This window comes from Micromonospora sp. NPDC005305 (assembly GCF_040607315.1).
Classification (GTDB): Bacteria; Actinomycetota; Actinomycetes; order Mycobacteriales; family Micromonosporaceae; genus Micromonospora.
In genome coordinates this window covers 498620-554944 of the sequence record NZ_JBEXGL010000002.1, presented here as the reverse complement: position 1 = coordinate 554944, position 56325 = coordinate 498620, and the positions used below count along the sequence as shown (strand labels likewise).

Below are 56325 nucleotides of genomic sequence, written 5' to 3'. Positions count from 1 at the left end.
TCCGAGGAGGAGGCCGACTCGCGCCGGGCCTGGGCCGACGGCGAGCGGGCGCCCCGGCACGACGCCGACCGGGTCTGGATCATCGACCCGCTGGACGGCACCCGGGAGTTCTCCGAGGCCGGGCGGGACGACTGGGCGGTGCACGTCGCGCTCTGGCAGCGCTCGGCCGCGCCGGACGGCGCCCTGGTCGCCGGTGCCGTGGGCATGCCGGCCCGGACCACCGTGGACGGTGACCAGCTCATCCTCGGCACCGCCTGCCCGACCCCGAAGGCGGTCGACGGGCCGATCCGGATCGCGGTGAGCCGCAGCCGCCCGCCCGCCTTCGTCGGCGAGCTGGTCGAGTTGCTCGGCGCGCAGGCCGTCCCGATGGGCTCCGCCGGGGTCAAGGTGTGCGCCGTGGTGACCGGCGAGGTCGACGCGTACGTCCACGCGGGCGGCCAGTACGAATGGGACAGCGCCGCCCCGGTGGCGGTGGCCCTGGGCGCCGGGATGCACGCGTCCCGGATCGACGGGTCGCCGCTGCGCTACAACCGGGCCGACCCGCGCCTGCCGGACCTGCTGGTCTGCCGCCCCGAGCTGGCCGACCGGCTGCTCGACGCGATCGCCCGCACCGGGGTCGAGATGCCCGCTTCGACCGTCACCGACACCCCGGGTGGGGCGTTCGGCTGAGTGTTGCGGTACGCACGGCCCAGGTGACCGGAGGATATCGTCGGTCGGAATGCACGTCCGACCTGAGCCCCGAGAGACGGGCCACCGCCAGCCAGGGAGGGTCATGCCGGCCGAGCGAGACCAGCACAACGCCTTCGGACAGCCCACCGGCCTCTGGCCGGGGCAGGACGTCCCGCGCCAGCAGGGCGCGCCCGTCCTGCCCTGGCCCGAGGCCGCGCCGCCGGTGCCACCGGCCGAGGCCCGATCCGGCCTGCCCTGGCCGGAGACCGGGCCCGGTCACGCCGACCCCGACCCCCGGTGGGCCGGGGCCGACCGGGGACACGCCTGGCCGGCGCGGCAGGCCGGCCCGGCCGAGCACCCCGACGCCGATCCGGGGGCAACCTGGACGGCGGACGCCGACTGGCCGCCGCACGGCGGGCAGCAGGACTGGCCGCCACCGGGCGGGGAGCACGACTGGCCGCCACCGGGCGGGGCCGCCGACTGGGCGGGGTACGGCGGACCCGGTGACCGGACGCCCCAGGCCGGGAACGCCGACTGGGCGCCCCAGGGCAACGACACGGAATGGACGCCCCAGGGCGTTCCGGCCGATCTCGCGCCACCGGCCGGACCCGGCGGCAACGGCGGCTGGGGGCCGCCCGCCGGGCCCGGCCCGGAGGCCGGTTGGGCCGAGGGCGCGCCGGCCGCCACGGCCACCCTGCCCGGGCCGCCGCCGGAGGACGTCCGGGCCGAACCGCGTACCCGGCCCGGTGCCGGTAGCGGCGACCAGCCGCCGCCCCCGCCGATCGCGCCGGCCCCGACGCCGCCCGGGGGATCCCGGCGCCGGTGGCGAATCGCCGTCGCCGCGGCCCTCGTGCTCGCCGTCGCGGGCGGCGGCGCCGCCGTGGCGGCCCTCCGGCCCGATCCGACCCGGCAGGCCGGCGAGGCGCCGCGCACCGCCGGGCCGGCGCAGTCGGCCGGCCCGAGCGGCGCAGCCACGCCCGGCGCCGCCACCCCGAGCGCGGAACAGGGCCTCGGCGGCAAGCCCGGCGCGTCGCCGTCGGCCTCCACCGGCAACACCCCGGGCTTCGCCGGCACTCGGCTGACCCTGCCCGGCGCGTCGATCGGCGTGCAGAACGGGGAAAGCTTCGGCCAGGCGCTCAGCCGCTCCGACCGCACCTTCGGCAAGCTGCGGATGGCCCGCGTCTTCTTCCCCGGGCTGCCACCGGCCTGGAACGGCAGCCGGGCCGACGTCGTGGACCGCACCGTGGTGGTCTCCTTCAAGGCCTCGCCGCAGGACATCAACTCCGGCAAGTACGACTCCCGGCTCTCCTCCTGGTTCGCCTCGATCCCGCGCGAGCACAACGTGTACTGGTCCTACTTCCACGAGCCCGAGGACGACGTCGAGCGCGGCGCGTTCACCACGGCGGCGTACCGGACGGCGTGGAAGCGGGTCGCCGGTCTGGCGAACCGGGCCGGCAACCCCAAGCTGATCAACACGCTGATCCTCATGTGCTGGACGCTCGACCCGAAGTCCGGGCGCAGCTTCGACGCCTTCTACCCGGGCGGCGACGTGATCGAGACGCTCGGCTGGGACTGCTACAACTGGGGCGCCAAGTGGAAGCGGTACGCCCCGCCGCAGGAGATCTACGGCGAGATGATCAGCAAGTCCAAGGCGCTGGGCAAGCCCTGGGGCGTCGCCGAGACCGGCAGTGACCTGGTGCCGGGCGACTCGGGCAGCGGGCGGGCCAACTGGATCCGCTCGATGACCGGCTTCCTCAACGGCCAGCGGCCGGAGTTCGTCGCCTACTACAACCAGGTGGTCAGCCAGGGCGACTTCCGGCTGCTCGACCAGCCGAGCATCCAGGCGTGGAAGTCCTTCTGCGTGGCCTGACCCCGCGCAGGGAAAACGGGCGGGCGACCGGCTGGTCGCCCGCCCGTTTCGCGCGTACGGCTCAGATGCCCCGGCCGCGCTTGTGCAGCGTGCGCAGCACCCTGTCGGCCTGCACGGCCCGGCTCGCCACCGCCAGCGCCAGGTAGGCGCGCGGCTCCCGCGGGTTGCGGGCCAGGGTGCGCCGGGCCCAGCGGACGGCGTCCCGCCGGTTGCCCATGGCCGCCTGGGCGAAGGCGATCTGACCCGCCACCCGCGCCTCCCCGTGCGGCACCGTGGCGAACTCCGGGTAGCGGCGCAGCAGCCACTGCAACGCGGTCGAGATGGTCTCCCAGCGCTGCGCGAAGTACGACCGCTTGTGCCAGCGGACCAGCACGTACGGGCTCTCCACGTTGACCAGCGGGGCGTACCGGGCGGCCCGGAGCAGGAACTCGTAGTCCTCCGCGTAGCTGCCCGGGATCTGCTCGTCGACCAGCCCGATCGCGTCGAGCAGGGCGGCCCGGCGGATCAGGAACGTGGACGGGTGCAGCTCGGTGAGCCGGTCGCGGAGCAGCGCCTCCAGCGACACCCGGGAGCGGTCCAGCGAGCGGTCGACCGTGCGGTCGTCGTAGCTGACCCGGATGCCGCAGCTCACCAGCGCGCCGTCCGGGTGCACGTCGAGCGCGCCGAGCTGGGCGGCCAGCTTGCCGGGCAGCCACTCGTCGTCGTCGTCGCAGAACGCGACCAGGTCGCCGGTGGCCGCCTCGATGCCGGTGTTGCGCGCCCCGGCCAGCCCCGGGCTGCGGGTGTTGGTGATGACCCGGATCCGCCGGTCGCCCCGGTCCAGCTCCAGCGACCGGTCCGGCTCGGACTGGTCGTAGACCACGATGGCCTCGATCAGGCCCGGGTGCGCCTGGCTGAGGATCGCGTCGAGTGCCGCGCGCAGCAGCTCCGGACGGTCCCGCGTCGGTACGACGACCGAGATGCTCGGCCCACTCATGCTTTCTCCACGGACTCGTCGGAACCCCGCTGGCCCAGGTAGCCGTAGCGGACTCGGAAGGGCAGCGTGGCCAGGCTGACCACGGCCCGGCTGCGGCGCGGCAGGCGGCTCCGCCACGCCTCGTCCCGCCGCACGGTCAACGGCCCGCCGCTGAAGCGCAGCGGGTTGCCCGCGATGCTGTGCGCCCGGAACGGCGCGGCCGGCGGATCCGTCAGGATGCGCAGCGCCTCGGGGTCGTCCGGCAGGCCGGCGAACTCCCGGAGCCGCCGGACCGTGCCGGCCGGGTCGGCGGTGAAGTCCTCGTAGCGCAGCCGGAGCACCTGCGCCCGGGCCGCGAGCAGGTGGAACGCGGCGTTCTGCGCGGTCCACAGCTTGCTCACCTCGAACGGCGAGAAGGTCGGCATGAAGTCCTCGCCGTCGACCACCTCCGGCCGGCGCACCTGCTTGCCCCAGGAGTACGCCACCGCCCGGCTGTCCCGGACGAGGTGCAGCACCCGCAGGTCGAGCCCCTCGGCCCAGCGCAGCGCGAAGGCGAGCGAGGCGTGCTTGCTGGAGTCGACCACCACCCGCGCGCCGGTCGCCGCGAGGGCGGCCCGGTAGATGCGGGTGTAGAGGTCGGCGTAGCGGCGGACATCGGCGAGCTGCTCGGCGGAGAGCGAGTTCTTCGCCAACCGGGGGATGTGCCGGGTCCGGTCGACGCGGTCCTTGAGCGCCAGCACGTCGTCCCGGTCGACGGCGGACCAGCCGCCGAACGCGTGCTCACCCACCCGCTGCCAGAACGGGCAGGCGGTGAAGCGCTCGCCGCAGCCGCACCGCTCGTCGGCGCCGAGCGCGCGTTCCCAGAGGTGCACCACCTCACCGACCGCGCACACGTCGGCACTCTGTGCCAGCAGGAGTTCCAGCAGGGTCGAGCCGCTGCGGCCGAGGCCGCCGACGAAGAGGACGCGGGGCTCGGCCTGCTCCGGGGCGCTCACCGGCGTCGCCCGCCGGCGCGCTGGCGTACCCGGCGCGCCACCAGGCCGTCGATCACGGCGCCGACCCGGGCCACCGCCTCGGCGCGCGGATCGGGCCGGCCCGGGTGCGCGGCCAGGGCGAACCGGGCCGGGTCGGCCAGGCCCTCGTCGAGGGCGGCGACCAACTCGGCCTCGGACTCGCAGAGGCAGACCATGCCGGCCGCGCCGAGCCGCCGCGAGAAGAGCTGCTGATGGTTGTCGACGTGCTCGTCGTGGGTCGGATCGCGGGGCACCACGATCGGCAGGTGGCCGGTGCGCCGGGCCTCGGTGATGGTCGCCGGGCCGCCGTGGCTCACCACGAGCGTCGACTCGGCCATCGCCCGCTGGAGCTCCTCGTGGCCGAGGAACGGGGTGGCCTCGGGCAGCGCCGGCGGGCGGCTGTGGCCGTACTGGAGGACGAGCCGGACGTCGGGCCGCTCGGCGTGCCACCGCTCCAGCCAGCCCACCAGCCGGTCGAAACGGTGCACGTCGGTGCCGACGACGACCAGCACGTAGGGCACCGGCCGCCCGTCCCGCTGCCGTGGCACATGAACATTCACAGCGCCACCTTCGTGCGCGACTGCGGGGCTCGCAGGACCGGCTCACTCCTCGCGCTCACAGCGCCACCTTCGTTCGCGACTGCGGGGCTCGCAAGACCGGCTCACTCCTCGCGCTCACAGGAGGTTCCCCACGACGGTCGCCTCCGGGTACATGCGGCGCTGCTCCTCCCACTGCACGAGCATCGCGGAGAGGAAGGGGCGGCAGAGCCGGGCGGTCAGCGTCGCGCTGTCGATCCGGTCGTAGACCTCGATGTAGACGGTCGGGATCCGGCGCAGCCGGGCCGCGACCACGAACGGCAGGGCGACCCCGGCGCCGGTGGTGACCACGGCGTCGACCCGGCGCCGGCGGATCACCTTGAACGCGAGGAAGGCGTTGCGGACCAGGTTCGGGACGTTCCGGGTGGTGGGGTGGTGGGCCCAGACCACGTCCTCGCCGTCGAGCAGCGAGCGGGCGTCCGGGGTGTCGAACGTGACCCACGCCCGCTGCCGCTCCCGGTACCACGGCTCCAGCGCCAGGAGCTGGGCGAGATGCCCGCCACTGGAACCAACCAGCAGGACCTGCCCCGAGTCGTCGATTGACCCGCTCACCAGAATGTTCCTCCCCGTACGCCGCGACCACGTCCGGATTTTCGTGAATGACCCTCGGACGCGCCATGACAACCTACTGGCGCGGGGGTGGACAACTGAAGGGGCCGTTGGACGGATCCCGGCCGACCGGTCGGGTCACCCGGGGATTCCCGTGGACGGGATCGGGCGGGGGCTGCGAGGACCGAGGTCAGGCCGCGTTCCACCGTCATGGCGGGCCGGGCCAACCGCGCCGGCCGGTGGTGTGTCAGGATTCCGTCACCGCTCCGCACGAGGGCCGACGGCGACGCCGACCCCGGGGGCAGGTCGGGCCCGACACCGGGAAACCCGCCGAATGGCCAGCGCCGATCGGCCATATCTACGCGGGCTGCCTACACCTGGGCAGGCTTACCGGAACGTGAGCAGACTTTCCCTCATCGTTCGGATCGGGGACACTCAAGGCCACGGTCAGGTCCAGTCTGCGCCGTGGACTGCCCGGCTCGGTCGAAAGGGAGCGACAGACTCTGATGCCCTCACCCCATTTGGCCGAGAGCGATTCCGACGGTCTTGCCCTGATGGCCTACCTGGGCTGGCTGCGCCGCCGCTGGTGGATCCTGCTCCTCGCCGCGGTGCTCGGCCTGGCCGGCGGCCTGGCGGTGAGCCAGCTCCAGCACGCGCGCTACACGTCGGGCACGTCGCTGCTGGTGCGCCCGCTCAGCGCCGGCGCGGAGAGCAACCCCAACGCCAAGGTGAACCTCGACACCGAGGCCCAGGTGGTCCGTTCGCTGGTCGTGGCCGAGCGGGCCAAGGGCCTCATGAAGGTCGACACCGGGGCCGACCAGCTGGTGAAGTCCGTGACGGTCACCGTGCCGCCGAACAGCCAGATCCTCCAGGTGGCCTACGAGGCCGACAGCCCCGCCCAGGCGCAGTCCGGGTCGCACGCCTTCGCGCAGGCCTACCTCGACCTGCGCAAGGCCACCGCGCAGAAGGCGCTGGAGAACGAGACCACCGCGCTCAAGCAGCAGATCACCGACGTGAACAAGCAGCTCAGCGCGGTCGCCGGCCGGATCGCCGCGGCGCCGGCCAACAGCCCCGAGCGGGAGCGTGCCGAGGCCGACCGGAACGTGCTGACCAACCAGCTCACGTCGCTGAACAACCGGCTCAGCCCGCTGCTCTCCGCCGACAGCGACCCGGGCGAGATCATCTCGGACGCCCGCCTGCCGGAGAGCCCCAGCTCGCCGAACCGGACGTTGAACCTGGCCAGCGGCATGGGCGCCGGCCTGCTGCTCGGCATCGTGCTGGCGCTGGTGCTGGACCGGCTCGACACCCGCATCCGCCGCGGTCGCGACATCTCCGACCGGGTGGGCCTGCCGCTGCTGCTGGAGCTGCCCTCGCGCACCCCGTCGCTGGCGGTGCTGCCGGCCACCCACAAGATCTCCCGTGAGCTGGGCCGGCTGCGCAACGTGCTGCTCTCCGCGGTGCCCGAGCCGGCGCAGGCCGGTCGGGGGCGCCAGCTGCTGCTCTGCGACGGCTCGGCCGGCACCGCCGCCGGGTTCGTCGCGGCCAACCTGGCCGCCGCGTACGCCCGCACCGGCCAGCAGGTCGCGCTGATCACCACCAAGCCGGACTCGGCGTTGAGCGGCATCACCGGCGTGGCCGAGGGCCGGCACAGCCTGGCCTCGGTGCTCCGCCGGGACGTGCCGGCGCTCAAGGCGCTGGCCCCGCTGCCCGGCCTCGGCCAGCTCCGGGTGCTCGTCCCGGGTGACCTCGACGCCGAGGTCGAGCTGCCGGTCTCCGGCCTGCTGGAGATCCTGCGCGAGCTGACCGCGCGCTTCGACCACGTGATCATCGAGACCGCCCAGCCGACCCTCGCCGTGGAGGCCCAGGCGCTGGGCCGGCACGTCGACGCGGTGATCGTGGTGGCCGAGAGCGGGCGGACCCGCAGCGGCGAGATCAACGCCGCGCTCCAGCAGTTCGAGCAGGTCAACGCCCCGGTGATCGGCGCCGTGCTGGCCCCGCGCCTGCCCGCCCCGACCCCCGCCGCCGCCCGCCCGGCGGCCCCGGCCAACCGGCCGAAGCCCCGGCCGAGCCCCGGCCCGTCCGCCGAGTCGACGATGGTGCTGCCACGGATGCACCCGTCCGCGTCGGGCGCGTCCGGCGGTTCCGCGAAGCCGCCCGCGCCGGGCAAGGCGTCGGTCAAGCCGCCGGTGCCGGGCAAGCCGCTGCCGGTCAACGGCAGCGGCGGCACCTACCGCTCGCGGAGTGACGGCGACGGCCGCAGCTATGCCCTCGACTCCGGCGAGGATCTGGGGTGAACCGCCGGCAGTTGCTTCGCGCCGCCTTCGCCCCGGCCCTCGTGGTCGGCTTCGGCACGGCCTGCAGCGAGCCCCAGCCCGAGGCGGGCAGCGTCGACGTGGTCGACCCGGGCAGCGCCGCGGCGACGCCCCCGCCGAGCCCGACCCCGAGCCTGCCCGCCGGCCCGCTGACCGGCGCGCCGGTCAGCGCGGCGCCGCTGGCGGGCCGCCAGGCGGTCGCCGTGCCGCTGCGGGTCAGCCCCTCGACCACCCCGGCCGGGCTGGACGCGGCGGACCTGGTCTACGCCGAGTTCGCCGAGTCCGACACGCTGCACCTGACCGCGGTGTTCCACTCCCGTGACGCCGCCAAGGTCGGCCCGGTCGCCGAGATCCGCCCGGTCGACATCCGGTCGGTGGCCGTGCTGCGACCGTTCGTCGGCTACGCCGGCGGCCCCACCGGCTTTCTCACCCAGTTCGAGAAGTCCGGCCTGGCCGGGGTCACGCCGGACGACGGCGACGCCATCGACGACGGCTACACCTCGACGGCCGCGCTGCTCAAGGCCGCGCCGAAGGGCGGCCAGCCCCCCACGCCACCTCTCGACCACGCCACCGACGGCGCCGCCCTGGCCGCGCGGGACCTCGTCCCGGCCACCGAGCTGTCGGTCGCCGTCTCCGGCGGCCCGCCCATGGTCTGGCGCTACGACCAGCAGAAGTCGCTCTGGGTGGGCAAGGTGGGCACCGCCACGGTGACCGCCGCGTCGGTGCTCGTGCTGACCATGGAATACCGGACGCTCGACGTCCGGAACCCGTCGCCGCGCTCCCTCCCGTCGGCGAACGTGTTCGGTGAGGGCGCGGTGGTCGCGGTCTCCGGGCCGTCCAGCGCGAAGGGCCGGTGGCGCAAGCCGGGCCTGGGCATGGTCTGCACCCTCGCCGACACCGGCGGCGACCTCCTGCACCCGCAGCCCGGCAACGCCTGGGTGATCTACGCGCCGACCACCGCCAAGGTCACCGTGAAATGAGCACCGTCACCCCGCCCCGCCCGGCGCGCGGGTCGGCCCCGGTCGGCGCGGCGCCTGCGCCGCCCACCGGGACCCGGCTCACGCCGGCCGTGGCGCGGCCGAAGGGCGGGTCGCTGCGGTTGCCCACGGCGTGGCCGCTGATCGCGCTCTTCGTGCTCTACCCGCTGTGGTGGGCGCTCGGGGTGTCCAGCTTCGTCTTCGTCATCTTCGCGGTGCCGATGCTGGTGCAGATGGTCCGCCGGGGCCCGGTTCGGGTGCCGCCCGGCTTCGGGATCTGGCTGCTCCTGCTGCTCTGGTTGGTCCTCTCGGCCGTGATGCTCGGCCTCACCGCGCCGAACACGCTGCCGCCGGGCGGCGGCGGCCGGTACATCGGCTGGGCCATCCGGCTCGCCAACTTCGTCGGCATGACCGTGGTCATGCTGTACGTCTACAACCTGGGCGAGCGGGAGCTGTCCCGACGCCGGATGGTCCGGCTCTTCGGGTTCATGGGCGTGGTCGTGGTGATCGGCGGCTGGCTCGGCTCGCTCTTCCCGACCCTCGGTTTCGTCGCGCCGCTGCGGTTCATCCTGCCGCACTCGATCGCCAGCCAACCCTTCGTCGCCTCGCTCATGGACGTCAAGTTCGCCCAGGTCCAGCAGGTGATCGAGGGCGAGGCCAGCTCGCCGCGACCGTCCGCGCCGTTCACCTACACGAACTCGTGGGGCGAGAACACGGCGATCCTGCTCATCTGGCTGATCGTCGGCTGGGTGGTGCTGGGCAGGCCGCTGCGCCGGGTGGCGGGCGTGGCCATCGCGCTGGCCGCGATCTTCCCGGTCATCTACTCGCTCAACCGCGGCCTCTGGATCGGCCTCGGCATCTCCGCGGTCTACGTGGCGGTCCGGCTCGCCCTGCGCGGCCGGATGGTGGTGCTCGGCGGGCTCGCCCTGGCGGTCGGTCTGATCGGGGTGCTGATCGTCGCCACACCGCTGGGTCGCACCTTCGACGAGCGACTGCAGAACGGGCACAGCGACGACATCCGCACCACCCTCTCCGAGGGCGCGGTCACCGCGGCCAACCACTCACCGATCCTCGGCTACGGCGGCAACCGGGCGCTGATCGGCAGCAACCGGTCGATCGCCATCGGCAAGTCCGACGACTGCAAGCAGTGCGGCAACCGGGAGCTGGGCAGCAACGGCCAGCTCTGGGCGCTGCTGGTCGGCCAGGGCTACGTGGGCGCGATCGCCTACAACGGTTTCTTCCTCTACTGCCTCTGGCGTTACCGGCGCGACCACAGCGCGATCGGGATCGCCGGCAGTCTCGTGCTCATCCTCATGCTCTTCTTCCAGTTCACCTACGGCGCACTGGAAGCCACCCTCGCCTACGGCCTGATCTCGGTCGCCCTGCTCGCCCGCAACGACCGGTTCAGCCGGGCGCTCGCGCCGGCGCCGCCGAGGGGCACCGTGGCCGGGCTACGGGCCCGACTGGAAGCAGCCGGTGACCACTGATGGTGTTCCGCGTACCCCCGGACGGCGACGGCCGATCCGCCTACCTCGGTGAGCTCGCCGGGCTGATCTGGCCCGAGCCGGCCGAGCCCGCCCTGCACCGGGGCGGCGCCGGTTGGGTGGTGGTGCCCTCGGCGTCCCGCCCCCGGCTGCTGGTGCCCACCGGCTCCGGCCGCGCCGCGGCGAGCGCCGTCCGGCACTCCACCGAGGCGGTCGGCCGCAAGGCCAAGCTGGTCCGGCAGGGCCTGGCCACCGCGTTCCGGCTCGGGCTGGGGCCGCTGGTGTTCCGCGACCGGCTGGTGGTGACCGGCGGTGGGCTCGACGCGCACCTGGCCGAGGTGCTGGGCGAGCGGGCGCTGGTCAGCCTGCACATCGGGCCGGCCCGGGCGAACCGCAAGCCGGTGCTGCAACTGCTGGCCCCGGACGGCCGGGCCCTCGGGTACGCGAAGCTCGGCGTCGACCCGCTGACCCGCGCCCTGGTCGACGCGGAGGCCGCCGCGCTGGCCCGGCTTGCCAGCCTGCCGCTCGGCCCGGTCACCGTGGCCGGGGTACGCCACCACGGCGACTGGCACGGGCACGCGCTGCTGGTGCAGGAGGCGCTGCCGGTGCGGCTGCCCCGGGCCACCCCGGCCGTCGCCGAGGCGGCCGAGCGGGCGGCCATGGTGGCGGTCGCCGGCTGTCTGGGCGTACGCCGGCGGTCCTGGGCCGCGAGCGACCACGCGGCCCGGCTGGCCGACGCGGTGGACGCGCTCGGCGCACGCCCGGAGGCCGGGCGGCTGCGCGCGGTGCTCAAGACGATCGCGGACCTGGACCCGACGGTGGCGTTCGGCGCCTGGCACGGCGACTGGAACGGCGGCAACAGCGCGGTGCTGGCCGACGGCCGGGTGCTGGTCTGGGACTGGGAGCGGTTCGAGGCGGACGTGCCGGTCGGCTACGACGCGCTGCACCGGGCGGTGCAGACCGCCATCGGCAACGACGGGGTGGAGCCGACGGAGGCCGCCCGGGCGCTGATCGCCGGGGCGGACCGGAGCGTGGCGCCGTTCGACTCGGACGGCCGCGACGCCGACCTGGTCGCCGTGCTCTACCTCGTGGAGCTGGCGGCACGCTATCTGCGGGACCGGCAGGCGGAGGCGGGTGCGCGGCTGGGGCACGTCGACACCTGGCTGCTGCCCGCCGTGGAGGAGCACCTGGCCCGCCGGGCCCGGTGAGAGTGAGGAGTGGGGACGTGACGCTGGCCAAGGAGCAGGCGCTCCGTGCGGTGAAGTCGGTGAGCCGGACGGTGGGTCGGTTGACCGCCGGGTCGCGGATGGTGCCGGGATTCCTGATCGTGGGGGCGCAGCGCTGCGGCACCACCTCGCTGTTCAAGACGCTCTCGCAGCACCCCGGGATGCTGCCGCCCGCCTACCACAAGGGCGTGCACTACTTCGACATGGACTACCACCGGGGGATGAGCTGGTACCTCGGGCACTTCCCCACCACCGGCAAGGCCGAGGCGGTGAAGGCGCAGCTCGGCGTACGCGGGATCACCGGCGAGTCGAGCCCCTACTACATGTTCCACCCGCTGGCCGCGCAGCGGATCGCCCGCGACCTGCCCTCGGTGAAGCTGCTGGTGCTGCTCCGCGACCCGGTGGAGCGGGCCTACTCGGCGCACTCGCACGAGCTGGCCCGGGGTTACGAGACCGAGCGGGACTTCGAGCGGGCGCTGGCGCTGGAGGAGGAGCGGACGGCCGGTGAGCGGGAGCGGATGACCGCCGACCCGACGTATTCCAGCCACCACCTCCAGCACAACGCCTACCTGGCCCGCGGGCGCTACATCGAGCAGGTGGAGCGGCTGGAGGCGCTGGTCGGCCGGGATCGGCTGCACGTGATCGACAGCGACGACTTCTTCGCCGACCCGCGCCCGTCCTTCGACGCGGTCTGCGACTTCCTCGGCCTGCCCCAATGGGCGGACATCGCCTTCGGCAAGCACAACTCGCGGTCCCGCTCGCCGATGTCGGCCGAGCTGCGGGCCCGGCTGGAGGACCACTTCGCCCCGTACGACGAGCGGCTGGCCTCCTGGTGGGGACGCGTGCCGTCGTGGCGGCGGTGACCCGGGCGGACGCCGGCGGCACCCCGACGCTGACCGCACCGGCCGGCGGCCCGACTGCGGGTGCCGGCGCGGGTCTGGGCGGCGCGGCCCGGCAGGGCTTCGCCAACCTGGTCGGGGTGGGCCTGGCCGCGGTGGCCGGCTTCGGGCTGAACATCGTCATCGCCCGGGGCTGGTCGGTCCGCGAGGCCGGCATGTTCTTCGCGGCCACCAGCGCCTTCATGATCGCCGCGTCGGCGGCCCGGCTCGGCACCGACGTGGGGACCGTCTACTTCGTCAGCCGGCACCGGACCCTCGACCAGCGGGACCGGATCCGCGGCACGATCCTGGCCGGGCTGCTGCCGGTGCTGGCGGTCGGCGTGCTGCTCGGCCTGGCCGGCTGGCTGGCCGCCCCGGCGCTGGCCGGTGCCACCATGCCGGAGGCCGGCCCGGGCGCGGTGACCGCGCTGCGCATCCTGCTGGCCTTCGTGCCGCTGGCCGCCCTGAACGACTACGCGCTCGCCGCCTGCCGTGGGTTCGGCCAGATGCGGCCGCTGCTCACCGTGGAACGGCTCGGCCGCACCCTGGTGCAGTTCCTGGCCGTGGCGGTGGCCGCCTGGCTCGGGCTCTCCGCCACCGTCGCGCTGCCGCTGGCCTGGGTGGTGCCCTACCTGGTCGCCGCGGCGGTCGCCCTGGCCTGGCTGGGCCGGCTGGTCCGCCGTGCCGGCCGGCACGTGACCCGGCCGGTGCCGGCGGGCGAGCTCGTCGCGCCGTTCTGGCGCTTCACCGGGCCGCGCGCGGTCAGCAGCCTGGCCGCGATCGTGGTGCAGCGGCTGGACATCGTGCTGCTCAGCGCCCTGCGTGGGCCGGCCGACGCGGCGATCTACACGGCGGCGACCCGGTTCCTGGCGCTCGGCCAGCTCTCCAGCGTCGCGCTCTCCAGCTCGGTGCAGCACCGGTTGGCCGCCGCCTTCGCCCGCGACGACCGCGCCGAGGCCCGGCAGCTCTACCAGGCCGCCACCGGGTGGCTGGTGCTGCTCTCCTGGCCGGCCTACCTGGTCTTCGCGGCGTTCGCCACGCCGATGCTGGCGCTGTTCGGCTCCGGCTACGGCGGCGGTCACCGGGTGGTGGTGCTGCTCGCGCTGACCATGCTGGTGGCCACCGGCTGCGGCATGGTCGACATGGTGCTGAACATGGCCGGCCGGACCGCCTGGACGTTCTACAACGCGATGGCCGGCACGGTGCTCAACGTGGTGGCCAACGTCCTGCTCATCCCGCGGTACGGCATCCTCGGCGCGGCCCTGGCCTGGACGGTCTCCATCCTGGTGACCAACCTGGTGCCGCTGACCCAGCTCTGGTGGTCGATGCGGCTGCACCCGTTCGGTGCCGGCACCCGGGCCGCCATGGCGCTGGCCGTCGCCGCGTTCGGCCTGCCGCTCGGGCTGGCCCGCCTGCTGGACGCCCCGGCGCCGGTGCTCGCCCTGGTGGCGGTCGGCGGCGCGGCGGCGTACCTGGCCGGCGCCTGGCGCTGGCGGGCCACCCTGCACCTCGACGCGCTGCGCGCGCTGCGGCGGGGCCGCAACCGCGCCGGCGCGAACCCGGCCGCCCAGTCCTGACCCGTTCCTGCGTACCGATGGGACCCCGATGACCAGCAGCACGCCCCTCTCCCCGCACTCCGGCCTGTCGACCGTGAAGGCCGCGAAGCTCGCCGCCGTCGGCCTGCTGGCGGACCGGAAGGAACGCCGGGAGCTGGAGCGGCCGGTGGAGGCCGCCAACCGCAAGCTCAGCCTGAAGGTCGAGCGGCCAATCTTCATCCTCGGCGCGCCGCGTTCCGGCACCACGTTCCTGGGCAGCTGCGTGGGCGCGCTGCCGGACGTGTCCTACCACTTCGAGCCCCGGCTGACCAAGGCGGTGGCCCGCTGCGTGTACGAGGGGAGCTGGACCCCGCAGCGGGCGGGCCGCTACTTCCGCGGCTACTACGGTGCGCTGCTCGCCGCCTCCGGGCACGGCGGGCTGCGGTTCGCCGAGAAGGACCCGGAGAACTGCTTCATCGTGCCGTTCCTGACCGAGGTCTTCCCGGACGCGGTCTTCCTGCACGTCTACCGGGACGGCCGGGACGTGGCGGTGTCGCACGCCGAGCAGCCGTGGCTGAACGCGGCCTCGACGGGCACCGGCCGGAGCGGCCGGGGCGGCACCCCGTGGGGCGCCGCGCCCCGGTTCTGGGTGGAGCCGGAGCGGCGTGAGGAGTTCAGCAAGGTCTCCGACCTGGGCCGTTCGGCCTGGATGTGGCGCCGGTTCACCAGCAGCGCACTGGCCCAGCTCGCCGACGTGCCGGCGGAACGGGTCCGGCACCTCCGCTACGAGGACATCGTCACCCGGCCGGCCGAGGCGGCCGAGGTGGTCGCCGACTTCCTGGCGGTCGGGGACCCGGCCGGCCGGCAGGCGCTGCACGCACGGTTCGCCAAGGCCCGGCCGAACTCGGTCGGCCGCTGGCGGCAGCGACTGACCGGACAGGACCTGGCCGACGTGCTCGCCGAGGCTGGGCCGCTGCTCAGGGAACTCGGCTACACCGCGTGAGGTCCGTCGCACCGGTAGAGTGCCAGGGGTCGCCCGCCCGTCCCGGCGCGCCGCTCCGCTGACGCGGGGTCGCCGGGGCCGACGACCGTGGGGCCGGCGACCATCCTGGGGAGAGGTTGCGGTGGTACGACGGTTACGACGGACGATGGCGGCCGTGTTCGCTCTGGCCTGTCTCGTTCCGGCGGTGGCGGGCTGTGACTTCGGCTCGACCGACGGACCGGGCGGTGCGACGACGGCGGCGGCCCCGCCCCCGCCCACGGTGACGCCCCGGACCGGCCCGGTCCGCACCACCGGGCGCGGGCCGGAGCTGCCGGAGAAGGGCGCCTGGGTGGGTGCCTGGGTCAAGCCGCAGTTCCACAACGCCACCGGGCGGGCGGCCGCGTTCGACGAGTTCAACCGTGCGGCGGGCGGCGAACTGGCCATCGCGCACATGTTCCACGAGTGGAACGAGGCCTTCCCGGGCGCCACGGAGCGGGCCTTCCAGTCCCAGGGCAAGCTCCAGATGATCTCCTGGCAGGGCACCGACACCCGGTCGACGGTCAGCGGCGTCTACGACGCGCTGATCCGGCAGCGGGCCGCCGACGTCAAGGAGTTCGGCGTGCCGGTGCTGCTGCGCTACCGGTGGGAGATGGACCGGCCGAACCTGGCCGCCAGCATGCACTCCCCGGAGGACTACGTCGCCGCGTGGAAGCACGTCCGGGCCATCTTCACCGAGGTCGGCGTCACCAACGCGGCCTGGGTGTGGTGCCCGCACGCGGACGGCTTCGCCGAGCCCGACCGGGACGCCGCCGCCTACTACCCCGGTGACGACCAGGTCGACTGGCTCTGCGCCGACGTCTACCCCGGCCCGGAGTGGAACAGCTTCACCGACCGGATGGACCACTTCATGGCCTTCGCCCAGAAGCATCCGCGGCCGGTGGTGATCGGCGAGTTCGGGCTCACCCAGGAGGGCCGGCCGGGCCAGCGGGCCGACTGGATGCGCGAGGTCGGGCCGTACCTGAAGAAGCACCCGCAGATCAAGGCGGCGGTCTACTTCGCCGCCCGACAGACCACGAAACCCCTGTACGACAGCACCTTCGGCAAGGACCCGGAGAGCGAGGCGGTGTTCCGCGAGATGGCCACCGACCCGTACTTCAACCCGCCGCCGCCGGACCTCAGTGTTTCCTCGGCGCCACCCTCCGTACCGGGTCGATGATCTTCCCTCGTCTTTTCGTGTGACCTGGGGCGTTTGCTCGGTCAAAAACTCCGGTCCCGGGTGGACGGGCGACGGCCGGATGCGAGAAGGTATTGCTCTCACGTCTGCGGTCGGTCGTGCGGCGCCCCACCTCGCGCCGGCACCGGCCATCACCGCAGCGCCTCCGACGTTTCCCCCGGAGTAGCCTGTGCCTTCCTCGATCCTGAGACACCGCTCGGTGTCCGCTCTCGGCGCCGCCGTGCTCGGCATCGCCACCCTTTTCACCCCCGTACCCGCGCTCGCCGCGCCCGCACCGGACCACACCACGCTGGTCAGCGAGGTGCCGACGGACAAGACGCCGAACATCAACGACGGCAACGTCGTGGCCATCTACGACGCCGGCACCAAGGTGATCGTCGGTGGTTCGTTCACCAAGGCGCAGAACCGCGGCTCCGCGACCACCGAGGTCACCCGCAAGGGCGTGCTGGCCTTCGACAAGGCCACCGGCAAGCTGGACGACTCGTTCGCCCCGGTGCTCGACGGCGAGGTGACCGCGGTGATCGCCGGGCCCACGCCGGGCACGGTCTACCTGGCCGGCACCTTCAACAAGGTCGGCGACAGCAACTTCCGCAAGCTCGCCCTGCTGAACGTCGAGGACGGCACGCCCGTCGCCGGCTTCAAGGGGCCGGCCTTCAACGGCACGGTGAGCGACATCGCCCTGGTCGACGGGCGGCTTCTGGTGGGGGGCATCTTCTCCACCGTGACCGCGACGACCACCCGCAACGGGCTGGCCTCGCTGAACCCGACCACCGGCGCGGTGACCGACTACCTCACCGTGGCGCTGACCGAGCACCACAACTGGACCAGCACCAACGGCGGCGCCTCTGCCGGCGTGGGCGTCGAGAAGATGGCCGTCTCGCCGGACGGCAAGCACCTCGTGGTCATCGGCAACTTCAAGAAGGCCAACGCGGTCGTCCACGACCAGATCGTCCGGATCAACCTGGGCGAGAGTTCGGCCACCATCGCCGACTGGAACACCGACGGCTACTCGGGAGCCTGCAAGTACACCGCGTTCGACTCGTGGGTGCGGGATGTGCAGTTCTCCCCGAGCGGCAAGTACTTCGTCGTGGTGACCACCGGCGCCTCCTACCCGGGGACGCTGTGCGACTCGGCGGCCCGCTGGGAGACCGCCGCCACCGGCGACGGGCAGAAGCCGACCTGGACCAACTTCAGCGGTGGCGACACCTTCCTCTCCACCGGCATCAGCGAGGAGGCCATCTACGTCGGCGGTCACTTCCGCTGGTCGAACAACCCCCTCGCCCGCGACAAGGCGGGCCCCGGCGCGGTGCCGCGGGCCAGCATCGCGGCCCTCGACCCGGCCAGCGGCCTGCCGCTGGCCTGGAACCCCGGCCGGCACCCCCGCGGCTACGGCGTCACCGAGATGGTGGTGACCCCGCAGGGCCTCTGGCTGGGCAGCGACCAGGAGTACATCGGCGACTTCGACTACCAGCGGAAGCGGCTCGCCTTCTTCCCGCTGAGCGGCGGCGCCGCCCCGCACTCCACCAGCACCAAGGGCCTGCCCGGCAACGTCTACCAGGCCGGCCGCGCGGCGCAGACCGAGGTCCTCTACCGGGTCAACGCCGGCGGTCCGGCCATCCCGGCGACCGACGGCGGCCCGGACTGGGCCGGCGACACCGCCGCCGCGCCCAGCCCGCACCACAACACCGGCAACAGCGTCACGAGCTACCCGACCAACGCGACGTTCGACGCCACGGTGCCGGCGAGCACGCCCGCGACGCTGTTCAACAGCGAGCGCTGGGACGAGGCGACCGCCCCGGACATGCAGTGGGACATCCCGGTCGCGGCCGGCACCCGCGTCGACGTGCGCCTCTACCTGGCCAACCGGTACGCCGGCACGGCCACGGCGGGCAAGCGCAAGTTCGACGTCAGCATCGACAGCGTGCTCAAGCTGAACGACTTCGACCCGGTGGCCGTCGCCGGCGGCACGAACCGCGGCACCATGCGGTCCTTCTCGCTGGTCAGCGACGGCGTGGTCGACATCGACTTCGGCCGGGTGTTGGAGAACCCGCTCGTCCAGGGCATCGAGATCGTGAAGACCGCGCCGACGCCGGACGCGGCGGACGTCCTCTACCGGGTCAACGCGGGTGGCGACCAGCTGGCCGCGCCGAGCGGCCCGGCCTGGGCGACCGACAGCCTCACGGCGCCGAGCGCCTACCACAACACGGGCAGCACCGTCACGACCTACCCCACGGACGCGACGCTCGACGCCACCGTGCCGGCCGGCACCCCGGTCGCGCTGTTCAACAGCGAGCGCTGGGACCAGTCCACCACGCCGGACATGCAGTGGGACTTCCCGGTCCCGGCGGGCACCCCGGTCCAGGTCCGGCTCTACCTGGCCAACCGGTACGCCGGCACGGCCACGGCCGGTAGGCGCAAGTTCGACGTCAGCATCGACGGCGTGCTCAAGCTGAACGACTTCGACCCGATCGCCTCCATCGGCGCCACCAACAAGGGCACCATGCGGGCCTTCGCGGTCACCAGCGACGGCACCATCGACATCGACTTCGGTCGGGTGCTGGAGAACCCGCTGGTCCAGGGCATCGAGATCGTCAAGCTCCCGCCGGTGCCGCCGGCCACGACGGTGGACAGCATCACCAGGCGGTCGTACGACGGCGCCACCGAGGTGGGCAACGCGACCACGGTGGCCAACTCGGACAGCACCCGGTGGTCCACGGTGAAGGGCGCCTTCTGGGTCGGCGGTGACCTGTTCTACGGGGTCAACGGCGATCTCTACAAGCGTTCGTTCGACGGCGAGGCGTTCGGCTCCCCGAAGAAGCTCGACCCGTACCACGACGCCAAGTGGGACACGGTCGTCACCGGCTCCGCGCCGGAGGGCCAGACCTACGCGGGCATGACGGGCAACTTCTCCGCCGAACTGCCGAACGTGACCGCCATGTTCTACACCGGCGGCCGTGTCTACTACACGCTGGCCGGCCAGAGCACCCTGTTCTGGCGCGGGTTCGCGCCCGACACCGGCGTCGTCGGTGCCGAGCGGGCCACGGTCACCGGCACCACGGCGTTCGCCGACGCGAACGGCATGTTCCTGGACGGCGACACCCTCTACGTCGTCTCCCGCGCCACCGGCAACCTCTCCTCGATGGCGTGGTCGGACGGCGCGCCGACCGGCTCCGCCACCGTGCGCAGCGGCCCGGGCGTCGACGACGCGGACTGGCGGGGCACCGCCGTCTTCGTCGGCCCCTGACGCGAGGCGGTACGACACGACGATGGCCCGGCCGGTATCGGCCGGGCCATCGCCCTTTCCGCCGTCGGTTCAGACGCGGGGGGCGGTGTGCTCCCGCGCCCAGACCCGCATGAGGTCGCGTACCGAGATCACCCCGGCGACCTCCCGGCCGTCGAGCACCACGAGGTGCCGGAACCCGCCCCGGGCCATGGCGGCGGCCGCCTCCTCCACCGTCCAGTCGGGGCCCGCGTAGACCACGTCCCAGGTCAGATGCGCCCCGGTGCGTTCGACGTCGGGGTCGAGCCCCGCCCCGATGGCGTTGAGCACGTCACGTTCGGTCATAATCCCGATCCCCTCGGAATCCGGGTCGATCACGACCGCCGACCCGACCCGGCGGGCCGACATCATCCGGGCCGCCTGGCGGAGCGTGTGCTCCGGGCCGACGACGAGGATCTCGCTGGACATCGCTTCCCGTACCTGCATCACGCATCACCCCTGTGGGACGGTGGCCTCGGTACGGACATGGTGGGCCATCGATGCGGAACGGGACAAGACCGGGCATCGCCAGGATCGGCCGGGAATCGCTACTGTCGTGGGGTGCCCACCGAGCCCCTCCGCTGCGCCGGCGCGCTGATCGTGGACGACGACGGCCGCATCTTCATCCAGCGCCGGTCCCCCGAGCGGCGCCTCTTCCCCAACTGCTGGGACATCGTCGGCGGACACCTCGAACCGGGCGAGGAGGTGCAGGACGCGCTGTGCCGGGAGGTCACCGAGGAGACCGGGTGGGCGGTCTCGCACGTGCTCGGCCAGGTCGGCGAATACCGCTACACCGGCGACGACGGGCTGGCCCGCGTGGAGACCGACTTCCTGGTCCGGGTGGACGGCGACCTGAGCCGGCCCCGGCTGGAGGAGGGCAAGCACACCGAGTACCGATGGCTGGCCGAGCGGGACGTCGACCTCCTCGACGAGCACCGTGCCGTCAACGACGGGCTGATCCGGCGCATCGCCGAGAACGGCTTCGCCGCCCTGCGTTCGATCGGTCTGTGAGGGAGACGGTCCCCGGTCGCGGCGCGGCGCGACCTCCGGTGCGGCGACCCGGTCCGGTCGACGCCGTCGAGGTGCCGCCGCACCGGTTCGCGGGGCTGGTCGCCCCGGCGGTCGACCGGACCTTCGTGGCCGGCATGCTCGCCGGCCGCGACGGCGGCGGCGCGGAGCTGAGTTCCCGGTACGGCGGTCCGGCCGCCACGGGCGTCCTGGTGGAATTCCGCACCCGCCTGGCCGCGCCGGGCGGCACGGTGGACGCCCCGGGCTTCGCGGCGGTGACCCGCTACCGGGACCCGGCCGCCCTCCGGCGGGCGCTGGACAAGCAGGTCGCGTACGGGATGGTGCAGCGCTTCCCGGACGGCGGTTTCTGCGCCACCGAGCGCGGGCTCGCCTTCCTGGCCGAACTGTTCGGCGTACACGCCGAGGTGACCGAGGAACTGTGGGCGGGGCACGACGAGCGGGTGGAGCGGCTGGTCTCGGCGCTGGGCCGGGTGCTGGCGCACGCGGTCGTCTCGGCCGGGCCCGGCGCCTTCGCGACCATGGCCCCGCCGCACGAGCCGGACGGCACCCCGCCCGGGGTGCTGCTGCTCAACCGGCTGGGCACCCTGCGCTACCACCGCGCGGACGCGCACGCGGAGGCGTGGACGGCCGCGGGGCACACCGCGGCGAGCGTCGCCGGGCTGCCCGCGGGGCCGGAGCGGCTCGCGATCGAGCAGGAGACGGACCGCCGGGCGGCCGGCCCGTGGGCGGTGCTCGCTGCCGGGGAGCGGCTGGAACTGCTGGCCGACCTGGCCGCTCTGCCGGGCTGAACCACGGCCGGCGGCGGCGCGACGATATCCTCCACCGCGTGGAGCGAAGTCGAGAAGAGGATGGTGCCGGCATGATCGGGATGGTGCTCGCCGCCGGTGCGGGGCGCCGGCTGCGCCCGTACACCGACACCCTGCCCAAGGCCCTGGTGCCGGTCGACGGGGAGACCACCATCCTCGACATCGCGCTGCGCAACCTCGCCGAGGTCGGGCTGACCGAGGTCGTGATCGTGGTCGGCTACGCGGCGGACGCGGTCCGGCAGCGGCAGGCCGCGCTGGAGGCGAAGTATGGCGTCACGATCACCCTCGTGCACAACGACAAGGCCGAGGAGTGGAACAACGCGTACTCGCTCTGGCTGGCCCGGGAGCACTTCTCCCGGGGGGTGCTGCTGGTCAACGGCGACACCGTGCACCCGGTGAGCGTGGAGAAGACCCTGCTGGCCGAGCGCGGCCCCGGCATCCTGCTGGCCGTCGACAACATCAAGGCGCTGGCCGAGGAGGAGATGAAGACCACCTTCGACGCGGCCGGCCAGCTCACCCGGATCACCAAGCTGATGGACCCGGGCGAGGCGTACGGGGAGTACATCGGCGCGACGCTGATCGAGCCGCAGGTGGCGGGCCCGCTCGCCGACGCCCTGGAGGCGACCTGGCGGCGCGACCCGAACCTCTACTACGAGGACGGCTACCAGGAGTTCGCCGACCGGGGCGGTGAGGTGCGGGCGGCGCCGATCGGCGACGTCTCCTGGGTCGAGGTCGACAACCACGCCGACCTGGCGCGGGCTCGGGAGATCGCATGCCGCTACTAGCCCGGACGATCCTCACCCCGCTGCACATCGACGTGCGGCGCGGCGCGGTGGCCGACCTCGCCGCGATCCTGGCCGACGGGCGGATCTCCGCCGGGGGCGACGTGGCGGTGGTGGTCGGCCCCGGGCAGGGCGAGCAGATCGCCGAGCTGATCCGCCCCTCGCTGCGGTCGGCCGACCTGTTCACGGTGGCCGGCGGCTCCCTGGACGCCGCCGACGACCTGGGCGCGAAGCTGCGCAGCCGGTCGTACGACGCGGTGGTGGGGATCGGCGGCGGCAAGACCATCGACGTGGCGAAGTACGCCGCCACCCGGCGCGGGCTGCCCATGGTCACCGTGGCGACCGCGCTGGCCAACGACGGCATCGCCTCGCCGGTGGCCAGCCTGGTCACCGAGGGCATCAAGGGCTCCTACGGGGTGCACATCCCGATCGCCGTGATCGTGGACCTGGACTTCGTCGAGGCGGGCCCGGAGCGCCACAACCGGGCCGGCATCGGCGACGTGGTGAGCAACATCAGCGCCCTGGCCGACTGGGAGCTGGCCCGGCAGGTCCGTGGGGAGCCGGTCGACGGCCTCGCCGCCTCGCTGGCCCGGATGGGCGCCGAGGCGGTGCTCGCCCACCGGGGCGACATGAGCGACGACAGCTTCGTCACCGTGCTCGCCGAGGCACTGATCTCCACCGGCCTGGCCATGGCGGTCTGCGGCACCAGCCGCCCGGCCAGCGGCGGCTGCCACGAGATCATGCACGCCGTGGACTCGCTCTACCCGGGCACCGCCTCGCACGGCGAGTTGGCCGGGCTGGGCGCCCTGTTCTGCACCTTCCTCCGCGGCGACGAGCGCCGGCTCGCCGAGATGTCGGCCTGCCTGGGCCGGCACGGCCTGCCCCGGCTGCCCGCCGACGTGGGGCTGACCGACGCGCAGTTCGTGGAGGCGGTGCAGTTCGCGCCGGCCACCCGGCCGGACCGCTACACCATCCTCGAACACCTGGCGATGTCGCCTACCGAGACGCGGGAGCGGCTGGCAGACTACGCCGGTGCACTCCGCGACCACCTTGGCTGAGCCGTCCCGCCCCTCCGTCGCCGACTTCCACCGGGTCAACCGGGGCGGTGGCCTGTTCAGCGAGTCGATCAGCCAGTGGATCGGCGCGGTCTTCGCGCTGGTCGCGCAGCGGCTGGGGCTGCGCCCCACCGCGCTGACCATCACCAACCTGGTGCTCGGCCTGGCCGCCTCGGTCACCGTGGTCGCGCTCGCCGACGACGTGGCGGCGGGGTCCGTCCCGGCGTGGGCCGTCGGGCTGGTCGCCCTGGTCGCCTGGCAGATCGCGTACGCGCTGGACTGCGCGGACGGTCAGCTCGCCCGGGTGACCAAGCAGAACAACCCGGCCGGTGCCCGGGTCGACGTGCTCTGCGACGTGGCCGCCCAGATCGCCCTGGTCACCGCGCTCGGGGCGACCGTCGTGGCGCAGCGACCCTCGACGCCCGTCTGGCTGGTGGCGGTCTTCGCCGGCACCTGGATGGTCAACCTGGTCACCTCGGTGATGCAGGCCGGCCCCCACGCGGCCAGCATGGTCACCTCGACCTCGCTCCCGGTCCGCCTGGCGAAGCTGGTCCGCGACTACGGCGCCGTGGTCTTCCTGGCCGGCCTGGTCCTGACCGTGGCCCCCGCCCTGACCCTCTGGGTGATCGTCGCCTTCACGATCGTCAACGGCGGCTTCCTGCTGGCCAGCATCGCCTTCTCCGCCCGGGCCTCCCTCCGCTGAGGGCCCGCCCTCACCCCGCCGCGCGGGTCAGGCCGGCGTAGATGTCGATGAGGCGCTTCGTCACCACGTCGGGGTGGAAGGTGCGCTCGTAGCGGGTGCGGGCGGCCGGGGCGAGCGTCGCCGCGCCGGCCCGGGCCAGGGGGAGGGCGGCGGCCAGCGCCTCCGGGTCGGGCGCGACCACCCAGCCGGCCTCGCCGCGCTGCACCCCGGTCGGCAGGGCGACGTGCCCGTCGCCGGGCGCCGCGGTGGCCACGTCGGCCGGGCCGGTGCCGGCGGGCTCCCGGGGGGTGTCCGCGCCGACCAGGTACGGGATGCCGCCCAGCGCGGTGCCGAGCACCGGCCGGCCGCTGGCCAGCGCCTCGATGATCACCGTGGGCAGCACGTCGTGCCAGGTGGAGGTGGCCAGCACCACGGCGCTGTCGGCCAGCACGGCGCGTACCCCGGTCCGGTCGAGCTGGCCCAGGTAGACCACGTCGGGCCGCTCGGCGGCGGCCGCCTCGGCCAGCGGGCGCAGCTCGCCGTCGCCGGCGATCCGCAGCGGGCCCAGCGACCCCACGGGGTGCCGCCGCCAGGCGTCCAGCAGCAGGTCGAGGCCCTTCTCGGGGCTGAGCCGACCCATGAAGAGGAACCCGTCACCGGGCGGCGCCGGCGTCCCCGGGTCGGGCACCGCGTTGGGCTTGACCACGATCCGCTCGTCCGGGATGCCGTAGTCGCGCAGGTGGTCGGCGACCGCGGTGGTGAGCGCGATGTACCGGTCGACCGACTTCCAGGTCGGGCGGTGCACGGCGAGCGTGGTGGCCATCAGGGCGCTCTGCGCCCGGGAGCCCCGGTAGCAGCGGTGCACGATCGCCGGCACCCCCAGCGCCCGGCCCCGGCAGTCCTGGCAGATCACGCCGTCCCGGAAGTAGAGCCCGGAGGAGCAGACCTGGCGGTAGTTGTGCACCGTCTGCACCACCGGCACGCCGCGCTTGTGCGCCGTCCGCACCACCCAGGGCGAGAGCAGCGGGTACGGGTTGTGCAGGTGCAGCACGTCCGGGCGGTGCTCGGCGAGCAGCCGGTCGAGGTCGTGCTGGGCCTTCGGGGCCCAGATCGGCGAGATCGGCAGCAGCGCCTTGGCCGGCTTCGACATCGCGGGGATCTCGTCGGAGCTGCGCAGGAACGGCAGCACCTCCACCCCGGCCGCGGTCAGCTGGGCGATCTCCGCGTCGACGATGGTGTTCTCGCCGGAGGGCTGGGCTTCCCGGTACCGGTTGTGCGCCACCACGATTCTCACGGGAAAGAAGGCTACCTTTGTACGGTGCCTGAACTACCGGAGGTGGAAGCGCTCGCCGGCTACCTGCGCGAGCGGGCGGTCGGCCGGCGGGTCGAGCGGTTCGAGGTCGCCGCGATCAGCGCGCTGAAGACGTACGACCCGCCGCCGAGCGCGGTCGCCGGCCGGGCGGTGGTGGGCGCGGGCCGGTACGGCAAGTTCCTGGATGTCCGGTTCGACGAGGGCCTGCACCTGGTGGTCCACCTGGCCCGGGCGGGCTGGCTGCACTACCGGGAGGCGTTCCCGTCGACCGCCCCGCTGCGCCCGGGCAAGGGCCCGATCGCCCTGCGGATACGCCTCGACGACGGCTCCGGCTTCGACCTGACCGAGGCGGGCACGCAGAAGAAGCTGGCCGCGTACCTGGTGACCGACCCGGCCCTGGTGCCGGGGGTGGGCAAGCTGGGCCCGGACGCCCTCGAAGCCGACCTGGCCACCTTCGGCGCCCGGCTGCGGGGGCGGCGCGGTCAGGTCAAGGGGGTGCTGACCGACCAGTCGGTGCTCGCCGGGATCGGCAACGCGTACTCCGACGAGATCCTGCACGCGGCGAAGCTCTCCCCGTTCGCGATCACCGACCGGCTGACCGACGACCAGCTCGCGGCGCTGCACGCGGCGACCCGCGCGGTGCTCGGCGACGCGGTCCGGCGCTCGATGGGGCAGCGGGCCGCGGAGCTGAAGGGTGAGAAGCGCTCCGGGCTCAAGGTCCACGCCCGGAAGGGGCTGCCCTGCCCGGTCTGTGGCGACCTCGTGCGGGAGGTCTCGTTCGCCGATTCGAGCCTCCAGTACTGTCCCAGCTGCCAGACCGGCGGCAAGCCGCTGGCTGACCGACGGTTGTCCCGTCTCGTACGGTGAGTAACCGCACTCGTCGGTTACGGAGAGGAATCGTCCGCGGATCGCCGAAGGTCCCACTCCGCACCTCTACCGGGGTCGCCATCCATCGGTATAGTGGCTCGGTCCCCGGCTTCACAACCGACTCGGAGCCGGCCAGATCCTCGCGAGCATCACGGACGGCTTCTCCCTCTGGGGGCGGTCCGGGCCGGGCCCGCGTGGGAGACTGGGACGGTGGGCGACGCGGGCCCTCACGGCGAGTGAGGGTGCGGGTCATGCGGGAGGACATGGGTTGAGGTGACGACAAGCCTCCAGCGCCCGGTAACCAACACAGGCCGGAGCGAGAGCGTGCGGCACGTCGACAGCTTCGAGATCCAGCCGCCGACTCCGCCGTCGCACAACGGCGTACCCCGGTTGGCGTGGGCTCGCGCCCGGCGCCGGGTGTCCCGTTGGCATCGCCCCTACATCGCGATCCTCCTGCTGCTCGACTTCGGCGCGGCGGCGCTGGCCAGCTACCTGGCCATCCAGATCTTCGAGCAGGCCGACTCCGGCTTCCGGGACGCGCCCCAGTCGTGGTTCTACACCGTCGCGTTCCTGCTGCTGCCGCTCGGCTGGCTGCTCATCCTGTGGGGCAACCGCGCCTACGACCGGCGCTATCTCGGCCTCGGGCCCGACGAGTTCAAGCGGGTGACCCGGGCCGGCGTGGCAGTCGCCGCCACCGTCTCCTTCATCGCCTTCGCGACGAAGACCTACGCGTTGTCCCGGTGGACGGTCGGCTTCGCCCTGCTCGGCGCCATGCTGCTGATCCTGCTGGGCCGGATGATCGCCCGCATGTCGCTGCACGCCGTCCGCCGCAAGGTCGGCCAGGCCGGGCACCGGATGGTGCTGGTCGGCACCCTGCCGGAGTGCCTGGAGGTCTTCACCGCGGTCACCCGCAACCCGGGGGCCGGCCTGGTTCCGGTGGCCATCCACCTCACCGACGGGTACGCCGCCGCCCGGGGCATGGAGACCCCGGTGCCGGTCTACGCCGGCCGGGACGTGCTCGCCCTGGTGCGGGAGGTCGGCGGGGACACCATCGCGGTGTGCGGCTCGGCCAGCGCTGAGCCGGGCGAGCTGCGCCGGATGGCCTGGCAGTTGGAGGGCTCCGGCGTCGACCTGGTGGTCGCGCCCCAGCTCACCGACATCGCCGGCCCGCGGGTGCACATCCGCCCCATCGAGGGCCTGCCGCTGCTGCACGTCGAGGAGCCGACCCTGTCCGGGCCGGCGCTGCTCGCCAAGAACCTGATGGACCGGGTCGCCGCCGGGCTGGGCCTGCTGCTGCTCGCCCCGCTCTTCGCCGCGGTCGCGATCGCCATCCGGATCTCCGACCCGGGGCCGGTCTTCTTCCGGCAGCCCCGCGTCGGGCACGAGGGGCGGACCTTCCGGGTCTGGAAGTTCCGGACCATGTACGTCGACGCCGAGGAGCGGCTGGCCGGCCTGGTCGACCAGAACGAGACCGACGGCATGCTGTTCAAGATGAAGCAGGACCCGCGGGTCTTCCCGGTGGGCCGCTTCCTGCGCGCCTCCTCGCTCGACGAGCTGCCCCAGCTGATCAACGTGCTCTGGGGCGAGATGTCCCTGGTCGGGCCGCGTCCGCTCCCCGCCGACGACGGTGACTTCCTGGGTGACGTCCGGCGCCGGCTGCTGGTCCGCCCGGGCATGACCGGGCTCTGGCAGGTCTCCGGCCGCTCCGACCTCTCCTGGGACGAGGCGGTCCGGCTCGACCTCTACTACGTCGACAACTGGTCGCTGGCCTACGACCTGAGCATCCTGTGGCGGACGGTCGGGGTGGTGCTCGCCCGCAAGGGCGCGTACTAGCGCTCCGGCCCGCCACCCGTCAGGATCGCGGGCGTGGGTGGCAACCTCTCGGCCGTGTTCGGCGTCGTCTCGCTGGTCACCGCGCTGGCCGCAGCGCTGTGGGCGGTGCTGCGGTTGCGCGCCCGCCGGGGCATCGCCACGGCCACCCAGCGGGCCACCTACGAGGTGCTGCACACCGCCGGGCTCGCCGCCGAGCCGCTGCGGGGTGGCCTGAGCGCGGCGGGCGCGGCGAAGGCCGTACGCCATCTGCGGGCCCTGGTGGGCGCGGCCGGGCTGGCCCTGACGGACCGGGAGGCCCTGCTCGCCCTCGACGGGCACGGCGCGCACCACGGTGATCAACTGGTCGCGGCGGCCCGGAGGGCGGTCGGCACCGGGCGCTCGACGGTGCTGCGCGAGTCGGAGCTGCACTGCGACCTGGTGGACTGCCCGGTCCGGGGCGCGGTGGTGGCGCCGCTGAGCGCCGACGGCCGGGTGGTCGGGGCGCTGGTGGCGGTGGCCGGCGAGCGGCCCGCCCCGGGCCTGGTGCAGGCGACGCTGGAGACCGCGCACTGGGCCGGCGACCAGCTCGCCCTGGCCGAGCTGGACTCCTCCCGGGAGCGCCTGGCCCGGGCCGAGGTACGCGCGCTGCGCGCCCAGATCAGCCCGCACTTCATCTACAACGCGCTGACCGCGATCGGCTCGTTCGTCCGCACCGACCCGGAGCGGGCCCGCGAGCTGATCCTGGAGTTCGCCGAGTTCACCCGCTACTCGTTCCGGGCCCACGGGGAGTTCACCACGCTCGCGGAGGAGCTGCGCTCGATCGACCGCTACCTGACGATCGAGCGGGCCCGGTTCGGTGAGCGGCTCCAGGTGCGCCTCCAGATCGCCCCGGAGGTGCTGCCCGTGACCCTGCCGTTCCTCTGCCTCCAGCCGTTGGTGGAGAACGCGGTCCGGCACGGGTTGTCCCGCAAGCCGGGCACCGGCATGGTGAGCATCGAGGCCCGGGACGCGGGCGCCGAGTGCCACATCACGGTGGAGGACGACGGGGTGGGGATGGATCCGACGACGCTGACCGCCGGCATCGCCGAGCTGGCCGGCGCCGGCATCGACCCGGCCGACGACCCGGGCCAGCACGTGGGCCTCTCGAACGTCGACGAGCGGCTCCGGTCGGCCTTCGGGGACGGGTTCGGCCTGGTCGTCGAGACCGGCCTGGGCTCGGGTACGAAGGTCAGCATGCGGGTGCCGAAGTTCCACCCCGGGGTGCGGGCGACGTCATGAACGCGGCGACCGGGTTTCTCCGCGTGCTGGCGGTCGACGACGAGCCGCCGGCCCTGGACGAGCTGGCGTACCACCTGCGGGCCGACCCCCGGGTGGCCCGGCTGCACACGGCCGGCGACGCGACCGAGGCGCTGCGACTGCTGCGCGACGGCGACGTGGACGTGGTCTTCCTGGACATCCGGATGCCCGGGCTGGACGGCATGGAGCTGGCCCGGGTGCTGCGTCGGTTCGCCCGGCCGCCGGCGATCGTGTTCGTCACGGCCTACGACGACGGCGCGGTGGACGCCTTCGACCTGGGCGCCACGGACTACGTGCGCAAGCCGGTGCGCGCCGAGCGGCTGGCCGAGTCGCTGCGCCGGGTGATCGGTGCGCGGGTGGTCCCGTCGCACCCGGCGGCGCTGGCCCGGGCCGAGGAGGACCCGACCATCCCGATCGAGCTGGCGGGGACGACCCGGATGCTGCCCCGCTCGGCGGTGCGCTGGGTGGAGGCGCAGGGCGACTACGCGCGGCTGCACACGGCGGACGGCTCGCACCTTGTTCGCGTCTCGCTGGCCACCCTCGCCGAGCGCTGGGCCGACGCCGGGTTCGTCCGGGTGCACCGGTCCTACCTGGTGCAGCTGAAGTTGATCGCCGAGCTGCGGCTGGTCAACTCCGGTTACGTGGTGGTGGTCGACGGGGCGGAGCTGCCGGTGAGCCGCCGGCACACCCGGGAGCTGAAGGACAAGCTGGTCCGCGCGGCCAAGCAGGACTGGAACCGCTGACTTCCGAAATTCTTCCGTCGGTCGGGAATACACGCCCCATCTCGTACGCTGTACGGGACGCCGTACGACAAAGTGGAGGCCGCATGCCCGACAGCCGCTACGACGCCGCGACCGAATTCGACCGTCAACTCGACCGCCTCGTCCACCTCGGCTACCCGGCCCTGGCCGGGCTGACCGAGCACGCCTTCCGCGATCTGCTCACCCCGCTGCGGGCGGCGGCCGTCGCCCGGGCGGCCGACCTGGCCGCGCCCACCGACGGGCGGGTGCCCTTCCTGCTGGTGACCACGCGCGAGATGGTGCCCGTCCAGGAGCGGATCGCACTCACCACGCTCGCCGGCAAGCGGAAGACCGGCATCCTCGACCGGAACTTCCCGGCCGACGACCTGCCGACGTTCGACCCGATCAAGGAGCTGGAGGTGCCGGCCGGGCCCGCGTACCTGCTCTTCGACGTGGACCGGGGCGAGGAGCACCGGAACGTGCCGCCGTCCACCGCGCTGGCCCGGATGACCGAGCAGGGCCGGCTGCCGATCACCATCGACGAGGGCCTCGCCTTCGTCACCCTGCACCCGCCGGCGCTGGCCAGCAACCGGTGCTTCTCGCTGGTCGGCTCCCGCTGCGGGGACAAGCGGGTGCCGGCGCTCTGGATCAGCCAGGGCGCGCCGAAGCTGGGCTGGTGCTGGTTCGGCAACCCGCACACCTGGCTCGGCTCGGCCACCGCCGATCCGGTGCGCGTCGGGCTCGACTGAGCCGGCTGCGGGGGCGGGACCGACAGCGTCCCGCCCCCGCACCGTCAGGAGGCCAGGAGGAAGTGGCTCCAGACGCTCCCGTCCCGCGTCAGGAGCAGGCGGTCCGCCTCCCCACCTGAACCGGGACGCTCGACGAAGAGCCACGCGTATCCGGGTGCGACGCTGACCGAGGCGACCGGCATGCCGTCCCCTCGCGCCACGGTGAGAGTCTGACCGTCATCCCGGCTGACCCACATCTCCGCCAGGCGGTGACCCTGCGGGCCGGTCTCCGCGATGGCTAGCAGGGCCCCCTCCGCCCCCACCGTCAGGTCCCAGTGCAACCCTTTCGGCAGGTCGACCAGGGTGGTGGACCAGGTCTGCCCACCGTCCCTGGTCCGTTGCAGCTCCGTTCCCTCGTCACCACCGGACACGACCTGATAAGCCTCCCGGCCGTCGACCCCCACCAGCGCCAGGAGTTGTCGGCCCGTCGGCGGCGTCCAGGTCGTCCAGGTCGCGCCCCGGTCGATGCTGCGGGCACCAACCGTGGCTCCGCCGGTCTCGTACGTGGTCCAGATGCTGCCGTCCGACGCGGGGTAGAGGCTGAAGAGCTGGAACGGGGTGGGCGGTGGCCCGGTGAGCCGGTAGACCTTTCCCGCCGACGGGTCCACCGCGAGCGGCTCGTCCACGGCCTGGCAGGTGAGGTGGCAGTGGACCGGTCGGGCGGTGGCCGGGAACGCCGGCACCGCGGTGATCACCTGGCTCGCGTCCTGCCAGGTGCGGCCGTGGTCCGTGGAGAGGCGGCGCAACCCACCGTCGTAGACCAGGTAAATCCCGTCTCCCAACACGGAATACTCCAGATCCGATCCGGCCGGTCCCGGCTCGCATCTGCTGGCCTGGTAGCGGGCGTCATCCCAGTCGGACCAGGTCCGGCCCCCGTCCGTGGTGCGGGCGAAGCGCAGAAGGCAACCGTCGACCCGCACATCCACCCCGGAGTCCGGGCCGGTCAACGTGAAGTCGCCGGGCTTGCCGGGCAGGCCGGGGCGGGACGACGGCACGGGCGCCGCCGACCCGAACCGTCCCGACTGGGCCACCAGCGGCGTGACGACCAGGGCCGCCACCAGGGCGAGGGCGGTCGCGCCCAGGCCCCGGGACCGGCGTCGGCGGGAGCGAGCCACGGCCCGCAGCTCGTCGAGCGGCGGCTGCCGGACGGCGTCCGCGACGGTGTTCACCTGGAAGCCGGAGAACTCACGATCGGACATCGATCCTCCCGGTGCTGGTGCTGCCAGTGCTGTCGGAATCCCGGAGCCGCTCCGCCAGGGCCTGCCGCCCGCGGGAAAGCCGCGACTTCACCGTGCCGGCGGAGACGCCGAGCGTCGCCGCGACCTCGTCCACCGGCAGGTCGACCAGGTAGTGCAGGGCCAGCGCATGGCGCTGCCCCTCGGGCAGCTCCCGCAGGGCGGACAGGAGGGCCAGGTGTTCCGGCGAGCGGTCGGCGACGGCGGGTGGCGGACCGATCCGCAGCAGCAGCCGGTCGAGCACCCGTCGCCGCCGATGCCGGCTGCGGGCGACGTTCACCGCCACCCGCCGCAGCCACGCCTCCGGGTTGTCGAGCTGGACGAACCGTCGGGGCGCGGCCAGGGCTCGGGTGAAAGCCTCCTGGACCGCCTCCTGGGCCTCGCTCAGGTCCCCGGTCACCGCGTAGAGCTGGACCACCAGCCGCCGGAAACAGCCGGCGTAGAGCTCGGAGATCAGATCACCGTCGGACACCGTCACCTCCCTTCACACCTCTCCCACTCATCGGGCGGGCGGAAGGTTCCCGGAGACACGATCAGAAGCGACATCCCCGCCGTCCACAACGAGCCGGCCGTCATCCACCGGGTTGTCCACAGGAGTGACGCGTTGTCCACAGGTTGCCCACAGGACCGGCTCCGGTGCTCTTGACATTCCCGCTGATCAGGCGAGACTGCCGGGGATGACCGGAGCGGAGGAGCAGGATCTTCCGGGGCGGCCCGACCGGGTGGCTCCGGTCCCCGCCCCGCGCGCCCCGCAGCCGCCCCGGCGGACCCGCGTCGTGCTGGCCGAGGTCTCCCGCCCGCGCAGCCGCGCCGAACGCACCCGCTCCGAACTGACCCAGCAGACCCGGGTCGGCGAGACGCTCGTGCAGGGTCTCATGCGGGCCCAGCTCTCGCTGGCCCTGCGGCTGAGCCTGCTCGTGCTGATCGGGCTGGGCGGGCTGCCCTGGCTCTTCGCCATCGCGCCCTCGGTCGGCCGGGTGACCCTGCTCGGCGTCAACCTGCCCTGGCTGCTGCTCGGGGTGGCCGCCTTCCCGTTCCTGATCGGGGTCGGCTGGGCGTACGTGCGGCTGGCGGAACGCAACGAGCAGGACTTCACCGACCTGGTTCAGCGGCCGGAGCGCTGATGGGCAACGGCTACGTGGTTCCCGCGATCGTGGCGGTCACCCTGGTCACCGTCGGCATCGGCTTCTACGGGCTGCGGCTGGCCCGCACCACCTCCGACTTCCTGGTCGCCTCGCGGGCGGTCAGCCCCACCTGGAACGCCGCCGCGATCGGCGGGGAATACCTGTCGGCGGCGAGCTTCCTCGGCGTGGCCGGGCTGATCCTCAAGTACGGCGTCGACGTGCTCTGGTACCCGGTCGGCTTCGCGGCCGGCTACCTGGCGCTGCTCCTCTTCGTGGCCGCCCCGCTGCGCCGCTCCGGGGCGTTCACCCTGCCCGACTTCTGCGAGGTGCGGCTCGGCTCGCGGCGGCTGCGCAAGCTCGCCACCGTCTTCGTGATCTTCATCGGCTGGCTCTACCTGGTGCCGCAACTCCAGGGCGCCGGGCTGACCCTGGCCACGGTGGCCGGCTCGCCCTACCCGGTGGGGGCGCTGCTGGTCGCCGTCGTGGTGACCGCGAACGTGGCGCTGGGCGGGATGCGGGCGATCACCTTCGTGCAGGCCTTCCAATACTGGTTGAAGCTCACCGCACTCGCCGTACCCGCGATCTTCCTGGCGTTGCAGTGGCAGGCCGACGCCCGCCCGGCGGTGACCCCACCCGACGGGCCGACGTTCCGGACCGCGACCACCGTCGTGGTGGAGCACCGCGCGACGCTCACCCTGCCCGACGGCGACCTCCGGGAGGTACGCCCCGGCGACCGTCTCGACTTCGCCGCCGGTGATCCGGTGCCCGAGGTCTCCGGCGCGGCCACCGCCGCCACCGACTGGCTGCTGCCCGACACGGCCGCCGACGACGACCGGGGCCTGTTCGGGACGTACTCGCTGATCCTGGCCACCTTCCTCGGCACCATGGGGTTGCCGCACGTGCTCGTGCGCTTCTACACCAACCCCGACGGCGCCGCCGCCCGGCGCACCACGCTGGTCGTGCTGGCCCTGGTCGGCGTCTTCTACCTGCTGCCCACGATCTACGGCGTGCTGGGCCGGGTCTACACGCCGCAGTTGCTGGTCACCGGCCAGACCGACGCCGTGGTGGTGCTGCTGCCGGGTGCGGCGCTGGGCGACGGCACCACCGGCCGGCTGCTCGCCGCGCTGGTCGCCGCAGGGGCGTTCGCGGCCTTCCTCTCCACCTCGTCCGGCCTGCTCACCAGCGTGGCCGGGGTGATCTCGACCGACGTCCTCGGCCGCGGCTCGGTGCGCGGCTTCCGGCTGGCCACGGTGATCGCTGGCGGGGTGCCGGCGGTGCTCGCGCTGAACGTCTCCGGGCTGGACGTCTCCCAGGTGGTCGGGTTGGCCTTCGCGGTCGCCGCGTCGAGCTTCTGCCCGCTGCTCGTGCTCGGCATCTGGTGGCGCGGCCTGACCGACCTGGGCGCCGCGGCCGGGGTGCTGGTCGGCGGCGGCGCCGCGATCGGCGCGGTGCTGCTCACCGTGCTCGGCCCGCCGCTGTCCGGCTGGCCGGCCACGCTCACCACCCAACCGGCGGCGTGGACGGTGCCGCTGGCGTTCACCGTGATGGTGACGGTGTCGATGGCCACCCGGCGGCGGCTGCCCCGGGACGTCGGCGTCACCATGCTCCGCCTGCACACCCCGGAGACGCTCCGCCTCTGACCGTCGACCAGCCGGCGCTACTACGATCTTGGGACGACGTCCTGCGCCAGGTTGTCCGATCCTGTCTGGAGGCGTCTTGCGCGGCATCGAGTTCTACTGGGACGACAGGCGTTGCGCCGAGTTCCGGTCCGAGCCCCGGCTCAGGTGCCTGGGGATGTGGCTCACCGGCGATGTCCAGAGCGTCCACGAGCTCTGCCTCGACCTCCTGGCCGACCTGGTCGACATCGCCGCCGGCCGGAAGGAGCACGAGAGCTGGGAGGGCAACGCGTGGGCCGCGGAGCTCAGCCCGGACGGCGCCGACCTGCAGAACCTCTATGTGCCCGACCTCTCGGCCCACTATCCGTTGGCAGAGGTCAGGCGGGCGGCCGAGCAGTACTGGCGGCTGCTGACCGACGATCCCGATCGCGATCGGGCCCTCTCCGAGTCGGAGAGCGACAACGGCCGGCCGCACCCCTGGGACGGGCTCTGACGCGTACGGCTGAAGGGGGACGGGAAGATCCTCCTCTGGCCGGATCTGTCGCTGGCCGGGGCGGGCTACGGTCGGTGCCATGACCGATCAGCACCCGGCGCTGTCCCTCCGTGGCCTGGCCAAGCGGTTCGACACCAAGGTCGCGGTCGCCGGCGTCGACCTCGACGTGCCGACCGGCTCGTTCTACGGGCTGCTGGGCCCGAACGGGGCCGGCAAGACCACCACCCTCTCCATGGCCGTCGGCCTGCTACGCCCCGACGCCGGCCAGACCCGGGTGCTCGGGTACGACGTCTGGGCCGACCCGGTACGCGCCAAGGGGCTGCTCGGCGTCATGCCTGACGGGGTTCGCCTCTTCGACCGGCTCAGCGGGGCCGAGCTGCTGGCCTACCACGGGCTGCTGCGTGGCATGGACCCGGCGGTGGTCGACCAGCGCGCGACGGAACTGCTCGACGTGCTGGCGCTCACCGACGCCGGCCGCACGCTGGTGGTCGACTACTCGGCCGGCATGAAGAAGAAGATCGGCCTGGCCTGCGCGCTGCTGCACGGCCCCCGGCTGCTGGTGCTGGACGAGCCGTTCGAGGCGGTCGACCCGGTCTCGGCGGCCCTCATCCGGGACATCCTGCACCGCTACGTCGTGGGCGGCGGCACGGTGATCTTCTCCAGCCACGTCATGGAGGTCGTCGAGCGGCTCTGCTCGCACGTGGCGATCCTGGCCGACGGCCGGATCAAGCGGGTCGGCACCCTCACCGAGGTGCGCGGCGACCGGTCCCTGGAGGAGGTCTTCGTCGAGGTGGTCGGCGGGCGGACCGCGACGGGCGAGGAGCTGTCGTGGCTGTCCCGGTGACCGCCGCCGAGCGGCCGGCCCGGGCCGTCTCGCCCCGGCACTTCGTCCGGCTCAAACTGCGGGTGCTGCGCAACAACTTCCGGGGTCAGGGCTGGCGGATCGCGCTGTTCGTGGGCGGCCTGCTGTTCGGGCTCTGGTTCGCCGCCGGCGGCTTCTTCCTGCTCGCCGCGCCCGGCCTGGCCGGCGAGTCCCGCTACGCGCTGATGACCGCCGCCTTCGGCGGCGGCCTGCTGACCCTCGGCTGGCTGCTGCTGCCGCTGGTCTTCTTCGGCGTGGACGAGACCCTGGACCCGGCCCGTTTCGCGCTGCTCCCGCTCTCCCGCCGCACCCTGGTCACTGGCCTGTTCGCGGCCGCCCTGGTCAGCGTCCCGGCGCTGTCGACCCTGCTCGCAGCCGCCGGGCTGGTGGTCACCGCCGGCGCGCTGGGCGGCTGGTTCGCCGCGCTGGTCGGGTTGCTCGGGGTGGTCCTCGGCCTGCTGCTCTGCGTGGCCGCCGCCCGCGCGGTGACCAGCGCCTTCGCCACCATGCTCCGCTCCCGCCGGGTTCGCGACCTGGCCGCCGTGCTGCTCGCGGTGGTCGCCGCCCTGCTCGGCCCGTTGCAGCTGCTGGTGCTCGGCGCGGTCCGGCAGGCCGACTGGGACCGGCTCACCGGGGTGGCCCGCGTGGTCGGCTGGACCCCGTTCGGGGCGCCCTGGACCGCCGGCGTCGAGGTGGCCGAGGGGCACGCCGCCGTGGCCGGGCTGAAGCTGCTGATCACCGTGGCGGCGACCGGCGTACTCCTGCTGTGGTGGTCGCGGTCGTTGGAGTCGGCGATGGTGGGCGCGGCGAGCGCGGGGCCGTCCCGGGACCGGCGCGGCACCGTGGCGGGCGGGGCCGTCGCGCAGCTCTTCCCCCGGGCCGTCGGCTGGGCCGGGCGGGACCGGTTCGGTGCGCTGGTCGCCCGGGAGTGCCGCTACTGGTGGCGGGACGCCCGGCGGCGGGCCAACCTGATCACCGTGGCGGTGGTCGGCATCTTCGTGCCGGTCATGGTCAACCTGGGCGGCTCCCGGTTCGCCACCGACGGCGGGGCCGCGTTCGGCGAGGCCACGGCCAACTCGTCGCCGCTGCTGGTCAGCATCTCGATGGTCTTCGTCGGGGTGCTCGCCGCGGTGACGCTGGCCAACCAGTTCGGTTTCGACGGCAGCGCGTACGCGGCCAACGTGGTGGCGGGCGTGCCGGGGCGGGTGGAGCTGCGCGCCCGGATGACCGCGTTCTCGCTGTACGTGGTGCCGATCCTCGGCACGGTCGCCGTGGTGCTGGCCGTCGTGCTCGGGCGGCCCGGCTGGCTCGGCGTGATGGCCGGCGGGCTGTTCGCCGCGTACGGCTGCGGGTTGGCGATCAACGCGGCTGTCTCGGTGCTCGGCGGCTACTCGCTGCCGGAGACCAGCAACCCGTTCGCCATGAACACCGGCGCCGGGATGGCGCGGAGCCTGTACGCCCTGGTGTCCATGGTGGCCTCGGCGGTGGCCGCCGTGCCGCTGGTGGTGGCCGCCGCGCTGCTCGGGGACGTCTGGCTCTGGCTGGCCCTGCCGGTGGGCCTGGCGTACGGGGTGGGTGCCGCGCTGCTCGGCGCGTACCTGGCCGGCGACGCGCTGGACCGCCGCCTGCCGGAACTGCTGGCCGCGATCACCCCAAGGCGCTGATGCCGGTCGTCGAGGCGGTGACCACCGTCCCGGTCCCGCCGGAGCTGGCGTTCGCGGTGTCGCAGACCGTGGCGCCGGTCCGCTACCGCTGGGACCCCTTCGTCCGGGAGCAGCACTTCGTCGACGGGGCGACCCGGCCCGGCAAGGGCGTGCGCACCCATACCCGGTCCCGGCACGGCCTGGTCATGGTCAGCGAATACGTCTCGTGGGCGCCGCCGACCAACGTGGGCATGAAGATGGTGCGCGGGCCGTGGTTCTTCGAGCGGTTCGGCGGCGGCTGGCGGTTCGCACCGGGCCCCGAGCCGGGCACGACCGTGGCCACCTGGCGGTACAACTTCCGGTGCCGTCCCGCGTTCCTGCGCCCGGTCGCCGACCGGATCGGGGTCTGGCTGCTCGGCCGGGACATCCGCCGCCGGATCGCCGGGTACGCCGCCGGCTGCACGGACCCCGAGGTGCTGGCCGCCGCCCGCCGCTCCCTCGACGCATAGCCGGAGATCTTGGACAGTCTCTGTTCGCCCCGAACGGAGACTGTCCAAGATCCGCCGGGTCAGGCCGTGCGGCGCATGGCCGCGTAGAGGTTGTGGCCGTCGCCGATGCTGGTCACGTTGACCAGCTCCCAGCCGTAGTGGGACAGGTGCTCGACCGCCTCCATGAGCGGCTGGAATCCGCTACGCCCCCAGGTGTGCTTCGCGGTGACCACGAGGTGCCGGTGCGGGTAGGCGCGCAGGTCGACCTGACCGCCGAGGACGGCGTCGGCGCTGACGACGCGTTCCTGGGCGAGCTGCTGCGGTGGGACGAGAGACATGCCCGGCAGGGTAGGGCCCTCAGTCGAGTCCGTCCCGCCCGAGGCTCGCGAGCAGGCAGCGCCAGGAGTCCGGGGTGAAGGCGAGCGTCGGCCCGGCCGGATCCTTGCTGTCCCGGACCAGCACCACCCCGGGCAGATTGTCCGCCACCTCGACGCAGTTGCCCTCGTTTGCCGAGCGGGTCGACTTGCGCCAGCGGGGCGCGACACTCGTCATGACGTCACCTTCAACTTGTTGATCAAATCAAGCGAGGCACTTTCGCTCAGCGCCTCACCGAGCAGATGCTCCCATTTGCGCTGCACCAAGCCGATCCAGTCGGGATAGTCGGCGATCTGACCGCGGGCCGCATTGTCGAGGCAGAGCAGACGGTCGTGTCCGGGTAGCTCCGCGAGCACGAAGCCACCGCCCATCGAAACATGTGCGCCGACTTCGAGCGGCAGGACGTGCAGCCGCACAGAGGGCAGCTCTGCCGCTTCGAGCAACCGGCCGAGCTGCCGGTCCATGGCGGCCGGTCCCCCGACGGGTCTGCGCAGGGCGCTCTCGTCGATGACGAACACGCACTCGGGCGGATTCTCCCGTTGGAGCAGGCGCTGGCGACTCATGCGGAGGCTGACCAACTCCTCCACCCGATCACTCCGGTACAGGCCGCCGGCCGAGGCGACCGCCCGGGCATACTCCTCGCTTTGCAGGAGCCCAGGGACCAGACACGGCTCGAAGTAGCACAGCCGGATCGCCCGCTCCTCGTGGCCCGGCCAGGACTCGAACCAGGCTGGCCCGCTGTTCTCCTCGCCCGCCGTCAGCAGGCTGGTGAGGAGGCCGCCGGTGCCGAGGGCCTCGTCGGCGGCGACGGCGAACTCCATCGTCGGCCGACGTCGCCCAGTCTCGATCGCCGCCACCGTAGAGGGGCTCCACCTGATCAGCGTGGCCAGACCCTCCTGAGAGACGTCCGCACCGGCCCGGGCGGCCTTGAGCGCCCGGATCCACATCTCGATGTCCATGCTTACGTCCCCGGTAAGTACGTGATCGCGTTGTGTAGTAAGCCCTGGCATCCTCCCGCGCCGGCCCCGCCGAGTCCAGGGTGGAGAGGCGCGGCCCGGCTGGTGGAGGCGACGACCCGGCGGCCGGTCCTGCGGCAGGTCGCCCCGGCCATCCCCCGGCCGGGGCGACCCCTTCTCCGGGGAGGCGCCGATGAGCAACGACCGCCGAGATCTTGGACGGAAAGGGCCCCTCCCGGGGCCGAATTCGTCCAAGATCTGGACGAGGTCCCGCACGGCGCACGTCGCTATGCGGCCTTCGTGGCGGTGCCGGGGATGCGGAGCGCACTGGCCGTGCCAGCCGGCGCGGCTCGCGCTGCTGACGGAGTACCGGCACGATCGGACCGCGCTGCTGCTCTACCTGGGCCGGCTCATGGCGGAGGCCGGCGAGCAGCTTCCACGAGCCCGGGACCTGCACCAGCGCTTCCTCGGGTGGGCACGCGGGCGGGGCGGCACAATGTTTCACGTGAATCATGAGCCGGGCGCCGAGATCCACCACACCGACCCGTTCGCCGTGCCGGCCGGGCAGCGCTCGCCGGTCCGCCGCCTGCGCGGCCGGCTGGCCGCCCCGGTGACGCTCTGGACCGCGCCGGGCCCGGCCGGGCTGACCGTCTCGTCCACCCTGGTGGCCGAGGGGGAGCCGGACCGGCTGCTGGGGCTGGTCGACCCGGAGTCGGAACTGTGGGCGGCGGTCGAGGAGGCGGGCCGGTTCGCGGTCACGCCGCTGGGCCCCGGGCACCGGCAACTCGCCGACCGGTTCGCCGGCCTCTTCCCGTCGCCGGGCGGCCTCTTCGCCCTCGACTCCTGGACCGACACCCCCTACGGACCGGTGCCCGCCGACGGCGGCGGGTGGGCCGGGTGCCGGCTCGACGCCGCCCGGGAGTACGGCTGGGGCCTGCTGGTCGAGGCCACCATCGAGGCGGTCGACCTGGCCGAGGAGAGCGCGCCGCTGCTGCACTACCGCGGCCGCTACCGGGGGCTGACCGACTGACCACCGACCGCTGAGCGGAGTGACCTGAGTCACTCGGCGCAGCCGGGCTGCCGTTCGGCGCAGGCGTCGACCATGGCCGATCCGAGCCTTCCCCGGCGGGGAGCGCGCTCTCTACCGTGCGCGAAAACTCCCCACGCCTTGCGAAGGTGGTGATCCACAGATGTCCACGGACACACCCGCGTCCGCACCCGCCGAGTCGGCGGCGGAACGGTACCTTGCCGTCCAGCGGTCGGACGAGTTCGCCGGGTTGCGGCGCGCGCTGCGCGGCTTCGTCTTCCCGATGACCGTCGCGTTCTTCCTGTGGTACGCGCTCTACGTCATCCTCTCCGCGTACGCGCGGGGTTTCATGGGCACGAAGCTGGTCGGCAACATCAACGTCGCCCTGGTCTTCGGCCTGCTCCAGTTCGTCTCCACGTTCGTCATCGCCTGGCTCTACTCGCGGTTCGCCGACCGGAAGATCGATCCGGTCGCCGACCGGATCCGCGCCGAGATGGGGGAGGTGAACCATGAACACGGTCCTCGCAGCTGAGGCGGGCAGCACCACCGCCCGGAACCTGACGATCACACTCTTCCTGGTCTTCGTGGCGATCACGCTGGCCATCACGGTCTGGGCCAGCCGGCAGACCAAGACCGCCACCGACTTCTACGCCGGCGGCCGGTCCTTCTCCGGCTTCCAGAACGGCATGGCCATCGGCGGCGACTACATGTCGGCCGCGTCCTTCCTGGGCATCGCCGGCCTCATCGCCCTGTACGGCTACGACGGCTTCCTCTACTCGATCGGCTTCCTGGTCGCCTGGCTGGTGGCGCTGCTGCTCGTCGCCGAACTGCTGCGCAACTCCGGCCGGTACACGATGGCCGACGTGCTGGCGTTCCGGATGCGCCAGCGTCCGGTCCGGACCGCGGCGGCGGTCTCCACCATCACGGTGTCGATCTTCTACCTGCTGGCCCAGATGGTCGGCGCGGGCGCGCTGGTCGCCCTGCTGCTCGGCATCAAGCCGGGCACCACCTTCCTGGGCATGGACGCGGACACCGCCAAGGTGGCCACGATCATCATGGTCGGCGCCCTGATGATCATCTACGTCACGGTCGGCGGGATGAAGGGCACCACGTACGTCCAGATCGTCAAGGCGTTCCTGCTGATGACCGGCGCGATCGTCATGACCCTGCTGGTGCTGGCGCACTACAAGTTCAACCTGTCCTCGCTGCTGGGTGACGCCGCCAAGCAGTCCGGCAAGGGTGCGGCCTTCCTGGAACCCGGGTTGCGCTACGGCGTGGAGACACCCGGGGACGCGCTGAAGACCTTCTACAGCAAGATGGACCTGCTCTCGCTGGGTATCGCGCTGGTGCTGGGCACCGCCGGCCTGCCGCACATCCTGATCCGCTTCTACACCGTGCCGACCGCGAAGGCGGCCCGGAAGAGCGTGCTCTGGGCCATCGGCATCATCGGCACCTTCTACCTGCTCACCCTGGCCCTCGGCTTCGGCGCGGCGGCGCTGGTCGGCGGCACGGCGATCACCGCCCAGGACAAGGCCGGCAACACGGCCGCCCCGCAGCTCGCCGAGGCGCTCGGCAAGGACTTCTTCGGCGGGGACCTGGGCGGGGCGACACTGCTGGCGATCATCGCGGCGGTCGCCTTCGCCACGATCCTGGCGGTGGTCGCCGGGCTCACCCTGGCCTCCTCGTCCAGCCTGGCGCACGACTTCTACGCGAACGTGGTGCGCAACGGCGAGGCGTCCGAGCGGCAGGAGGTGAACGTCGCCCGGATCTCCGCGCTGGTGATCGGCGCGATCTCCATCGTGCTCTCGATCTTCGCGCAGAGCCTGAACGTGGCGTTCCTGGTGGCGCTGGCCTTCGCGGTCGCCGCCTCGGGCAACCTGCCGGCGATCCTCTACAGCCTGTTCTGGAAGCGGTTCAACACCTCGGGCGCGGTCTGGGCGATCTACGGCGGCCTGATCGCCGCCGTGGTGCTGGTCTTCTTCTCCCCGGTGGTCTCCGGGGTGCAGACGGCCATGTTCCCCGACCACGACTGGCACTGGTTCCCGCTGTCGAACCCGGGCATCATCTCGATCCCGATCGGCTTCCTCTGCGGCTGGATCGGCACGCTGCTGTCGAAGGAGCACGACGAGGAGAAGTACGCCGAGTTGGAGGTGCGCTCGGTCACCGGCGCCGGCGCGCACTGATCAACTGTTAGGAGGGGCCCCCTCTACAACGCGAGGCGTTAAGAGGGGGCCCTTCCTTGTCTGTATAGGCTGGCCGCCATGAAGGTCGCTCCCCGCTTCGGCTCCGGACATCGCATCCTCGTCACCGGCGGCGCCGGCTTCGTCCCGTCCCACCTCGTCGACCGGCTCATCGAGCGCGGCTGCACGGTCGTGGTGCTGGACAACTTCGTCACCGGCTCCAAGGACAACATCGCCCACCTCCTCGAGAAGCCGACCTTCACGCTGATCGAGGCGGACATCTCGGAAGGGCTGCCGACCGACCACCCGGCCATGGCCGAGCGGTTCGACGGCATCCTGCACATGGCCTCCCCGGCCAGCCCCACCGACTTCGAGAAGCTCCCGGTGGAGATCCTGCGGGTCGGCTCCGTGGCCACCCTGCACCTGCTGGAGCGGGCCACCGCCGACGGCGCCCGGTTCCTGATGGCCTCCACCTCCGAGGCGTACGGGGACCCGAAGGAGCACCCGCAGCGCGAGACGTACTGGGGCAACGTCAACCCGATCGGCATCCGGAGCGTCTACGACGAGGCCAAGCGCTTCTCGGAGGCGGCCACCATGGCCTACCACCGCAGCCGGGGCACCGACACGGCGATCGTCCGGATCTTCAACACGTACGGCCCGCGGATGCGGCCGGACGACGGCCGGGCCATCCCGACCTTCATCTCCCAGGCGTTGCGCGGCGAGCCGATCACGGTGCACGGCACCGGCAACCAGACCCGCTCGATCTGCTACGTGGACGACCTGGTGCGGGGCATCCTGCTGCTGCTCGACTCGACCGAGACCGGCCCGATCAACTGCGGCACCGAGCACGAGATGTCGATGCGGCAACTGGCCGAGACGATCGTGTCACTGACCGGAAGCAGCTCCGAGGTGAGCTACATCACCCGCGCTGCCGACGACCCGGAGAAGCGGCGCCCCGATCTGACGCTCGCCCGTGAGCTGCTGGGATACGAGCCCAGCGTGACGCCCGAAGACGGCCTGCGACGCACGATCGAGTACTTCCGCGGCCGGCTAGGGTACTGAGTCCCGCTGGGAGGAGGCTGACACCCGGCTGCGCCTCAGGGCGCGGGTGGCTCCGCCGACCTACCCTCGGTTACATGTCAGCGACCTCGTCTGCCGGCGTCCCGCTCCCCGCACGTCTGAGTCGGAGCGCGGGCCGCGCCCAGGTCCCCGGCTCCGGCCGGGGCACCACCGGGCGTGCCCGCGCGACCGACGCGCGCTGGTACCCCTCGAACGACGACGCGCCGCGTTCCGGCGGTCCCGGCGGTCCGGGTGGGCCCACCGGGCCGGGCGGGCCGGGCGGCGGCGCCGGCGGTCCCGGCCGGCGCGGCCCGCGGCCACGGTGGGGGCGCATCGGCCTGGTGGCCGGCATCGCGGTGCTGGTGCTGGCGCTGCTCGGCGGCGCCGGCGCCTGGCTCTACGCCCGGAACCTCAACGGCGACCTGGCCCGCACGGACCCGTTCTCCCAGATCACCGGGGGCCGCCCGGCCAAGCAGGTCGACGGCGCGTTGAACATCCTGCTGGTCGGCAGCGACTCGCGGGACCCGGACGCCGAGGTGGACGCCGCCGGCAAGTGGCGGGCGGACACGCTGATCGTCATGCACATCCCGGCCGACCACAAGCATGCCTACCTGGTCTCGATCCCGCGTGACCTCTACGTGCCGATCCCGGAGAGCGCCGGCGCCTCCTGCGACTCGGGCTCGCGCAACAAGATCAATGCCGCCTTCGCGTTCGGCGGCCTGCCGCTGGCCGTGAAGACGGTGGAGTGCTTCAGCGACGTCCGCATCGACCACGTCATGGCGATCGACTTCGGCGGCTTCAAGGAGGTCACCGACGCCCTCGGCGGGGTGGACCTCAAGGTGGAGCGCACCATCAACTCGATCCACAAACCGTACCGGACGTTCACCAAGGGCGTGAACCACATGAACGGCGCCGAGGCCCTGGACTGGGTCCGGCAGCGCAAGCAGTTCCCCGACGGCGACTTCGCCCGGATGCGCCACCAGCAGGAGTTCCTCAAGGCGCTGATGGACAAGGCGGCCAGCACGGGGACATTGACCAACCCCAGGAAGCTCAACGATTTCCTCCGGGCGGTCACCGCCGCCGTCACGGTCGACCAGGGATTCTCGTTGACCGACATGGCGCTGCAGTTCCGGAACCTGCGCGGGGAGAACCTGACCTTCCTCACCAGCCCGAACCTGGGTGGCCAGACCGTCGACGGCCAGTCGGTGGTGGTCTCCGACCGGGAGAAGGCGCTGGCGATGTACAAGGCCATCGCGGCGGACACGATGGCCGACTGGGTGAAGGCCAACCAGAAGACCGACAGTGACGGGAGCGGCGGCTGACGCCGCCCCCACAAAGCAGCACATCCGGTCGGCGGTCAAGGCTCTTCCCACAGTGAGCCAACCGCCGACCGGATCTTTTCAATTGGCCGTTCGGTCACAACCGCAGGCCATTGGCCGAGATTGACGGGAATAGCCCTCGCACGAGGTCGCGAGAACGGGAACAGATACGTACAGTGGTCCCGCCCCCGATCACCGAGCTGGAGCACGCATGCCGGTCCAGACCAGCCGTCGCCCTCAGTCACTGGAGCCCGGTTCGCCCGGGCGGGTTCCCCCGATCATCCCCACGCAGCCCGGCCACGGCGGCCGCGGTCCCGGTGGCGGGAAGAAGCGCACCAAGCGCAAGGACCCGTTCTGGGCCAAGCTCACCGTGATCTTCGGTGCCGTGCTGATGATGACCAGCGGTGTCGCGATCGTCGGCAGCAAGGCGGTGATCGGTCAGGCGACCAGCAGCATCGACCAGGGCAACCTGCTCGGTGAGGCGGGTAAGACCGACGCCGAGGGCGGCAACAGTCTCGAAGGCCCGATCGACATGCTGCTGCTCGGCGTGGACGCCCGCGCGCGCTGGGCCGCCGACGACGTCCGCTCGGACACGATCATCATCCTGCACATCCCGGCCACCCACGACCAGGCCTATCTGATCTCCATCCCCCGGGACACCGAGGCACAGATCCCGGCCTTCGAGAAGAGCGGCTGGCGGGGCGGCACCGACAAGATCAACGCAGCCTTCCAGATCGGCGCCCGCAACGGCGGGGGCTGGGAGGGCGGTGCCCAGCTGATGGCCAAGACCATCAAGTCGATGACGGGCATCAGCTTCGACGGCGCCGCGATCATCAACTTCGGCGGCTTCAAGAACGTCATCGACGCCCTCGGCAGCGTGCGCATCTGCGTGAGCCACGAGGTCAAGTCGCACCACATGATGATGGTCGACGGCAGGCCGATGTGGAACGCGGACGCGAAGAAGACCGGCAAGGCGATGACCCCGGTGGTGCACAAGAAGGGCTGCAAGGAGATGGAGGGCTGGGAGGCCCTCGACTTCGCCCGCCAGCGCTACGGCCTGCCGAACAGCGACTACGACCGCCAGCAGAACCAGCAGCAGCTGATCAAGGCGATGGCCAAGAAGGCCACCGACAAGGGCATGCTGACCAACCCGATCAAGCTGAACGCGCTGATCAAGGCGGCCGGCAAGGCGTTCATCCTGGACACCGGCGGCGTGCCGATCGCGAACTTCATCTTCACGCTCAAGGGCGTCAGCGGGAACGACCTGGTCACCCTCCGGACCAACGGCGGCACCTACAGCAGCGCCGGCAACGGCCGGGAGAAGTTCAACGAGACGACCATGGAGATGTTCCAGGCCGTGAAGAAGGACAAGCTCGCGGACTTCGTGGTGTCGAACCCGACGGTGCTGTCCACCCGCAAATGACCTGGTGACCGGCCGGTAGCCGCGCGAAAGCGGCACCGCCCGGAGCTTCCCCCCGTAGCCTGACGTGAGCGGGTCTCATGTCGCGGCTACGGGGGGAACGTCACGTCCAGGCCAGCACGGAACGCACGCGGGCGGGGTCGTCCCGCCCGCTGGCCCCGGTTCCTGCTCGGCGCCGGTCTCGCCCTGCTCCTGCTCGCCACCCTCGGCGTGGCGGGGCTGCACTGGCTCACCAACCGGTACGACCGCACGGTCACCAAGGAGCAACTGCTCGACGCGGCGGCCCGGCAGTCCCGCACCGACCTCTCCGGCCCGCTCAACTACCTGCTGATCGGCTCCGACCACCGGCCCGGCGCCAACCCCGAGGACCAGCGCTCCGACAGCATCCTGATCGTGCACGTGCCGGCCGGGCTCCGGCAGGCGTACCTGATCTCCGTCCCGCGCGACCTGCTCGTCGCCATCCCGGCGGCGCCCGGCTACGGCGGCGGCCAGGACAAGGTCAACGCGGCGTACGAGCACGGCGGCGGGGGCGCTTCCGGGGCCCGGCTGCTCAGCGCCACCCTCGCCCGGCTCAGCGGGATCCGCTTCGACGGCGCCGCGCTTGTCGACTTCGCCGGCTTCAAACAGGTCATCGACCTGCTCGGCGGCATCCGGATGTGCGTGGACACCCCCGTCCGGTCGATCCACACGAAGACCCAGTTCGACACGGGCTGCCAGCAGATGGACGGCGCCCGGACGCTGGACTACGTGCGGCAGCGCTACGACCTGCCCGGCGGCGACTACGACCGGCAGCGACACCAGCAGCAGATGCTCCGGGCGGTGCTCGACCGGGCCGGCGAGACCCACCTGCGCAGCGACCCGGTGAAGCTGGACCGGGTGCTCCGGGCGGTCGGCGGGGCGCTGACCCTGGACAGCAACGGCGTACCCCTGGAGGACCTGCTCCTCGCGCTCCGCGGGCTGCCCGCGGACGCCCTGCACGGCGTCCAGGTGCCCTCCTACCCGCAGACCATCGACCAGGTCTCCTACGTGGTGCTGGACAACGGCGGCGGCGGGCTCTTCGACGCGCTGCGCGGCACCCGGATGCCGGAGTGGGCCGTCGCCAATCCCCGCTGGGTCAACCGCCTCTGACCGGACGGGCCGTCTAGGCTTGGTAGCCGTGTTCGGACCACAGGTTCCCAGTGTGCCCGCGTCGGCCGTGCCCGACGACGTCTACCTGCTCGACGTCCGGGAGGACGACGAGTGGGCCGCCGGCCATGCGCCGGCCGCCCACCACCTGCCGATGACCGAGCTGCCCGCCCGGATCGCCGAGGTGCCGGACGACCGCGAGGTGGCCGTGATCTGCCGCTCCGGCGGGCGGTCCGCGCAGGTCGTCGCCTACCTGATGCGCAACGGCTGGGACCAGGTGCGCAACGTCGTGGGCGGGATGGGCGACTGGGCCGCCGCCGGCCGCCCGGTGGTCACCGACGACGGGCAGCCGGGTCGGGTCGCCTGAGGCGCGGCGCGGCCATGACCGTCCCCCTGGTGTTCGCACACCGCGGCGCGTCGCACGACCTGCCGGAGCACACCCTCGCCGCCTACCTGCGCGCACTCGACGAGGGCGCGGACGGGCTGGAGTGCGACGTCCGGCTCACCCGGGACGGGCACCTGGTCTGCGTCCACGACCGTCGGCTGGACCGGACCAGCAACGGTCACGGGCTGGTCAGCGCGCGCACGCTCGCCGAGCTGGAGGCGCTCGACTTCGGCTCGTGGCACCCCGGCGGGGTGGCGGCCGACGGGGACGAACAGCTCGACGAGTCGCATACCCGGCTGCTCACGCTGGAACGGCTGCTCGACGCGGTGCTGGCCGCCGGGCGACCGGTGCGGCTGCTGATCGAGACCAAGCACCCGTCCCGCTACGGCCGGGACGTCGAGCGCCGCCTGGTCACCCTGCTGCGCCGGTACGGGCTGGCCGAGCCCGGTCCGGACGACCCGGTCCGGGTCACCGTGATGTCCTTCTCCCCACTCGCCGTACGCCGGATCCGCGACCTCGCGCCGGCACTGCCCACGGTGCTGCTGCTGGAGGTGCTGCCGCGCTGGCTGCGGCTGGGCCGGCTGCCGTTCGGCACCCGGATCGCCGGGCCGGGGATCGGCCTGGTCCGAGCGCGTCCCCAGCTCGTCCCCGCGCTGCGCGCCGCCGGCAACCAGGTCTTCGTCTGGACCGTGAACGAGCCGGAGGATCTGGAGCTGGTGCTGGCCGCCGGGATCGACGGGGTGATCACCGACCGGCCCGCCCGGACGTTGGCCCGGTTGGGCCGGTGAGCACCGCCGGTCCGACCGGTGGGTGGTCGCCCGGGCGGGGGTGTCCCCGCACCGGGCGGCGGGGCACACTCGGGACATGCCGGAGCGAACCGACTTCACCTCTCTGATCGCCGGCCACACCGGCGTGATCAAGATGATCAACTCGGGGGAGTCCGGTCTGCCCGTGCTCACCCGGCTGCTCCGCGAGGTGGAGCCCGCCATCGGCGCGGCCGGCCTGGTGTTCGTGGAGTTCGCCCCCACCGGCGGCCGGGTGATCGCGGCGACCGGCAGCGCCGAGTTCGTCACCGGCCGCCCCCTGCCGGCCACCGACCCGGCCACCGTCTGCCTGCTCTCCGGCCCGCCGGTGCGCGAGGTCCGGGTCGACGCCATCCCCGGCGCGCTCGCCGACGAGGTGGCCGCACGCGGGCTGCACCGGATGATCCTGGCGCGCGCCGAGATCGGCGGGCTGACCGTGGGCAGCCTGCACGCCCTCTACCCGGCCGACGAGTCGCTGGACGCCTCCCAGCGCGCCGTGGTCGGCTACGTGGCCGCCTGCATCGCCCACATGTACGGCGACCAGACCGGCCTGCCGGTGCACGGCGACGGCCCGGTGGTGGCGGCCCTCGCCGACGGCCTGGCCGTGGTGGACCGCGAGCACCACGTGCGGCTCTGGAACCCGGCCGCCGCCCAGGTGACCGGGCGGCCGGCCGGCGAGGCGCTCAACCAGCCACTGCCGTTCCCCCTCCCCCCGTCCGGGCAGGTCCTCGACCACCGGCTGCCGGACGGCCGCTGGCTGCGGATCACCTCCGGCGAGCTGCCCGGGCCGGGCACGCTGCGGGTGGTCACCTTCCGCGACATCACCGACCAGCAGCGGCGCGACCACGACCGCGACCTCTTCGTCGCGGTGACCAGCCACGAGCTGCGCACCCCGGTCACCGTGATCAAGGGGTACGCGGACACCCTCACCGACCACTGGGAGTCGCTCAGCGACGACGACCGGCGGCAGGCCGCCCGGATCATCGGGCAGCGCGCGAACGAACTGGCCCGGCTGGTCGACCGGCTGCTCACCGCCGCCACCGAGAACCGCCCCGGCGGCGAGCCGGCCGCCCCGTTCGACCTGGCCGACGCGCTGCGGGCGGCGGTGCCCGACCTGCCGGCGGACGTCCGGCACCGGGTGGTCCTCGACCTGCCGGCCGATTTGCCCAAGGCCCTCGGCGACCGGCACAGCCTGGCCACCGTGCTCACCGAGCTGGGCACCAACGCCGGCAAGTACTCGCTGCCGGACACCCCCATCGAGGTCTGCGCCGAGGCCAACGAACGCACCGTCTCCTTCCGGGTCGCCGACCGGGGCATCGGCATCCGGCCGGAGCACGTGGAGCGGGCGTTCGACCGGTTCTGGCAGGGGGAGTCCGGCGACCGGCGTCGCTACCCGGGGGCCGGGCTGGGCCTCTATCTCGTCCGGCAGATCGTTGAACAGCAGAATGGATGGGTATCCCTACGACCGAGAGCCGGTGGGGGTACGGTCGCAGAGGTGCGGCTGCCACGGGGGTGAACCCGGCCCGCACGGCGGTGGGGAAGGAACGACGGTGGGGACGGGTTCGGCCGAACGATCGTGGTGCGTGGTGGTGCCCCACCACGCCACCGGCGCGCGCCTGGCCCGGCACCGGCTCGCCGACGAGCTGGCCGACGTCGTACCCGCGCCCCTGCTGGCCGACCTGGTGGCCGTCCTCGCCGAGCTGGTCGGCAACGCCGTGCGGCACGCCGACCCGCTGCCCGGCGGCGTGGTCCGGGTGGCCTGGCGGCTGCGGGCGGCGGCCGGTGGGCAGACCGTCCAGCTCCGGGTGACCGACGGCGGCTCCGCCTCCGGCCCGCTCATGCGGGTCGCCACCCCGGACGCCGTCGACGGGCGCGGCCTGCACATCGTCTCCGGGCTGGCCAGCCGCTGGGGCGTCGAGCGGGACGGCCTGGGCCAGAGCGTCTGGGCCGAGTTCGACCCGGCCGGCTCCACCCGGCCGGACCTGGTCGTGGCCGGTTGAGGCCACCGGGGAGGCGGGTCCTGCCCACGGCCGTCCGGTCCGGCATCTAGGCTGTCTCGCCGTGAGCAAGCGTCGAAAGAGCCAGCGGGCCGCCGAAGCCACCCCGAAGCGGGAGAAGGTGCGCGACGTCTTCGTGCCCCGACCGTTCGAGGGCCTCGTCGACGAGCCGGAGTGGATCGCCCTGCGCGAGCTGGTCCCGGCCGCCTCCGCGCCGCTGCGGCTGACCCCCGAGCTGGCCGAGGAGCACGGCGACCGGCCGGTCACCCTGGCCACTGTGCTGCCGATGGCCGCCCCGGCGATCACCAAGCCGGACGGGCGGGTCCTCGTCGGCCTCCAGCGCCACCAGCAGTCCGGCGACGTCTCGCGGGACCTGGCCGACGCGCTGCTCTGCGCGCTGCGCACCGAGCCGGGCGGTCAGGTGAGCGTGCCGCCGCTGCCCGGGCCGGGCCCCCGCCTCCAGGACATCCTCGTGGACGGGCCGCTGGAGATCAGCATGCACGACGGCTTCGAGTTCTGGCTCGACCCGGGCGCCGCCGACGACCCGGGCGTGCAGGCATCCCTGGAGCGGGCCAACGCGGCCATCTACCCGACCGTGAAGCTGGCCGCGGTGCGGGCCGCGTACTGGTGCCAGGTGCCGGAGAAGGCGCACGTGCGCTGGGTGCTGCCGGAGGACGAGGACGTCGCGCTGGACGCCCTGTCCCGGCTGAGCGTGGCCGGCACGCTGACCCTCGGCGACGACACCCGCTTCGCCGGCATGTTCCGGGCGCACGGCCGCCTCGTGCCGGTCTGGGACCTGCCCGAGGACGTCCCGGCCGCCGACTGGGAGGAGCCGGTGACCGGCTTCGCCAAGCGCTACGCCGAGGCGCTCGAGGAGCGGGAGCCCCTGGACGCGGCCGGGCGCCGGGCCCGCCAGGGCCTGCTCGGCCGCCAGCTCACCCTGCGCTGAGGCTCAGCGGCTCGCGGACCAGCGGGCAGGACATGCAGCGGGGCCCGCCCCGCCCGGAGCCCAGCTCGGACCCGGCGATGGCGATCACCTCGATGCCGGCCCGTTCGAGCTGGGCGTTGGTCTCCACGTTCCGCTCGTAGCCCACGCAGAGCCGGGGGGCGAGCGCGAGGGTGTTGTTGCCGTCGTCCCACTGCTCCCGTTCCGCGGTGACCGGGTCCAGCCCGGTGTCGATCACCCGGAGCTGGTCGAGGTCCATGGCGTCGGCGGCGGCCCGCAGGAACGGCGCCGGGCCGTCGACCCGGGGGTCCTCGCCGTCCGCGCCGGCGATGACCGTGTACGCGGACAGCTCGCTGGCGATGTTCGGGTACATCAGCACGGCGTCGACGTCGACCATCGTGCAGACCGTGTCGAGGTGCATGGTGGCCCGCTCCTGGGCGATCGGGACCACCAGGATGGTGTGCGCGAGCCCGGCGGCGAAGACCTGCCGGCCCAGCCGCTCCGCCCCGGCCGGCGTGGTCCGCTCGCCCACGCCGACGGCGAGCACCCCGGGCGCGAGCAACAGCACGTCGCCGCCCTCCAGGTGCTCCAGCTCGGGGTGGTAGACGAACTCGGTGCCGACGAAGCGCGGGTGGTAGCGGTAGATCGTGTCGGTCAGCGTGGTCTCCCGCCGGCGGGCCGGCATGGCCAGGCTGGTCACACCGACCCGGTCCCCGATCCAGACCGACGAGTCGCGGGTGAAGAGCAGGTTGGGCAGCGGGTCGATGACGAAGTCGTGCCGGTCCATCAGCGTCCAGACCAGACCGCCCGGGCGGTCCGGGCCGATCCGCAGCTCCTCGTGGGCGAGCCCGGCGACGAACACATCGGCCAGCGCGGCCGGGTCGAGGTACGTCAGGTGGTCGGCGACGCGGCGGCGCAGGGTGTCGCCCAGCCGGGGCGAGCGGAGCACCAGCTGGGTCAGCTCGGCCCGCGCGTCCGGCACGGCGAGGGTCTCGGCCAGCAGGGTGGCCAGGTAGAGCACCTCGACCCCGCGGGACCGCAGGGCGGCCGCGAAGGCGTCATGCTCCTCCTGCGCCCGGCCCACCCATGGGATAGCGTCGAAGAGCAAGGAGTCGTTGTTGCGTGGGGTGAGTCGGGCGAGTTCCGGCCCCGGGCGGTGCAGCAGCACCGTGCCGAGGCGACCGACCTCGCTGTCCACGTAGTGGGTCACCTTCGCAGCCTAGGACAGCCTTCCGCACCATCCGAGAAAAGAAGTGTGAATGAATATGGCATTCATCCGCACTCATTCCGGCGCTCCAACTTGCCGAGCACCGGGGTGCGCAACGTAGGGTAGTGGAGACATAACTTCGAGAGACCTTTTGCCGGAGGTCGCGATGACTGTCTTTCCCGCTCGCCGAGCCGTACCGAGCCGGGCACTGCCGCCCGTCTCGGTGCCGCACCCCCGGGTCGAGGCCACCTCGGTGCTCGAACCGGCCCGACCGACTCCGCTGGAGTGGGCCCGCCGTCGGCGGGCCGAGCGGGGGGCCCGCCGGTTGGAGGCGGCCGGGGCCCGGGCCCTCGGTCAACTCGACCACCTCGGCCCCGCCTGGCACGTCATCGAGTGGCCCCGCACCGACGCCGCGGACATCCTGCTCGACCGCACCCCGGACGAGCGGGCCGGGTTCCTCGCCATCGGGCCGAGCGGGCTCTTCGCGGTCACCATCGCCGACCACGGCCGGGCCCGGGTGCTCGTCGCCGGCGACGTCGTGCAGATCAACGGCAAGCGTCCGCCCTATGTGGCCGAGGCGCGCCGCGACGCCAAGCGGGCCAGCAAGGCCCTCTCCGACGCCGTCGGCCTGCCGATCCCGGTGACCCCGGTGCTGACCTTCGTCGGCTCCGGGGTCATCAGCGTCTACGGCCTGCCCAAGGACTGCCTCATGGCCACCCACCGCGAGCTGGACCGCCTGCTCGTGGCCGGTGGCAACCGGATCAGTCCGGCCACGGCCGAGAAGCTCTCCCGGGTCGCCCAGGCCCCGTCGACGTGGCTCAACGGCACGTACCGTCCAGCAGCCGACTACCGGTGGTACGACGAGGGCCGAACGGCCGCTGACAAGCGGGCCGCCCGCCGGTAACGTCTCCGGCGACGCCACGCGGTCCGCGGGTCCGCCCCGGTGGTCCCGTCGGCCCCGCGCCGTCGCCGGCCGTCCGGCACCGGGCACCGTCGCACCGACACCTGTCCCCGGTCCCCGCCGAGCCCCGGATCCCCGAGCGGCTCCGGCCACCGGAGACGCAGCGCGGTCGGGCGGTCGTCGTGACGACCGGCTAGCGTGGACAGACCGTCGGTGTACATAGGAGGCGCGGTGGCCCACGTCGAACTCTCGCTCTCGGAAGCGTTCGTGCCCCCGGCGGGGACACCGACCGAGCAGGAGTCCGACAACGTCGGGCGGTGGTCCGGCATGGTCTCCCGGGCCGCCGAGCCGTGCCTGCTGATCGACGCCGACACCACCGTCGTGGCGATCTCCTCGTCCGGCTGCGACCTGCTCTGCCTCGGCGCCCCCGAGGACGTGATCGGCCGGCCGCTGCTGGAGGGCGGCCTGCGACTGGTCGACTTCACGGCCAGCCCGAGCGAGCTGACCGAGCAGGAGACCGACAAGATCCCGCCGCTGCTCGCGCTGCTCTCCGGCCGGCTGGCCCGGGGGCTGCTCCGGGTCCAGGGGCCCGGCTCCGACGCCGGCACGACGGTCGACGCCATCTCCACGCCGGTGCTCACCGACGGCCAGGTGGCCGGCTCGCTCACCTTCTTCTCTGCCGTCTGACCTGCGAGGACGTGTGGCAATCGCCGCACCGGGCGGTGCTGGGGCACAGCCACGTGGAGGCCGTAGGGTGCCCTCATGCTCGATGTCGCTCTGTTGCCGGGCGCGTACGCGGTGTGCCGCCTGCCGGCCGGCACCGTGGTGCCCCCGCACATCTGGGGCGACCTGGGCGACCGCGACGTGGTGACGGTGAGCTGGACCGCCGACGGGGTCTCGGTGATCTGCCCGGCCGAGCGGGCCCCCACCGGGGCGGACGTGGAGACCGAATGGCGCTGCCTGCGGCTGGTCGGCCCGCTCGACGCGGCGGTCACCGGCACCCTCGCCGCGCTGGTCGACCCGCTCGCCCGGGCCCGGGTGAACGTGGTGGCCTTCTCCACGTACGACACCGACCACCTGCTGGTGCCCGCCGTGCGGCTGGCCGAGGCGACGAGCGCGCTGGAGCGGGCCGGGCACCGGGTCCAGAGGTGACTTCACCCGCCCAGGTGATCCTCCTACGATGGGCTCGGCCGTCCGGCCATGACGACGTCCCTCGATGCCGAGGATCGCACCGTGCCCTGCACCCCGCCCCACCCCGCCCGCCGGCGCCTCCCGGTGGTGCTGGCCGCCCTGCTCACCCTCGCCGGCTGCGGTGCGCCGCCCGAGCTGACTGATCCGGCCGCCTCCGCGACCACCGCCCCGACGGCCTCCGCCACCCCCACCCCCGGCGCGACCCCGACCGCGCCGGCGACCCCGACCGGACCGGCCCGCACGGCGCCGGCCCCGGACCCGACCGCCACCCCCTGCCGGTCCGGCCCGTCCGGCGACCGGGTGATCGCCCTGCTGCGCGGCTCCGCCGGGGTGCTGCCCCGCAACGTCCGGGTCACGGTGCGGACCGGACCGCTCTGCGCCGAGGGCTGGCAGTACACCGTGCTGGCCGTGCGCGGGCACGAGGAACTCCAGGTGGTCACCCGGGGCCGGCCCGCCGCGCTGGAACTCGTCACCGCCGGCACCGACGTGTGCGGCGTGGAGGTGCGCGCCGCCGGCCCGTCCGGCATCCGGACCCTGGCCTGCGACGGCACCCCGGGTGCGTAGTCTGGTCGACATGCCGGGAACACCGCCGACCCGCTTCGTCTACCTCGGTCCCGAGGGCACCTTCGCCGAGCAGGCGCTGCGCACCGTCCCCGCCGCCGAGCGGGGCGGCCGGACGCCGGCGCGCAGCGTGGGCGAGGCGCTGGACGCCGTGCGGGCGGGCGAGGCGGACGCGGCGCTGGTGCCCATGGAGAACTCGATCGGCGGCGCGGTCGGGGTGACCCTGGACGAGCTGGCCGAGGGGGAACCCCTCGTGATCACCCGTGAGGTGATCCTGCCGGTCGAGTTCGTCCTCGCCGCGCGCTCCGCGGTCGCGCTGGCCGACGTGCGCACCGTGGCGGCCCACCCGCAGGCGTCCACCCAGTGCCGCGGCTGGCTCCGCGACCACCTGCCCGACGCCACGGTGGTCGACGTGCTCTCCAACGGCGCCGCCGCGGCGGGCGCGGCGAACGGCGAGTACGACGCCGCCATCTGCGCCCCGATCGGCGCCACCCGGCACCGGCTGGCCGTGCTCGCCGACAAGATCGCCGACCACCCGGACGCGGTGACCCGGTTCGCGCTGGTCTCCCGCCCCGGCCCACCCCCGCCCCCGACCGGCGACGACGTGACCTCGCTGGCGGTCTACCTCGCGCATGACCGGGTCGGCGCGCTGCTGTCGGTGCTCATGGAGCTGGCCACCCGCGGGGTGAACCTGACCCGGATCG

At 73.3% G+C, this 56325-nt stretch carries 56 protein-coding genes (2 of these 56 only partly in view); 44 read left to right on the top strand and 12 right to left on the bottom strand.

Going from position 1 to position 56325, the window contains the following annotated elements:
• Both ABZS80_RS05835 and ABZS80_RS05830 read left to right on the top strand, forming a co-directional pair.
• A protein-coding gene (locus tag ABZS80_RS05835; protein WP_355054625.1) for a 3'(2'),5'-bisphosphate nucleotidase CysQ crosses the window boundary here: on the top strand, positions 1–669 show its 3' portion. 210 nt of this gene lie to the left of the window's left edge; 669 of the gene's 879 nt are visible here — the last part of the coding sequence; its start codon lies beyond the left edge, outside the window; it ends in the stop codon at positions 667–669.
• Positions 670–772: 103 nt separating this feature from the next.
• Positions 773–2539 (top strand): hypothetical protein, encoded by a 1767-nt coding sequence (locus tag ABZS80_RS05830; protein WP_355054624.1) that lies wholly within the window; start codon positions 773–775, stop codon positions 2537–2539.
• Between the two features lie 61 nt (positions 2540–2600).
• Here the strand turns inward: ABZS80_RS05830 and ABZS80_RS05825 are convergent, their stop codons facing one another.
• The 4 genes from ABZS80_RS05825 to ABZS80_RS05810 form a co-directional block, all read right to left on the bottom strand.
• Positions 2601–3515, bottom strand: coding sequence for a glycosyltransferase family 2 protein (locus ABZS80_RS05825; protein ID WP_355054623.1), 915 nt, complete (start codon positions 3513–3515; stop codon positions 2601–2603).
• Positions 3512–4489 (bottom strand): sulfotransferase, encoded by a 978-nt coding sequence (locus tag ABZS80_RS05820; RefSeq protein ID WP_355054622.1) that lies wholly within the window; start codon positions 4487–4489, stop codon positions 3512–3514. Before ABZS80_RS05820 ends, ABZS80_RS05825 begins: the two co-directional genes overlap by 4 nt.
• The gene (locus ABZS80_RS05815; protein WP_355054621.1) at positions 4486–5067 is read right to left on the bottom strand and encodes a glycosyltransferase; all 582 of its coding nucleotides are present in this window, start codon (positions 5065–5067) and stop codon (positions 4486–4488) included. Before ABZS80_RS05815 ends, ABZS80_RS05820 begins: the two co-directional genes overlap by 4 nt.
• A 114-nt stretch (positions 5068–5181) precedes the next feature.
• Positions 5182–5658, bottom strand: a complete 477-nt coding sequence (locus ABZS80_RS05810) for a UDP-N-acetylglucosamine--LPS N-acetylglucosamine transferase (RefSeq protein WP_355054680.1) — start codon at positions 5656–5658, stop codon at positions 5182–5184.
• Between the two features lie 500 nt (positions 5659–6158).
• On the opposite strand from ABZS80_RS05810, the gene ABZS80_RS05805 reads away from it, so the two are divergent.
• The 9 genes from ABZS80_RS05805 (at position 6159) to ABZS80_RS05765 (ending at position 19524) form a co-directional block, all read left to right on the top strand.
• Entirely contained in the window at positions 6159–7946 is a 1788-nt protein-coding gene (locus ABZS80_RS05805; RefSeq protein ID WP_355054620.1) for a Wzz/FepE/Etk N-terminal domain-containing protein, read from the top strand.
• Positions 7943–8944, top strand: a complete 1002-nt coding sequence (locus ABZS80_RS05800; protein WP_355054619.1) for a DUF3048 domain-containing protein — start codon at positions 7943–7945, stop codon at positions 8942–8944. The genes ABZS80_RS05805 and ABZS80_RS05800 overlap by 4 nt, the downstream gene beginning before the upstream one ends.
• Entirely contained in the window at positions 8941–10428 is a 1488-nt protein-coding gene (locus ABZS80_RS05795) for an O-antigen ligase family protein (protein WP_355054618.1), read from the top strand. The genes ABZS80_RS05800 and ABZS80_RS05795 overlap by 4 nt, the downstream gene beginning before the upstream one ends.
• Complete coding sequence (locus ABZS80_RS05790; protein WP_355054617.1) at positions 10428–11633, top strand: hypothetical protein; 1206 nt, start codon at positions 10428–10430, stop codon at positions 11631–11633. Before ABZS80_RS05795 ends, ABZS80_RS05790 begins: the two co-directional genes overlap by 1 nt.
• A gap of 17 nt (positions 11634–11650) precedes the next feature.
• The gene (locus ABZS80_RS05785) at positions 11651–12514 is read left to right on the top strand and encodes a sulfotransferase (RefSeq protein WP_355054616.1); all 864 of its coding nucleotides are present in this window, start codon (positions 11651–11653) and stop codon (positions 12512–12514) included.
• Positions 12484–14106 (top strand): polysaccharide biosynthesis C-terminal domain-containing protein, encoded by a 1623-nt coding sequence (locus tag ABZS80_RS05780; protein WP_355054615.1) that lies wholly within the window; start codon positions 12484–12486, stop codon positions 14104–14106. The genes ABZS80_RS05785 and ABZS80_RS05780 overlap by 31 nt, the downstream gene beginning before the upstream one ends.
• 28 nt (positions 14107–14134) lie before the next feature.
• Entirely contained in the window at positions 14135–15067 is a 933-nt protein-coding gene (locus tag ABZS80_RS05775; protein ID WP_355054614.1) for a sulfotransferase, read from the top strand.
• 145 nt (positions 15068–15212) lie between these two features.
• Positions 15213–16262, top strand: coding sequence for a glycosyl hydrolase (locus tag ABZS80_RS05770; RefSeq protein ID WP_151463751.1), 1050 nt, complete (start codon positions 15213–15215; stop codon positions 16260–16262).
• 217 nt (positions 16263–16479) lie between these two features.
• A complete protein-coding gene (locus tag ABZS80_RS05765) occupies positions 16480–19524 on the top strand; it encodes a malectin domain-containing carbohydrate-binding protein (RefSeq protein WP_355054613.1) in 3045 nt (1014 codons plus the stop codon).
• Between the two features lie 69 nt (positions 19525–19593).
• Here ABZS80_RS05765 and ABZS80_RS05760 read toward each other — a convergent pair whose 3' ends face one another.
• Positions 19594–19986, bottom strand: a complete 393-nt coding sequence (locus ABZS80_RS05760; protein ID WP_151463753.1) for a CBS domain-containing protein — start codon at positions 19984–19986, stop codon at positions 19594–19596.
• A gap of 114 nt (positions 19987–20100) precedes the next feature.
• Here ABZS80_RS05760 and ABZS80_RS05755 point away from each other — a divergent pair, with 114 nt between their 5' ends.
• The 5 genes from ABZS80_RS05755 to ABZS80_RS05735 all read left to right on the top strand — a co-directional run bounded on the left by ABZS80_RS05755 (position 20101) and on the right by ABZS80_RS05735 (position 23914).
• Complete coding sequence (locus ABZS80_RS05755; RefSeq protein WP_355054612.1) at positions 20101–20550, top strand: NUDIX domain-containing protein; 450 nt, start codon at positions 20101–20103, stop codon at positions 20548–20550.
• Positions 20547–21356 carry a hypothetical protein gene (locus tag ABZS80_RS05750; protein WP_355054611.1) on the top strand — a complete coding sequence of 270 codons (810 nt, stop codon included), beginning with the start codon at positions 20547–20549 and terminating at the stop codon, positions 21354–21356. Before ABZS80_RS05755 ends, ABZS80_RS05750 begins: the two co-directional genes overlap by 4 nt.
• A 71-nt stretch (positions 21357–21427) precedes the next feature.
• Complete coding sequence (locus tag ABZS80_RS05745) at positions 21428–22159, top strand: phosphocholine cytidylyltransferase family protein (RefSeq protein ID WP_355054610.1); 732 nt, start codon at positions 21428–21430, stop codon at positions 22157–22159.
• Positions 22147–23214 (top strand): iron-containing alcohol dehydrogenase family protein, encoded by a 1068-nt coding sequence (locus ABZS80_RS05740; protein ID WP_151463754.1) that lies wholly within the window; start codon positions 22147–22149, stop codon positions 23212–23214. Before ABZS80_RS05745 ends, ABZS80_RS05740 begins: the two co-directional genes overlap by 13 nt.
• Positions 23189–23914, top strand: a complete 726-nt coding sequence (locus tag ABZS80_RS05735) for a CDP-alcohol phosphatidyltransferase family protein (protein ID WP_151463755.1) — start codon at positions 23189–23191, stop codon at positions 23912–23914. The genes ABZS80_RS05740 and ABZS80_RS05735 overlap by 26 nt, the downstream gene beginning before the upstream one ends.
• Before the next feature lie 10 nt (positions 23915–23924).
• On the opposite strand, the gene ABZS80_RS05730 is transcribed toward ABZS80_RS05735, so the two are convergent.
• Positions 23925–25187: a glycosyltransferase family 4 protein gene (locus tag ABZS80_RS05730; protein ID WP_355054609.1), complete on the bottom strand. Its 1263-nt coding sequence runs from the start codon at positions 25185–25187 to the stop codon at positions 23925–23927.
• A gap of 24 nt (positions 25188–25211) precedes the next feature.
• Here ABZS80_RS05730 and ABZS80_RS05725 point away from each other — a divergent pair, with 24 nt between their 5' ends.
• The 5 genes from ABZS80_RS05725 (at position 25212) to ABZS80_RS05705 (ending at position 30669) form a co-directional block, all read left to right on the top strand.
• On the top strand, positions 25212–26072 hold the full coding sequence (locus ABZS80_RS05725) for a DNA-formamidopyrimidine glycosylase family protein (RefSeq protein ID WP_355054608.1): 861 nt from the start codon (positions 25212–25214) through the stop codon (positions 26070–26072).
• Between the two features lie 324 nt (positions 26073–26396).
• A complete protein-coding gene (locus ABZS80_RS05720) occupies positions 26397–27905 on the top strand; it encodes a sugar transferase (RefSeq protein ID WP_355054607.1) in 1509 nt (502 codons plus the stop codon).
• A 33-nt stretch (positions 27906–27938) separates the two neighbouring features.
• Positions 27939–29162: a histidine kinase gene (locus tag ABZS80_RS05715; protein WP_355054606.1), complete on the top strand. Its 1224-nt coding sequence runs from the start codon at positions 27939–27941 to the stop codon at positions 29160–29162.
• Positions 29159–29923, top strand: a complete 765-nt coding sequence (locus ABZS80_RS05710) for a LytTR family DNA-binding domain-containing protein (RefSeq protein WP_151463760.1) — start codon at positions 29159–29161, stop codon at positions 29921–29923. Before ABZS80_RS05715 ends, ABZS80_RS05710 begins: the two co-directional genes overlap by 4 nt.
• A gap of 83 nt (positions 29924–30006) precedes the next feature.
• Positions 30007–30669 (top strand): DUF5701 family protein, encoded by a 663-nt coding sequence (locus ABZS80_RS05705; RefSeq protein ID WP_355054605.1) that lies wholly within the window; start codon positions 30007–30009, stop codon positions 30667–30669.
• A 44-nt stretch (positions 30670–30713) separates the two neighbouring features.
• Here the strand turns inward: ABZS80_RS05705 and ABZS80_RS05700 are convergent, their stop codons facing one another.
• Entirely contained in the window at positions 30714–31907 is a 1194-nt protein-coding gene (locus ABZS80_RS05700; RefSeq protein WP_355054604.1) for a hypothetical protein, read from the bottom strand.
• On the bottom strand, positions 31894–32415 hold the full coding sequence (locus ABZS80_RS05695) for a sigma-70 family RNA polymerase sigma factor (protein WP_355054603.1): 522 nt from the start codon (positions 32413–32415) through the stop codon (positions 31894–31896). Before ABZS80_RS05695 ends, ABZS80_RS05700 begins: the two co-directional genes overlap by 14 nt.
• Before the next feature lie 205 nt (positions 32416–32620).
• Here ABZS80_RS05695 and ABZS80_RS05690 point away from each other — a divergent pair, with 205 nt between their 5' ends.
• From ABZS80_RS05690 to ABZS80_RS05665, 6 genes are all read left to right on the top strand, one after another.
• Positions 32621–33067 carry a hypothetical protein gene (locus ABZS80_RS05690; RefSeq protein ID WP_355054602.1) on the top strand — a complete coding sequence of 149 codons (447 nt, stop codon included), beginning with the start codon at positions 32621–32623 and terminating at the stop codon, positions 33065–33067.
• Positions 33067–34707: a cation acetate symporter gene (locus ABZS80_RS05685; protein ID WP_355054601.1), complete on the top strand. Its 1641-nt coding sequence runs from the start codon at positions 33067–33069 to the stop codon at positions 34705–34707. The genes ABZS80_RS05690 and ABZS80_RS05685 overlap by 1 nt, the downstream gene beginning before the upstream one ends.
• Positions 34708–34783: 76 nt before the next feature.
• Positions 34784–35176 (top strand): hypothetical protein, encoded by a 393-nt coding sequence (locus tag ABZS80_RS05680; RefSeq protein WP_355054600.1) that lies wholly within the window; start codon positions 34784–34786, stop codon positions 35174–35176.
• Between the two features lie 79 nt (positions 35177–35255).
• Entirely contained in the window at positions 35256–36020 is a 765-nt protein-coding gene (locus ABZS80_RS05675; protein WP_355054599.1) for an ABC transporter ATP-binding protein, read from the top strand.
• A complete protein-coding gene (locus tag ABZS80_RS05670) occupies positions 36005–37702 on the top strand; it encodes an ABC transporter permease (RefSeq protein WP_355054598.1) in 1698 nt (565 codons plus the stop codon). Before ABZS80_RS05675 ends, ABZS80_RS05670 begins: the two co-directional genes overlap by 16 nt.
• Positions 37702–38190: an SRPBCC family protein gene (locus ABZS80_RS05665; protein WP_355054597.1), complete on the top strand. Its 489-nt coding sequence runs from the start codon at positions 37702–37704 to the stop codon at positions 38188–38190. Before ABZS80_RS05670 ends, ABZS80_RS05665 begins: the two co-directional genes overlap by 1 nt.
• 59 nt (positions 38191–38249) lie before the next feature.
• Here the strand turns inward: ABZS80_RS05665 and ABZS80_RS05660 are convergent, their stop codons facing one another.
• Genes ABZS80_RS05660 through ABZS80_RS05650 form a run of 3 tightly spaced genes read right to left on the bottom strand, consistent with a single transcriptional unit; the run spans position 38250 to position 39503 of the window.
• Positions 38250–38507 carry a hypothetical protein gene (locus ABZS80_RS05660; protein WP_151463774.1) on the bottom strand — a complete coding sequence of 86 codons (258 nt, stop codon included), beginning with the start codon at positions 38505–38507 and terminating at the stop codon, positions 38250–38252.
• Between the two features lie 19 nt (positions 38508–38526).
• Positions 38527–38721 carry a DUF397 domain-containing protein gene (locus ABZS80_RS05655; RefSeq protein ID WP_355054596.1) on the bottom strand — a complete coding sequence of 65 codons (195 nt, stop codon included), beginning with the start codon at positions 38719–38721 and terminating at the stop codon, positions 38527–38529.
• Positions 38718–39503, bottom strand: coding sequence for a helix-turn-helix transcriptional regulator (locus ABZS80_RS05650; RefSeq protein ID WP_355054595.1), 786 nt, complete (start codon positions 39501–39503; stop codon positions 38718–38720). The genes ABZS80_RS05655 and ABZS80_RS05650 overlap by 4 nt, the downstream gene beginning before the upstream one ends.
• Before the next feature lie 286 nt (positions 39504–39789).
• Between ABZS80_RS05650 and ABZS80_RS05645 the strand changes: the two genes are divergently transcribed.
• From ABZS80_RS05645 to ABZS80_RS05590, 12 genes are all read left to right on the top strand, one after another.
• On the top strand, positions 39790–40530 hold the full coding sequence (locus tag ABZS80_RS05645) for a flavin reductase family protein (protein WP_355054594.1): 741 nt from the start codon (positions 39790–39792) through the stop codon (positions 40528–40530).
• 160 nt (positions 40531–40690) lie between these two features.
• On the top strand, positions 40691–41059 hold the full coding sequence (locus tag ABZS80_RS05640; protein ID WP_355054593.1) for a DUF485 domain-containing protein: 369 nt from the start codon (positions 40691–40693) through the stop codon (positions 41057–41059).
• Positions 41037–42710 (top strand): cation acetate symporter, encoded by a 1674-nt coding sequence (locus ABZS80_RS05635; RefSeq protein ID WP_355054592.1) that lies wholly within the window; start codon positions 41037–41039, stop codon positions 42708–42710. The genes ABZS80_RS05640 and ABZS80_RS05635 overlap by 23 nt, the downstream gene beginning before the upstream one ends.
• Positions 42711–42788: 78 nt before the next feature.
• A complete protein-coding gene (locus tag ABZS80_RS05630; protein ID WP_355054591.1) occupies positions 42789–43769 on the top strand; it encodes a UDP-glucuronic acid decarboxylase family protein in 981 nt (326 codons plus the stop codon).
• A 74-nt stretch (positions 43770–43843) separates the two neighbouring features.
• Positions 43844–45088, top strand: coding sequence for an LCP family protein (locus tag ABZS80_RS05625; RefSeq protein WP_355054590.1), 1245 nt, complete (start codon positions 43844–43846; stop codon positions 45086–45088).
• Positions 45089–45296: 208 nt separating this feature from the next.
• Positions 45297–46508: an LCP family protein gene (locus tag ABZS80_RS05620; RefSeq protein WP_355054589.1), complete on the top strand. Its 1212-nt coding sequence runs from the start codon at positions 45297–45299 to the stop codon at positions 46506–46508.
• 207 nt (positions 46509–46715) lie between these two features.
• Positions 46716–47633, top strand: coding sequence for an LCP family protein (locus tag ABZS80_RS05615; RefSeq protein WP_355054588.1), 918 nt, complete (start codon positions 46716–46718; stop codon positions 47631–47633).
• A 28-nt stretch (positions 47634–47661) separates the two neighbouring features.
• The gene (locus tag ABZS80_RS05610) at positions 47662–47997 is read left to right on the top strand and encodes a rhodanese-like domain-containing protein (RefSeq protein WP_151463782.1); all 336 of its coding nucleotides are present in this window, start codon (positions 47662–47664) and stop codon (positions 47995–47997) included.
• A gap of 14 nt (positions 47998–48011) precedes the next feature.
• The gene (locus tag ABZS80_RS05605) at positions 48012–48803 is read left to right on the top strand and encodes a glycerophosphodiester phosphodiesterase family protein (RefSeq protein WP_355054587.1); all 792 of its coding nucleotides are present in this window, start codon (positions 48012–48014) and stop codon (positions 48801–48803) included.
• A gap of 76 nt (positions 48804–48879) precedes the next feature.
• Positions 48880–50334 carry an ATP-binding protein gene (locus ABZS80_RS05600; RefSeq protein ID WP_355054586.1) on the top strand — a complete coding sequence of 485 codons (1455 nt, stop codon included), beginning with the start codon at positions 48880–48882 and terminating at the stop codon, positions 50332–50334.
• A gap of 67 nt (positions 50335–50401) precedes the next feature.
• Positions 50402–50818 (top strand): ATP-binding protein, encoded by a 417-nt coding sequence (locus ABZS80_RS05595; protein WP_355054679.1) that lies wholly within the window; start codon positions 50402–50404, stop codon positions 50816–50818.
• A gap of 61 nt (positions 50819–50879) precedes the next feature.
• Positions 50880–51764 (top strand): DUF5926 family protein, encoded by an 885-nt coding sequence (locus ABZS80_RS05590; protein ID WP_355054585.1) that lies wholly within the window; start codon positions 50880–50882, stop codon positions 51762–51764.
• Here the strand turns inward: ABZS80_RS05590 and ABZS80_RS05585 are convergent.
• Positions 51751–52971 carry an arginine deiminase gene (locus tag ABZS80_RS05585; protein WP_355054584.1) on the bottom strand — a complete coding sequence of 407 codons (1221 nt, stop codon included), beginning with the start codon at positions 52969–52971 and terminating at the stop codon, positions 51751–51753. The two genes, ABZS80_RS05590 and ABZS80_RS05585, sit on opposite strands and share 14 nt — an antisense overlap.
• Positions 52972–53134: 163 nt before the next feature.
• Between ABZS80_RS05585 and ABZS80_RS05580 the strand changes: the two genes are divergently transcribed.
• The 5 genes from ABZS80_RS05580 to pheA all read left to right on the top strand — a co-directional run.
• The gene (locus ABZS80_RS05580; RefSeq protein WP_355054583.1) at positions 53135–53872 is read left to right on the top strand and encodes a hypothetical protein; all 738 of its coding nucleotides are present in this window, start codon (positions 53135–53137) and stop codon (positions 53870–53872) included.
• Between the two features lie 228 nt (positions 53873–54100).
• Positions 54101–54556 carry a PAS domain-containing protein gene (locus tag ABZS80_RS05575; protein ID WP_151463789.1) on the top strand — a complete coding sequence of 152 codons (456 nt, stop codon included), beginning with the start codon at positions 54101–54103 and terminating at the stop codon, positions 54554–54556.
• Between the two features lie 75 nt (positions 54557–54631).
• Positions 54632–55021 (top strand): ACT domain-containing protein, encoded by a 390-nt coding sequence (locus tag ABZS80_RS05570; protein WP_355054582.1) that lies wholly within the window; start codon positions 54632–54634, stop codon positions 55019–55021.
• 48 nt (positions 55022–55069) lie between these two features.
• Positions 55070–55624, top strand: coding sequence for a hypothetical protein (locus ABZS80_RS05565; protein WP_355054581.1), 555 nt, complete (start codon positions 55070–55072; stop codon positions 55622–55624).
• Between the two features lie 10 nt (positions 55625–55634).
• Positions 55635–56325: the 5' portion of a prephenate dehydratase gene (gene pheA / locus ABZS80_RS05560; RefSeq protein ID WP_355054580.1), read on the top strand. It continues 266 nt past the right edge of the window; the window shows 691 of its 957 coding nt (coding positions 1–691); its start codon is at positions 55635–55637; its stop codon lies beyond the right edge, outside the window.

Excerpts from the sequence above, each read along its gene's own strand:
- ABZS80_RS05830 (WP_355054624.1), top strand. The coding sequence starts at position 773 with ATGCCGGCCGAGCGAGACCAGCACAACGCCTTCGGACAGCCCACCGGC.
- ABZS80_RS05825 (WP_355054623.1), bottom strand. The coding sequence starts at position 3,515 with ATGAGTGGGCCGAGCATCTCGGTCGTCGTACCGACGCGGGACCGTCCG.
- ABZS80_RS05805 (WP_355054620.1), top strand. The coding sequence starts at position 6,159 with ATGCCCTCACCCCATTTGGCCGAGAGCGATTCCGACGGTCTTGCCCTG.
- ABZS80_RS05795 (WP_355054618.1), top strand. The coding sequence starts at position 8,941 with ATGAGCACCGTCACCCCGCCCCGCCCGGCGCGCGGGTCGGCCCCGGTC.
- ABZS80_RS05790 (WP_355054617.1), top strand. The coding sequence starts at position 10,428 with ATGGTGTTCCGCGTACCCCCGGACGGCGACGGCCGATCCGCCTACCTC.
- ABZS80_RS05775 (WP_355054614.1), top strand. The coding sequence starts at position 14,135 with ATGACCAGCAGCACGCCCCTCTCCCCGCACTCCGGCCTGTCGACCGTG.
- ABZS80_RS05770 (WP_151463751.1), top strand. The coding sequence starts at position 15,213 with ATGGCGGCCGTGTTCGCTCTGGCCTGTCTCGTTCCGGCGGTGGCGGGC.
- ABZS80_RS05760 (WP_151463753.1), bottom strand. The coding sequence starts at position 19,986 with ATGCAGGTACGGGAAGCGATGTCCAGCGAGATCCTCGTCGTCGGCCCG.
- ABZS80_RS05745 (WP_355054610.1), top strand. The coding sequence starts at position 21,428 with ATGATCGGGATGGTGCTCGCCGCCGGTGCGGGGCGCCGGCTGCGCCCG.
- ABZS80_RS05740 (WP_151463754.1), top strand. The coding sequence starts at position 22,147 with ATGCCGCTACTAGCCCGGACGATCCTCACCCCGCTGCACATCGACGTG.
- ABZS80_RS05710 (WP_151463760.1), top strand. The coding sequence starts at position 29,159 with ATGAACGCGGCGACCGGGTTTCTCCGCGTGCTGGCGGTCGACGACGAG.
- ABZS80_RS05705 (WP_355054605.1), top strand. The coding sequence starts at position 30,007 with ATGCCCGACAGCCGCTACGACGCCGCGACCGAATTCGACCGTCAACTC.
- ABZS80_RS05700 (WP_355054604.1), bottom strand. The coding sequence starts at position 31,907 with ATGTCCGATCGTGAGTTCTCCGGCTTCCAGGTGAACACCGTCGCGGAC.
- ABZS80_RS05690 (WP_355054602.1), top strand. The coding sequence starts at position 32,621 with ATGACCGGAGCGGAGGAGCAGGATCTTCCGGGGCGGCCCGACCGGGTG.
- ABZS80_RS05685 (WP_355054601.1), top strand. The coding sequence starts at position 33,067 with ATGGGCAACGGCTACGTGGTTCCCGCGATCGTGGCGGTCACCCTGGTC.
- ABZS80_RS05675 (WP_355054599.1), top strand. The coding sequence starts at position 35,256 with ATGACCGATCAGCACCCGGCGCTGTCCCTCCGTGGCCTGGCCAAGCGG.
- ABZS80_RS05665 (WP_355054597.1), top strand. The coding sequence starts at position 37,702 with ATGCCGGTCGTCGAGGCGGTGACCACCGTCCCGGTCCCGCCGGAGCTG.
- ABZS80_RS05660 (WP_151463774.1), bottom strand. The coding sequence starts at position 38,507 with ATGTCTCTCGTCCCACCGCAGCAGCTCGCCCAGGAACGCGTCGTCAGC.
- ABZS80_RS05655 (WP_355054596.1), bottom strand. The coding sequence starts at position 38,721 with ATGACGAGTGTCGCGCCCCGCTGGCGCAAGTCGACCCGCTCGGCAAAC.
- ABZS80_RS05650 (WP_355054595.1), bottom strand. The coding sequence starts at position 39,503 with ATGGACATCGAGATGTGGATCCGGGCGCTCAAGGCCGCCCGGGCCGGT.
- ABZS80_RS05645 (WP_355054594.1), top strand. The coding sequence starts at position 39,790 with ATGCGGCCTTCGTGGCGGTGCCGGGGATGCGGAGCGCACTGGCCGTGC.
- ABZS80_RS05640 (WP_355054593.1), top strand. The coding sequence starts at position 40,691 with ATGTCCACGGACACACCCGCGTCCGCACCCGCCGAGTCGGCGGCGGAA.
- ABZS80_RS05635 (WP_355054592.1), top strand. The coding sequence starts at position 41,037 with ATGAACACGGTCCTCGCAGCTGAGGCGGGCAGCACCACCGCCCGGAAC.
- ABZS80_RS05630 (WP_355054591.1), top strand. The coding sequence starts at position 42,789 with ATGAAGGTCGCTCCCCGCTTCGGCTCCGGACATCGCATCCTCGTCACC.
- ABZS80_RS05625 (WP_355054590.1), top strand. The coding sequence starts at position 43,844 with ATGTCAGCGACCTCGTCTGCCGGCGTCCCGCTCCCCGCACGTCTGAGT.
- ABZS80_RS05620 (WP_355054589.1), top strand. The coding sequence starts at position 45,297 with ATGCCGGTCCAGACCAGCCGTCGCCCTCAGTCACTGGAGCCCGGTTCG.
- ABZS80_RS05605 (WP_355054587.1), top strand. The coding sequence starts at position 48,012 with ATGACCGTCCCCCTGGTGTTCGCACACCGCGGCGCGTCGCACGACCTG.
- ABZS80_RS05600 (WP_355054586.1), top strand. The coding sequence starts at position 48,880 with ATGCCGGAGCGAACCGACTTCACCTCTCTGATCGCCGGCCACACCGGC.
- ABZS80_RS05580 (WP_355054583.1), top strand. The coding sequence starts at position 53,135 with ATGACTGTCTTTCCCGCTCGCCGAGCCGTACCGAGCCGGGCACTGCCG.
- ABZS80_RS05570 (WP_355054582.1), top strand. The coding sequence starts at position 54,632 with ATGCTCGATGTCGCTCTGTTGCCGGGCGCGTACGCGGTGTGCCGCCTG.
- ABZS80_RS05565 (WP_355054581.1), top strand. The coding sequence starts at position 55,070 with ATGACGACGTCCCTCGATGCCGAGGATCGCACCGTGCCCTGCACCCCG.